Origin of the sequence: Streptococcus lactarius (assembly GCF_016642265.1) — a bacterium.
GTDB classification, from domain to species: domain Bacteria; phylum Bacillota; class Bacilli; order Lactobacillales; family Streptococcaceae; genus Streptococcus; species Streptococcus lactarius.
The window spans coordinates 147889-205559 of record NZ_MRXX01000007.1; the positions used below are offsets into that span (position 1 = coordinate 147889).

Genomic DNA, 57671 nt, shown 5'->3' on the forward strand with positions numbered 1-57671 from the left:
CTTGCTCGACAATCCAAAGAAAATTGAGAGGCTAGGACTTTTGTCCCAACCTCTTCTATCTGTTTTACGAACAACTAAGCCTGCACCATCAGCATATAGAGAAACAAGGATAGCAGAAAGACAATACTAACCGCAAGGGTCGCAAGCTTAAGTCCGCGGTGAGACCGCCAATAGCTGGGTTTCCCGAGGTTGCTGGTTGCATCCGTTGAGAGCGATTGTTGTTGGCGAGGCTGCAGGGTGATAAGGACCACCAAAGCAAGTGACAAGAGGGCGATCCCGATCGCAAATACTATTTCCATATCAGGATCCTCCCAAAACTCTAAAGAGTGTAAAAATAACTCCTAGTAAGATCACCAAGCCGATGACCACATTAAAGGTAACATTGATCTTTTCAGAACGGGTTGTTTTTTCTTTCTCGACAGGACGGCGTTTGAGCGACTCCATCCGTCCTTCAACTTCTTTGTAAAATAAATCTTTCTTTTGATCACTCAACTTGTCCACCGATCCCTTCTAGCAAGTAGGCCTTGAACTCAGCTGGGTCGATGCTACTAGATTGGCTAATTTGTTGGGCCACTGCTTCTTTATAGCGATCGACTGATTGGTAAATTTCTTTGATACGAGCGACTAGATCTGCTTCTTTTCCTTGCTCAAAGATATTGGCCTGTGCCAGGTAAGTGCGGTCATGCACGGTATGGCTAAAGGCAAGGATAACTTGCTGGTGCTCGAAAGCCTTACGGACAATACCTTGAACCTCTGCATAGTGATTGATATCCAGATAAATACTGGAGATCTTGAGCAACTCTTGGATCCGCTCTTGGCTGATATTTTGGTAAAGAACGACATTTGGGTAACGGACCATAGACAAGAGGCTGGCAGACATTTCTGTCAAGGCCGCCACACGGAAGGTCACATCTGGCAAGGATTCTACTAGATAGGTCAAGGCTTCGATCTGATCCGAATTGGTCAAGACAAAGGCATCTTTGCGGATATCATCCTTGACCTTGAAATCATACAAGTAGCCAAGAGGACCAAAGGAGGCGTGCTGGTCTTGCGAGGTCAACTGGAGAGCACGATGGTAGGTCGCATTTTGCGGAATCAAGATCTTCTTGGTCCTGATTTCTGGGCTCTTTAGAATCAACTGCATATTGCCTGGAAGGCTGTCATGAAGTGGTTCTTGCCACACCAAGACGTCGCGACCTTTGATGCCTTTATTGCCCAACTGAAGGCTAAGGCTAAAGGAGGTAGCAAGGGTATTGTAGACCAAGCCATCCAGATTAAAACCACGATACTCTAGATAAAAAACGAAGTAATCTATGCGATTCTTGAAAATCCGCATGGGTTGATTAGCCAAGGTCAAGATCAGATCCCCTGTTTGATGATTTTCTGTCAAGCGCTCGGTATCCCCTTCAAAGTATGTCGTCACTAAGGGGTGTCCTTGTGCATCACAGGTTGTGACGGCGATCTTGCGACCGTATTGGTCATAGCGCTCGATCATCACCACTTGCCCTTTGTCATCCAACCATTCCACGCTTTCAACAATGCGCTTATAAGAAGCTGCATGGTAAGCAATCCGAGCCTTTTCTTGGCCGTAATAATTCACTTTACCACTACTATTATCACCAGAAATTTCCCAAAAATCAGGAACTGGAACTTCATTAAAGTAGCGACCGCGCTTCTCCCCTTTTGGCTGGCCTAAAAAATAGAGAAAGGGCGATTCGACCCCATCGGGCAAGAAACCATTTGGCTCCAGGACAACCGTCGGATGGGTAAAACCAGACTCCTGCATGGAGTGGAGCAAATCCTGGCTTTCACGAGAATAAGTATCAAATACGTTCAGCATGTGTCACCTCTTCTATCAATTGCGTCCAAGCTTCTTCCACTCGGCTAGTCAAAAAGTCTTCTGCACGCGCATAAGATGCTTGACGCATGCTGGCTAGATCATCTTTCTTGTAGAGCTGGATGATTTTTTCAGCAAAGGCAGTAGCAATATGATCCACCACTTGGTCAGCTGAAGGTGGGATGAGATAGCCATTTTTACCTTCTGTGACAAAGGTTTGGTTACCATAAGGAACGTCAAAACCGATAATCGGAAGACCAGAACCAATCGCCTCCATCAAGGTTAAACCAAAGCCCTCGCTGGTCGATGCGGACAGATATACTTCATAGTTCTTATAAATTTCCTCTAGATTGGCATGCCCTTTGAGGTGGATATAGTCTGCCGCCCCCAATTCATCAATCAGAGAGCGCAACTTACCTTCTTCTCCACCTTTTCCATAGATGTCAAAGAACAATTCTGGCAATTCTTTTTTGGCCCGAACCACTGCTCGTACCAACCAGTCAATATGCTTTTCTGTTGCCAAACGAGAGGCTGTAATCATAGAAAATGGGGTGCGATTTTCGTTTTGTGGCAAGCTGGCAAGACTTCCTACCGGGATGGTATAGATGGCCGGCCGATGCTTGGTGTATTTAGCAAACTGTTCTGTTAAGATTTCTTTTTGACGATCAGTCGCAACAATAAAGAAGTCCACCTTATCGGCATTGGTGAATTGGTAGTCATAATAGTTATTCCACAAGATATACTGATCATCAACACTATTGGCACTAAAGTGTTCGGCATGGACCACCACACCCAGACGGGCTTTTTGCGCCTCTTCAAAGATGGGCTGACCGATATTGGTTTCGCGATCCAAAATCACCAAGTCCTGTTTGGTCAGTTGCAGAGTCTGCATGAAATAGCGGATCAATTCTTGGCGCCCAACAATGTAGCGATCTTTAAAACGATAGATTTCGCGCCCATCCGCTATCTGCATGCTGTAGGCAACCGTCCCATCTTCATTGTAAAAGCGGCGCTCAATCAAGTTGGCTTGGTTGTTCTTAGGAATGAAGTACTCCGTACAATAGCGGGTATAGGAGAAATAATCCTTTCTTACCAAGATCCCTCTAGACACATACTCACAACGCTCTACAAAAGGACTGTTTTCTGCGCGCAGGTAGCAGGTCAAAAAGTTGTCCTGGTCCTCATAAAAGAAGCGCTTGATCTTACCATCGACTTCTTCACGAGTCGGTTTTCCGGCAAATCCCGCTAAGACCTGATCAAGGGTATAGGTCGTTGGCGCAATTTTTATATCTGTAAAATAGCTATAGAGCCAGATGATTTCATCATTTTTAAAACCGATATTTTCTGTTAAATGCTGGATATTATCGGCTAAGATCATATCCATAAAAACAAACTTGGCTGGTTGATGGATATTGCGTAACAACTGGGCACGGTAGGCCTGGGCGTATTCGACACCACTGCTGGCCCAACCGATTCCAAGGTTGATATTGTATACTGTCATAATGTCCTCTTTTATGGGAAATGCAAGACGATTTCCCCTTTAGTATTGATTTCGACGCGGCTTAGTAGAAGATTGCGGACCATTTGTCTTTTGGCTGCCTCTTTCATCCGTTCAAAGGATTGGTAGGCTTCTTGGAAAAATTCTACCAAAGGATTTTTCTGACTGGTGTATTGACCAGACAGAGCCATCCGCAACTGTTGCAAATAGTCGACCTGCTCGACCCAGTTTTCATCGATGGCTTTTAGGATGGCCATCCGTTGGAATTGCGCGATCACCTCATCGGTCCCTAAGACCTCATACTTGGCTTCCAGTTCGCTTTTAGCAAGTTCCCACAAGAAATTTGCCTTCATATTTTTACTTCTAAAGGTTTGGCGCGCTTTTTGAGCATCGACTTGGTAACTAACATTGTCCAAAATATAGCGGTAAAATGCTACAGGATCTTTGTAATCTTTCTCATTGGCTACACTAGTAAATACGGAACGAAGGGCTTTTTCAACAATCGTATCCAAACGTCCTTCTTGCTTAATCAAGCGGTCACGTTCTTCGTAGACGATGGCACGCTGAATGTTCATACTTTCCGCAAATTCCAGCGTCATCCGACGACTGGCCTGACCAGAGCTTTCACTAGCATTTTGAGCTCGTTCCACCAAATTTTTATACTTGCGTTTGGTCAGGGCCTTAGTAGCCCCAATGCGCTCTTCCACATCATAATCTTGATAGGTATCCTGGATCCAGTCTGGCCCCCAGTTTTTCATCAAATCGTCTTCTAAAGAGACAAAGAACTTGGTCAAACCGGGATCTCCTTGGCGGCCTGAGCGCCCACGAATTTGAAGGTCAATCCGCTGGTTCATCATCCGCTCGGTTCCGACAACCACTAGGCCTCCTAACTCAGCTACTCCAGGTCCCAACTTGATATCGGTTCCTCGACCGGCCATTGAGGTCGCAACCGTCACGGCTCCTTTTCGACCAGATTCCTTAATGATTTGGGCCTCACGAGGAGCATTGTTGGCATTAAGCAGATTGTGAGGGATCCCTTCGCGCAAGAGAAGATTCGAATAAAGAATTGACATCTCAACCGATCCGGCAAAGACCAGGATCGGATTGCCCTTTTCGTGGACTTTCTTCACATAGTCCAAGGAAGCCACGATTTTTTCCGGCAAGGTTTGGTAGATTTCATCCGGCAAATCCTTACGGATTTTCCTGCGATTGGTTGGAATCTTGATCACTGACATGGCATAGGTATCAAGAAACTCTGCTTCAGCGACCTTCCCAGTCCCTGTCATGCCTCCTAACTTTCGAAACATCTTAAAGAGGTTTTGATAGGTAATCGAAGCCATGGCCCGTGTTTCCTGGGTTAGCTTGAGACCTTCTTTGGCCTCAATCGCCTGGTGGAGCCCTCCTTGCAAGCGAGTCATTTCCATCAGACGCCCCGTTGCCTGGTCTAGCAAGACAATCTCAGGTTGTCCTTCGACATTGGGGTGGATGACATAGTCCTTGTCCTTAATAAAGTTTTTATTGGCCTGCAAGGCTAGGCTGATATGGCGGACCAAGTCACGGTATTGGGGGTCATAGAGGTTGGGAATAGCAAGAAAGGCTTCTGCTGCATGAGCTCCTTTTCGAGTCAACCAAACCCGTTTCTTTTCTTCGTCAAACTTGAAATCTTCCCCCTCCTTGAAAGTCTGGATCAGGGTATCGATAATTCCATACAGGTTGGATTGAACACGAGGAGAACCAGAAATAATCAAGGGTGTCTGAGCACTATCTAGAAGCACCGAATCAATCTCATCGACAATGGCGTAATTGAAGTCTGCCAAAAATTGGCCATCGACAGAAGCCGTCAGGTTCTCTGTTAGATAGTCAAAACCTAGGCTAGTATTAGTCGTATAAATGACGTCTGATTGGTAAATCTCGCGTTTGACTTCTGGATCTAATTCTTCGTCTTCTGACTGTTTCAAAGGAACACCGACGGTCAAACCTAAGAAACGATAGACCTGTCCCATCTCTTCTGCATCCCGAGTTGCCAGATAGGTATTGGTCGTAATAACCATGACCCCTTTGCCCTCTAGGGCATTGAGATAAACTGGCATAGTCGCCGTCAAGGTCTTTCCTTCACCGGTATTCATTTCAGCGACATTGCCCTGGTGTAGGACGATTCCTCCCATGACTTGGACGTCATAGGGAAACATGCCCAAGACCCGCTTATCGGCCTCCCGTGCAACCGCAAATGCTTCCGGCAAAAGATCATCCAAGGTCTCGCCCTCCGCTAGACGTTCCCGAAATTCCACAGTCTTCTCCTGCAATTGCTGATCCGTCAAGTGGGCGATCGCATCCTTCCAGCTATTGACTTCTTTTAAGATTTTTTTGATGTTTCTTAATTTAACGTAATCCAATGTGATCCTCTTTTTTTGCAGTTTTGTTCGTCTATTCGAGAACTTCTGCTCCCTCAGACGATATTGGTTGAATAGTGAAATAGTGGAAGGTAAACTCTTGCAAGCCTGCACTAAGCAAGCGTACTTCGTAGGCGTAGGCTTGGTCTGGATAGGTGAAGGACAAGCAGCCTTCTGCGGTTACGCGACGGCCAACGATCTCTCCAAAGCGATCTTTGAAGATGATTTCTACCATCACGGTATGAGCGGGATTTGCTTCGATCTCGATTGCCAGTTCATAGCCCTGCTCTCTTTTGAGCAGGGGCAGACTAGGAATTTGACGCGTCGCACCAAAATTTGTCTGCGAATGCCAGGTTTTCAGCACTTGACCAGATGGCATGAGGGGATTCTGAAATTGAACGCTACCTTGGGCAGTCGCCTGAATGGTCGACCCCCAAAGATAATCTGCTAAAACTGTATCGCCCCAGTAGATCCGTCTACTTTCATTTTCTTTCATTTTTATCATTGGTTTCTTCCAAAGTCTCTTTCCATGATTTCATTGTACTGAGTCATAAACCACTCAATGATCGGAGCACTCGCATCATTGTGCCGACCGGCACGACTGGTACTAATAATCCGAACCGGCAATTCATATAAGGTCTCTAAAATATCTGGATAGGCTTGCTTGTCGTAGTCATCATCTCGCATATAAGCAAGGGCTAAAATCGTATCCTTAAAGTCCGCCTGTTTAAATCGGTCCCAGAAGCGTTGATTGAGCTGATCAATCCCTTCTTGTGACACTTGACCGATGATCAACTGCATCATATCTAGAGACGTTCCAAACTCATCTGGACGTCTAAATTTCAGGTTGGCAGCGACATCTCCAAGGTTGACAATGGGTTTACCGACTAGGATAGCATGTGGACAATACAGAGCCCCATAGTAAAGGGCACCAAAGGTCCCCATGGACAAGCCAGAGAAATTCATTTCTTCCGGTCCAAAACCAAGAGAATGCAAATGATGATCAATAAAGGCAGTGATTTGATTTTCCAACTCTTCTGAGCCCATATAGAAGGATCCACCTTCCAATCTTGGATCCGAAAAGAGAATAAAGGGACTACCCATGGCACGCATCATCCCAAATCCTTCAAATCCTTCGGCTGGACGATACCCAGAAAAGTAAATGTTTAAAGGTGGCTTCATATCACCAGGATGGAAATAAGCAAAGACCTCTTGGCGTTTGTGGTCCCGAAGAGTCTGTGCTCCTACTGTCATGCCTCCTAGAGGGCCATGGGACAGGCGCTTGTGTAGAGCTCCTATCGTAAGCATCCCTTCTCCTTTGGCTTCCAGCGAAAAGGCTAGATAATAAGGCTCTGCTCCGTCTAATTCCAGCGGAGTTTGCATCTCTTCTTCTGAAAAGACTGCATCTTTGACCCACTCTCCCAGAGCACCAAAGCGGTAAAATTGGATCCGCAATTGCAGTTGACAGCTAGGGTCTTTTTCGTATTCCAACCAAAAATTGATGGGACGGCTAGCATCATACACATAGTTGTAGACCCACTGGACAATCGGCGTAAACTCCTCGCCATATCGGCCATCTAGCTTAAGAAAATGTTTCCCCAGCACCGTTTGCTGACCAGCAAAATCAGGTCTCACTCGCAGATCACTAACCGTAAAGGCATCTCCATATTGATTATCGTATAAAAAGCGATCTAAGACATAGAGAAATTGATGCTTATTTGAGAAATCCCAGGGTCTTGCTTGCTTGAGACTTAAAAGGTGGGCCAATTCTTCAGAAGGGGCCTCTAGCTGATGGCTTTCATCATAAAACACAGTATAAGGCTGGAAGTAGGTCAGGTCTTCTCCTAGAGCCAACAAATCTTCTGGATTCTCTAAGATCAAGGCTTTAAATTTAGAGATTTCCTCTTCTTCCATATAGTCTTTGAGTGATGGAAGAGCAGTGACTTGAAAAAAGTGCCATCCAAGTCCAGCAGGAAGCTCCACCTGATCCTGCCAGCTACTTGAGCCGATTTGGAGAATATGGGTTAATTGTTGTTTGTTATCCATGACGTTCTCTCATCCATCCTTCCCATTTCTCGATCAAACGTTGACCCGCGTATTCTTGAATTTTTTCGATCGAGTAGACCAAGGCTTCATTCCAAGGCTTCAATTCCAATAAGAAGTGCGTAACCGCCTTTTCTAATTCCTTGTCTCCCTTAGATAGGACATAACCATTTTTCAGATGATCGACATACTCTGTCTGGACGCGGTTGACTTGAGGAATCCCCGCAGAAATCCCTGCAATCTGCGTATAGAGGTTGGGCTCCTCGCTTAAATCTACAATCAAACGTGTTTTTTCCAACTCTTGAATAATGTCATTTTCATTTGAAAAATTCTTAACCACAAAACGGTAATCCGGCTCGCCTTGTACAGATTCTTCATCGATGATCTGGTTTTCCCCAAGACCTTGTATTTGAGCAGGTGATTGAAGCAGATGCAAGTCCTGCTCACTAGCAATCAATTCCTCAAGTTGCCCTTCTAATTCTTTCACCCTCTCTGGTGAACCATTATAAAATGCAAAAACGACTTCAAATAAAGGGTATTGCGACAAAATTTCTAGAATATTTTTAAGCTGTTTCTTGCTTGGAAGCTCGCTTTCATTGACATAATAGTAAATCTTTGATTCCTTGCGCTCCTGACTAGAACCCAAACGGAGACGGGAGTCAAAAGAGGTAATCCGGTGCGTCTTTTGAGCCAGGCTAGGAGAAAAAACCGCAATCGCTTCTTTGGTTTTTTCACTATCTGTAATCAAGAGCTGGGCATCTATCATATCAAAATAGAGGGCAAAGTTTTCAGCAGATAAGGGCTGACGATCTCCATAGAAGGACAAGACTTTCTTAACTCTACTCGCTGTATCTTGTAAAAAAGTCAAATTTGCTGGATGTGCTGCCACCACCAACTGATCTCGTCCTGGAACCAGAGTCAACAGCTGTTCCTTCATTTTTTCAGCGACAACTTCTCCCATATTGGAATAACTTTCTTTTTTGAAGGCAGGAAAGAAAGCTTCATTGACCATAACAGATTGGTTCTCTTCGATCAACATTTCTCTCAAAATCCATTGTCCATCAAAACTCAAATACTCTTGAAAATAAGGTTTCTCATCTTTATAGTAAACTCTACTAGAGATAAAACCACGGTCATCTAAATATTCGACATAAAGGGTTTCACCCTCTTTATAACGGGTTAGGGTAAGGATATTCCCATCTACTCCCATATCAATTTTTGCTAGGCGTTTACCTTTTCGAAATGCTATTGCCAAAAAGGGAGTATAAGAAAAAGTTGTCTCACTCGGCCATTCGATATCTTGAAGCTGGACTGGGCGCATAGCCAAATCAGACGGAACCTTTTGGATCCGATCAAAAATCGAGAGCACATCTGTCTCAAGTAAATCTTGACGGTGTAAAAAATAGCGCAACTGAGGACTATAGTGAGGCAACAATAAGATCCGATCCATTCCTGCTTCTTGAAAAATACGAACTTGATTAATGGTATCGTCAAATTCAATGGATTCTCGCATCCAGTACCAAGGGGTAGCTGTTTGCTGCCAGATGCGGTCCGTTCCATACCAGGCTGGTACAAAATAATACATAGTTACTCCTAGAATATTCTTGTATAACGTTGATTGACGCGAAGGGCACGAATTTCTTCTCGGATATTGTAAATCATTCCGACAAACATAAGGAAGGTCCCTGGGATCATGGTCAAACGTAAAAGATCCTTATCCCATAGCAAGATTGAAAAAGGAAGAGCGGTAAAGAGAATCAAATACAGAGTTCCAAAAACAGTCAAGCGTAGCACAATTTTATTGATATAGCGACGTGTGTCTGCTCCAGGATAAATATAATCGATATATTCTGAGGCCTTCATCATTTTCTCTGCAATTTCTTCTCCATTCACATTGACAAAAGCAAAGGCAAAAGAAAGAATTGCAATGACAAAAATATAAAGAAGAATCCAAATTGGGTCTCCCATTACCAAGTGCTTGGCTAGCTGGGCAGCCCATTTAGCATTGGAGTCCATAGACAAGATCAAAAGCATAGCGTACTGAGGAATAGACACCAGGGTCATGGCATACATAAAAGGCATACCTCCCGCAGGATTGATCTTGATATCCAAAAAGGTATAACTTTTAAGGTTGTTATGAATTCCTAATTTATTAACAGGGATTTGATACTTGGAATATTCCACTAAAACTGCCACATAGACAAAAATCAAAAGGAAGATCATACCCAGAATATAAGCGATCTCTGGGATATTATTGACACTTGAAAGGGTCTGCACCACGTCTTCTGGAAGGTACATCACCATCCCAGCCATCATGATCACCACAGAACTTCCGAGCCCCAAAGCAGCATTTAGATCAGATAACCAAACTAAAAAGAAGGCTCCAGCCACCATAATCATAGTATTGACCGCAATGACAAGTCCCGAATCCAGATCGGTTTTTAGAGGTAAATACATGGCCACCGCTAAGGACTGGACAATAGCGAGCACCAAGGTCACATACATCTTTCGACGCTCCACAATCTCTGAGCTGGTTTTTTCGAGGTTAAAACGTTTTGAAACGGTAAACATCCGCCACAAAATCATGGAAGACATCCAAGGGGATAGACCGATCGAAAAGATCGACATTCCGCGGAGATTTCCCCCCATCACAGCGCTCGAGAGTTGTAAACCAGTTGTTGTTCCCTCATTGAGCCTCAAAGCCTTTGATAAGTCCACAAAAGGCAGGGAAATTTTACTTCCCAAAACATAAATAAAGACGAAAAATATCGTCCAACAAAATCTCTTCCCTACTTCAGATCGTTTTAACATTTCTTTTAAACTTTCTCTTACTCATTTTGACCATTTCACTGGAAAAACAGCCCTTAAATATGTGTTTATAAAGTACATTATCTCAACTTATTTTACCATAATTCGCTTATTTTCTAAACTTATTTGTCACTAATCCTTAATATTCTAAAAAAATTATGGTCTTGGTACCGTATTCAATAAAAAATTCTTCAGATTTATGTCTGAAGAATCCTTTTTTATTCTATTTATTTCCCTAGAGCCACAATACTATCAATAAATAATTTCTTTGTAAAATAGCCATTGCGGATCAAATAAGAAGTATATTGAGCCTTTTGAACCATTTGGGCATACTCTTCTTCTGTGCAGTCTTGAACCAAACGATTAGCTTCTTCAAGACTGGATGCTACAAAGCCGATCCCTTTTTCTCGAATATAGTCTGCATTTGACAAATAGTCTGGCACGACTACCGGAAGACCTGCGGACAGATAAGTCGATAATTTGTAGGAAATATTTTCTTTGTAGTAATCCCGCTCATCCTCAGGATTCTCTGAATTTCCCCAGACAAGCCCAAAACCACCCTTAGAAAGTTCCAAAAGCAACTCTTGCTTGGTCCGCCAGCCTTCAATATGGACCTTAGAATAATCAACTCCTTCAACTGGTTCGGTATAGACATGAAGGGGAGTATCATATTTCCAATCGATGATATGAGGGAAACGCGAAGGATTACCTGAGAAGATCAACTTTTTCTCAAATTGTGGAGTGTAGAGTTCCAAACTGTGGGTCAAATCCCACAACTTTTGGACCACATATTTTTTAACTGTAAGCCCTTCTGATACTAGACGATGGTACATCTGTTCTGATGGGACAACAACAAGGTCGCTCTTATTATACATCTCAATATAAGCAGGCATGAGATAATAATTGCTTTCAAACATGAGAGGTGGGACATCATGGATGAACATGACGAGTTTCGTTTGAAGGAGTTTTAACTTATCCACCAAACGATTATCCCACTCAATTCCGTTCCAAGAAGGTGATTGAACGAAGACAATATCCCCAAAAGCTACACCTGCTAAAATACCGTCCATCCGTGAACTCAACTCACCATCCGGTTCATTCGTTTGATCATAAAAATAGATTCCAAGTTCATTGACCCCAAGTTCACGAACCACATTCATAATATCATTTTGCGCCATTAGAGCAACACTTTGCGAAGGTTGCCCGAATAAATTTGTAAAATGGATTTTCATTTCTTCCCTCTAACTCTTCTTTTTGATCTATATTCGTAATTTCACATAGTACGGATAGAGTTTCCTTGTCTATATTACTTTACTGAAAACTTCCTTGTCCATTATAACATATTTTAAAACTTCTTAAACTTTTTGAATTCATAAAAGACCGGTAATATCCCGGTCTTTATTCATGATATTTCATACCTTATTTGCTATCTTTTTTCCGGATTCCTAAAAGGGCTAATCCAGAAAGAAGAATGGAAACTCCTGTGGCAAAAATACCAGACGAAGCCCTTCCTCCTGTCTCTGGTAGAGAAGGAGCAACCTTGTCTTGGCTAGAAGCCAGACGTGCTGGTTCAGTCTCGGTCTCAGAAACTGAGTGAGACAAGCTAGAGGAAGCCATTACCGGTTCCGTAGCAGACCTTCTGCTTGAGAAGTTTCTCGCATAAGACACCTTGACAGATCTTGAAACAGGCTGTGATTCGGATTGGTTAGCAGACATTAAAGCTTGAACTTGTGACTCAGATTGGCTTGCGGAAGCTAAGGCTTGAACCTGTGACTCAGATTGACTTACCGAAATCGAAGCTTGGACTTGTGACTCTGACTGGCTTACCGAAACTGATTCTCGAACCTGTGATTCAGATTGACTCGCTAAAATCGAGGCTTGAACCAACGATTCTGACTGACTCGCTAAAATCGAGGCTTGGACCAACGATTCTGATCGACTAGCTGAGATTGAAGCTTGAACCTGTAACTCAGATTGGCTGGCTGAAATCGATTCTCGGACTTGCGACTCTGACTGACTCGCGGAAATCGAGGCTTGAACCAACGATTCAGATTGACTTGCGGAGGTCGAAGCTTGGACCAACGATTCGGACTGGCTTACTGATGTTGAAGCTTGGACTTGCGACTCTGACTGACTCGCCAAAATTGATTCTTGAACCAACGATTCGGATTGACTCGCTGAAATCGAAGCTTGGACTTGAGATTCGAATTCGTTTGCTAAAATCGAAGCTTGAACTTGTGAGTCAGATTGACTCGCTGAAGTCAAGGCTTGAACTTGCGATTCAGACTGGCTGGTAGAGATTGAAGCTTGGACTTGGGAGTCAGATTCGCTTGCGAAAATTGAAGCTTGAACTTGTGAATCAGATTGACTTGCTGAAATTGAAGCTTGTCCCAACGACTCAGATTGACTTGCTGAAGTTGATGCTTGAACCAAGGATTCAGATTGGCTCACTAAGGCTGATTCAGAAATTTTCTCGCTCATCGAAGTAAATTGAGACAAAGAAACAAGTTGAGAAACTACTTCCTTCGATCCAACAGCGGATGTTGACTGCGATTGGGACAAGGAAGTCGATTTGGACGCCACATCAGATAATGATTCTGACTGACTTGCCGAAACCGATTCTTTAATTGATGATTCGGACTGGCTGGCAGAGATTGAAGCTTTAATTAACGATTCTGATTGGCTGGCTGAAAGCGAAGCTTGGACCAGCGACTCTGACTGACTCGCGGAAAGCGAAGCTTGAACCAACGACTCTGATTGACTCGCTGAAGTCGAGGCTTGAACTTGCGATTCAGACTGGCTTGCAGAAATTGAAGCTTGGACTTGTGACTCTGATTGACTTGCGGAAATCGATTCGCGGACTTGCGACTCTGACTGACTCGCGGAAATCGAAGCTTGAACCAACGACTCAGATTGGCTTGCTGAAATTGAAGTTTGAACTTGCGATTCTGATTGGCTTACTAAAATCGAAGATTGAACTTGTGAGTCAGATTGACTTACCGAAAGTGATTCTTGGGCTTGTAACTCAGACTGACTTGCGGAAAGTGATTCTTGAGCCAACGACTCTGATTGGCTTGCTGAAATCGATGCTCGAACCTGCAACTCAGACTGGCTCACTGAACGTGATTCTCGGACTTGTGATTCAGATTGACTTACTGAAATCGATTCTTTAACCAAGGATTCCGACTGACTTGCGGAAATTGAAGCTTGGACTTGGGATTCAGATTTGCTTGCGAAAATTGAAGCTTGAACTTGTGAATCAGATTGACTTGCTGAAATTGAAGCTTGTACCAACGACTCAGATTGACTTACGGAAGCCGAAGCTTGAACTTGTGACTCTGATTGGCTCGCAGAAACCGAAGCTTGTACTTGCGACTCTGATTGGCTCGCAGAAACCGAAGCTTGGACTTGCGACTCGGATTGACTCGCTGAAATCGAGGCTTGAACTTGTGACTCTGATTGGCTTGCTGAACGTGATTCTCGGACTTGTGATTCGGATTGACTCGCTGAAATCGAGGCTTGTACTTGTGACTCTGATTGGCTTGCCGAAATCGATTCTCGTACTTGCGATTCGGATTGACTCGCTGAAGTCGAAACTTGAACTTGCGACTCTGACTGACTCGCGGAAATTGATTCTTTAACCAACGACTCTGACTGACTTGCTGAAATCGAGGCTTGTACTTGTGACTCTGATTGGCTCGCAGAAACCGAAGCTTGGACCATCGATTCTGATCGACTAGCTGAGATTGAAGCTTGAACCAACGAATCAGATTGACTTGCTGAAGTCGAAGCTTGAACCAACGATTCTGACTGGCTTACTGATGTTGAAGCTTGAACCAACGACTCAGATTGACTTACCGAAACCGAAGCTTGGACCATCGATTCTGATCGACTAGCTGAGATTGAAGCTTGAACCAACGACTCTGATTGACTTGACGAAATCGATTCTCGTACTTGCGACTCTGACTGACTCGCTGAAGTCGAGGCTTGAACCTGTGACTCTGATTGGCTTGCTGAAAGCGATGCTCGGACCAACGACTCTGACTGGCTTGCCGAAACTGATTCTTTAACTTGTGACTCTGACTGACTTGCTGAAGTCGAGGCTCGGACTTGCGACTCTGATTGACTCGCTGAAGTCGAGGCTTGAACCAAGAATTCTGACTGACTTGCGGAAATCGAAGCTTGAACCAACGACTCTGATTGACTCGCTGAAGTCAAGGCTTGAACTTGCGATTCGGACTTGCTGGCAGAAACCGATGCTTGTACTTGTGACTCTGACTGACTCGCTGAAGTCGAGGCTTGAACTTGTGATTCGGACTGGCTGGCGGAAACCAAAGCTTGTACTTGCGATTCGGATTGACTCGCTGAAACCGAAGCTTGAACTTGTGACTCTGATTGGCTTGCCGAAATCGATTCTCGTACTTGCGATTCGGATTGACTCGCTGAAGTCGAAACTTGAACTTGCGACTCTGACTGACTCGCGGAAATTGATTCTTTAACCAACGACTCTGACTGACTTGCTGAAGTCGAGGCTTGTACTTGTGACTCTGATTGGCTCGCAGAAACCGAAGCTTGGACCATCGATTCTGATCGACTAGCTGAGATTGAAGCTTGAACCAACGACTCAGATTGACTCGCTGAAGTCGAGGCTTGAACTTGCGATTCAGATTGACTTACTGAAATCGATTCTCGTACTTGCGATTCGGACTGACTTGCCGAAACCGAGGCTTGAACCTGTGACTCAGATTGACTTACGGAAGCTGAAGCTTGAACCTGTGATTCTGATTGACTTGCGGAAATCGATTCGCGGACTTGCGACTCTGACTGACTCGCGGAAATCGAAGCTTGAACCAACGACTCAGATTTGCTTGCCGAAACTGAAGCTTTAACCAACGATTCGGACTGACTTGCTGATATTGAAGCTTGCACCAACGACTCAGATTGACTTACAGAAACCGAAGCTTGAACCAAGGACTCTGATTGGCTCATAGAAATAGATCGTGATACGAGCACTGTAGATTCGCTTGTAGAGACAGATAGCGATAAGGATTCAGAAGATTCACTCACTGCCAGCGACTGATTTTTTGAATTAGCTTCTGACTGTGATCGAGAGGCAGACTCAGAGGTTGGTGACTCACTCTCTGAGATAGACGCTGAAGTCGAGAAGCTTTGCGATTGTGAGGCAGATTCTGACGGTGTCATTCTCCGATAATAATAAGTGGTACTGATTAATGGGTATGGGACTACATATTTTTTGATTGTTTGTTTGAAGTTAGAGAAGCCGTCTGCTCCGTGAGGCGTCGCATCCTCTCCTACAATCATGGTTGAATTATTACTAACAGACGGTGAGCTTGGAAGTTCCGTGAATGGTTTTGGAACTGTATATTCGACCCCTGTTTTCTCATCTGTATAAGTAATCGTCTCCTTAGTAGAGAACCATCCCGTAATATCCAACTCTAAATGTTGTTCATCTATCCGTCGTGGTGTCACATTCAGGAAGTAATCCTTGTTTTGACTTTCAACCCTACGGGTTCCACCTAAATCAGTAAGATTATCCGTACGATCCTGATTAAAGTCTTTTTCATAAACAAGTGTATAAACATTAGTCACTTGAGTATTGCCTAAATCACCACTACTAACATCATGAATTTTAGAAGGATCTAAAACATAGTAGCGAAGTGAATAATCACCATTCTGATTCAACTGGACAACTTCACTTTTAATGAAATGCTCACGCGCAGCACCTAGTAATTCAATTGTTGACTTTCCATTCTTACTATTATCAAATACCCCACTTTTCCAATTTGGAGATATATTTCTTGCTGCAACTTGTACGTAACCTGGGAATTCGCGCGGATTTGAAGCCGTATAGTGTTGACCTTCCAACCCATAGATTTTATACTCCATTAACGCTCTTTCTCTTCCCGTTGGTTGGTACTCTGTAGTGTAGGGATAAGCATAGGGATCAACTTCTCTATAAAATGTTGATTGTTGCCCTACCATAGAGGGAATTTTGATACGAGGATACGTTAGAATTAATTTTCCTTGATTCGAAGGCTCCATGACATCATAAATACTCCGGAACAAGACAGCTTGATCCGGAATAAATTGCGTCACAATTCCAAAGGTCGCGTTATCTTCAGAAGGTATCGAATTGTAAACCCAGTTTCCAAGTGGAGCTTCACCAATCAATACTTCTTTTGGTAGTTGGATCTCTTCTCCCGTTCTACTTGGAGATACTGTTTGTGAAAAAATCTCTGCCCCATCTGATTTCCGAACAATACGGAAATAAACATCCATTCCTTTATGTTTGTCTGGGGCTATTTCACTGGTATCAATCGACATAGTCGCATAGTAACCGAGCGAGTTCCCTTGTTTATTTACAAATTCCCAAATTCCAAATGTATAGCGATGCAAATAGGGGTTATCTGCATACATTTTAAGTTCTTCAGGTGTAAGCTTTAAAGCATCTTTATCAAGATGAGGATCTTTAAGATAACCTGGTGTATCAAGAGTGGGGTCTTCTACACTGGCACCGTTTGGATCATCTGGATTGGGTTTTATATCTAAAACATCAGGTGCAGTATAGACTTCCTCATAAATTGGAGACAATTGAGCTGAGATAGCTGGCTTCCCATTTACATTGGAATTTCCTACAAAGCCTGCAGCTGTTAAGGTGGTCATCATCTCATCAACCGCTTTGCCCAAGCGATCGCGTTGCTCGGCATAAGCTTGCGCACTGGCATTAGTATGGACCAAACGATAGCTAGTCGCTACTTCCGATTGTAGCTTATTAATGACTGCTTCCAAAGCTACCTTACGCTCAGGCACTGGTAGCTGAGCAGCGTATTTTCCTGCGATTTGTTGGAGTAAATCTGCTTCAGAAGCGTTTTGTTCCAGTAGGGGAGCTTCATCTGTAGTCGCTGGTTCATCTACCGCAGATTCTGAAGCTAGAACTTGTGTGGATTCACTAGAAACACTTGCCAAACTGGTAGATTCTTGCCCACTGATGGAAATAGAAGTCGATTCACTCATAGAGAGCGAACGGCTAGCCGTTTCAGAAAGACTGGTAGAGGTTGATAGGGAAGCAGAGGCAGAATCTAGCGAGGATGTCTTTGAAAGAATGACGCTATCTGCTTCTGCCAATGTCTCTTGTTTGGTTTCAGACACAGTTGGGGCGAGAGATGCCACTTCTTCTGCTTGAGCCATCGTAGCCACAACAGCTCCTCCAAATACAGTCCCAACAGCAACCAAACCTTTTAATAACTGTTGGCCCTCCTTATGAAGACAACCGCCATCTTCTGGAACTTCGGCAACGATCATCTCCTCTACTTGCCCCCGAACCACACGAAAGAGTCCTAGAGCAGCAGTTGATGCCCGAAGCCAATTTTTACCTGATTTGATTAATTTAAAGCGAACGATACGATCCGTTTCACGAAAGTCTCCCTTTGCACGCTTAAATTGCATGATATACCCCTTACATTGTAGTCATTATTCATTATACAGGAATACTACGTATATTCAAGTAATTTGCTACGAAAAACTTATATATTATTGCTTTATTTTCAAATTTTTTGTAACAAATTTAAAATATTTTATTCTATTAGTAAAAAAGTGAATCTCCTATGAGATTCACTTGAAAAAATGGTATTTCCTACTAGATCAGTTACCCTTCTTTTTACGTCGGATAAGTCCAGTAATTCCAGCTAGCCCTGTAACAACCCCAAGGAGAGCTGATGTTACAGACCCTGTTTCGCCAGTATTCGGAAGCACCACAGATTGGCTGTGTTTTTGTGATCCACTTGCTGACTCGGAGGTCGACATTGATTCTGAACCAGAAGCTGATTGTGAACCGCTACCAGATGTTGATACTGATTGTGATTGACTCACTGAAACTGACTCGAATGCTGAGACTGACTGGCTTTCTGATACTGAGCTGCTCAACGATGCTGACAATGATTCAGAGGTCGATGCTGACTCTGACGTTGATACTGATTCTGAGGTAGAAATCGATTCGGACGTAGACACTGATTCAGAGGCTGAGACTGACTCGAACGTTGAAACTGATTCTGATACAGAAACTGACTCTGACGTTGATACAGATTCTGATGCTGATACTGATTCGGACGCTGAAACCGATTCGGATATTGACACCGATTCAGAACTTGAAACTGACTCTGATGTTGACACCGATTCAGACGTTGATACAGACTCAGACGCTGAAATCGACTCAGATGTAGATACTGACTCGGAGGTTGAAACTGATTCTGAAGTAGATACTGATTTAGAGGCTGAAACCGACTCGGATGTTGACAGCGATTCAGATGTAGAAACTGATTCAGAAGTAGACACTGACTCTGAGGCTGATACTGAGCTGCTCAACGATGCTGACAATGATTCAGAGGCTGACAATGACTCGGATGTTGACGCCGACTCGGATGTTGACGCCGACTCAGACGTTGAGACAGACTCGGATGCTGAAATCGATTCGGACGTAGATACTGATTCGGATGTTGAAACTGATTCAGATGTTGAAACTGACTCAGACGCTGATACTGATTCGGACGTCGATGCTGATTCAGACGTTGAGACTGATTCAGACGTTGATACTGATTCAGAGGTTGACACCGATTCAGACGTTGATACAGACTCGGATATTGACACTGATTCAGACGTTGAAACTGACTCGGATGCTGAAATCGATTCGAACGTAGACACTGACTCTGAGGTCGATACCGACTCAGAAGTAGACACTGACTCAGACGTTGAGATTGATTCAGAGACCGATAATGACTCAGACGCTGATACCGATTCAGAGGTCGAGACTGACTGGCTTTCTGATACTGAGCTACTCAACGATGCTGACAATGATTCAGACGTTGAGACTGACTCAGACGTTGAAACTGACTCTGAGGTCGAGACTGATTCGGACGTTGAAACTGACTCGGATGCTGAAATCGATTCGGACGTAGACACTGACTCGGATGTTGACACTGATTCAGACGTTGAGACTGACTCAGACGCTGATACTGATTCAGAGGTCGATGCTGACTCGGACGTTGATACTGATTCTGAGGTAGAAATCGATTCAGACGTAGACACTGATTCGGATGTTGAAACTGATTCAGATGTTGAAACTGACTCAGACGCTGATACTGATTCGGACGTCGATGCTGATTCAGACGTTGAGACAGATTCAGACGTTGAGACAGACTCAGACGTTGAGACTGATTCAGAGGTTGACACCGATTCAGACGTTGATACAGACTCGGATATTGACACTGATTCAGACGTTGAAACTGACTCGGATGCTGAAATCGATTCGAACGTAGACACTGACTCTGAGGTCGATACCGACTCAGAAGTAGACACTGACTCAGACGTTGAGATTGATTCAGAGACCGATAATGACTCAGACGCTGATACCGATTCAGAGGTCGAGACTGACTGGCTTTCTGATACTGAGCTACTCAACGATGCTGACAATGATTCAGACGTTGAGACTGACTCAGACGTTGAAACTGACTCTGAGGTCGAGACTGATTCGGACGTTGAAACTGACTCGGATGCTGAAATCGATTCGGACGTAGACACTGACTCGGATGTTGACACTGATTCAGACGTTGAGACTGACTCAGACGCTGATACTGATTCAGAGGTCGATGCTGACTCAGACGCTGATACTGATTCAGAGGTCGATGCTGACTCGGACGTTGATACTGATTCTGAGGTAGAAATCGATTCAGACGTAGACACTGATTCAGAGGCTGAGACTGATTCTGAAGTAGATACTGATTCAGAGGCTGAAACCGACTCAGATGTAGATACTGACTCTGAGGTTGAAACGGATTCTGATACAGAAACAGATTCGGATGTTGAGATTGACTCTGACGTTGATACTGATTCTGAGGTAGAAATCGATTCAGACGTAGACACTGATTCTGAGGCTGATACTGAGCTGCTCAACGATACTGACAATGATTCAGAGGCTGACAATGACTCGGACGTTGAAACGGATTCAGAGGTCGATGCTGATTCAGACGTTGAGACTGACTCGGATGTTGATACTGACTCAGACGCTGATACTGATTCTGAGGTTGACGCTGACTCGGACGTTGATACTGATTCTGAGGTAGAAATCGATTCAGACGTAGACACTGATTCAGAGGCTGAAACCGACTCAGATGTAGATACTGACTCTGAGGTTGAAACGGATTCTGATACAGAAACAGATTCGGATGTTGATACTGACTCGGACGCTGAAACTGATTTGGAAATTGAGACCGATTCAGACGTAGAAATAGCTTCAGAGATTGATACCGACTCAGAGGTTGAAACTGATTCGGACATTGATACAGACTCAGAAGTTGAAACAGATGCTGACTCTGATACTGATTCTGAGGTCGATGCTGACTGGCTTTCTGATACTGAGCTGCTCAACGATGCTGACAATGATTCAGAGGCTGACAATGACTCGGATGTTGACGCCGACTCGGATGTTGACGCCGACTCAGACGTTGAGACTGACTCGGATGTTGAGACTGACTCAGACGCTGATACTGATTCTGAGGTTGACGCTGACTCGGACGTTGATACTGATTCTGAGGTAGAAATCGATTCAGACGTAGACACTGATTCAGAGGCTGAAACCGACTCAGATGTAGATACTGACTCTGAGGTTGAAACGGATTCTGATGCTGAAACTGAGTTTGACACCGATGCACTTGTTGAAGCAGATTCCGATGTCGAAACCGAATTCGATACAGACTGACTCACAACTTTAGACGTGCTCGCTGAAACTGATGCACTCAATGAGCTCGATACGGACTGGCTTACCACTTTGGACGCACTCGCCGATACCGAAGCAGACTGCAAGGCACTGATACTTGCAGAAACAGATTGCGAAACCTTCACAGATTCAGATTTTCTTGCCGATACAGATTGACTCGTTGAAGCGGATTGAGATTGAGAAATCTCCTTGCTCAATGATTGACTACGAGAGAGACTCGCTTGAGCAGATGCACTCGCCGACGCTGATTTGCTCAATGAAGCCGCCAAACTTTGCGAGCGAACCGAGCTCAGTGATTGGCTTAATGATACACTCTGCTGAGCCGATACGCTCTGAGATTGCTTCGCACTTAAAGACTGACTGACAGATTGCGAAACTTTAGCAGATGCACTCTGACTGTTTGAGACAGACTGACTGTGATCGCTATCTGACAATTTCACAGCTACGACATTGGTCGTACTATCTTTATAAGTAATGGTGACTGTACCATCACTATTAACCGTATAGGCCTTAATCCGGTTAGCCACCTCTGGATTAACAGCCGACACAGCTGCAATCACCTTGCTCTTATCTGCCTCTGTCAATGCAGTTAGGCTCGTCACCTGAATAGTGCTTGTTGGAGCAACACCTGGCGTACGATCAGCCAGACGTCCTTGGGTAATCCGAATTTCACCCAAACCATTTGGACGGTTCATATTAGACGCATTGTCAATAGCCGCGACATTGCGTTGCCAAGTATTCCGGTAAGAATGATAGAGATCATCCTTCAAATGAATGGTCGTTATAATGGTTGCAGGGTTGGCACTGGTAGCCGTGATCTCTCCCGTGATAGGAGCAATATCACCTGTTCCATACTGGCTGCCACCAAAGAAATTCCCGTTCAAGGCATTGTCGTTCAAATCTGCCCGTGCAACAACTTTCATTTCTTTGAGCTTGCCACTGTCATCCGTAGCTGTAAAAGTCACAACTGCATCATCACCCGCATAAATAACGTAGTTCTTCCCACCACCTTCAAGCGGGGTTGATTTCGGTTCTACACCATTGACAGTCAACTTAGCCGTCACTTCAGGGCGTGTAGCATCTGTCACTGCCACAGAATTACTAGCATCAGAATAAACCGCGTGATCACCATACATGATCCGTGCTTTAGCTGTCACACCGCCAATTTGTAAAGGAACAGTTGGCGTCACACTGACTTGTCCAGATGCATCCGCCACTGCTGTTCCGATTTCATCATCATTGTTATATAAGACAACGGTTGATCCTGGCTCAGCCCCTGTCACTGTCACAGGTGTTTGAGTATAGGCCTTCTCTAGTAAGCGAGTCTCAACCGTCGGTGCTGCTAGGCGCTTAACAGGAGCGGTTACATCATTAGTAGTGTTATCTTTATAAGTAATGGTTACTACACCCGTTGCTGAGACGGAATAAGACTTAAAGTCCTTTGAAGTTGCAATATTCGGATTAGAAGCCTTAAAAGCCTCCCAAACCTTCTCTTTTTCAGCCTGGGCCAAGTTAGTGGTATCATTGACAAAAGTTGCCGTGGTCACTGCTGTAATCGGGTTGCGAATGCCATCATTTTGCGGTAAAACCTGAATACGAAGCGTACGTGTCACTGACTGCTTAGCCGTATTCGTCACTACAAAAGAAAGATTATAAATTTTCCCAGGCGTTACGACCTCTGTCTGGCCAACAGTTCCAAAAATATTAAAGGCTACTGCACTATTTTTTAGCGCCGACGTCTGAGGTAAGTTGATGCCATTCACACGATCGCTACCAGAAGCGTAGCCAATGCTTTTAATACTATTTCGTGTAGGATTCGTTTCAACAACATTATAAGCCTGGTTCACACTGTCCGAATTATACACCGAAATCAAGGCATTATTGGCTAGCCCGAGATTGTATTGAGGCGCACGGAGGCTCGTATCTGTGTCAATACGGTTCCCATTTCGAGGGTCGCGCTGACCAGATGTAGCGCGCAGCACCGCGTTGGCCAAGCGATTGCGAGCAATCTTTGCTTGGCTTTCCACGGCATCCATTTGAATTGCCGGATTAGACAAGCCAGTTCGAATAGCCTCTAAGGCCAGATCTCCCTTCTCAATTGCAGATTCGGTCCCCGGGATTTCCATAGCTTGTGCTCGATAAGTGTATAAATCCAAGGCCAAGACCTGCAGACGTTTCACCTGGTCTTCTGAACGCTGAGTTGGAGCCTCTGCTACCCTCTCGCTCGTTTCAGGAGTAGCCCTGTGAATTGAATCGTCCTCAGAGACACTGCTACTAGCAGTTCCTGAAGTGGACTGACTCGCTGAAGCACTAACAACATGTGATTCGCTCAAAGAAACCGACTGAGACAAAGAAAGGCTGTCACTAGCCGACTCTGATAGCGAGACAGATTCACTCATAGATTGACTGGCTGATGCAGAATCTGAGTTAGAGGTCGTCCCCAAGACAAAACTATCCGAACCCACTACACCGGTCGATGGGCTGATTTCAGACCCAACAGTCGTATCCATCCCATTTTCCTCGGCAAATACTGGATTAGCGACCGTTGTCGCTCCAGCAAGAGCCCCGAGTACAACCATCCCTTTGACCAGATCTGCAGGCATCGAGTGTGATGACGCTTCATATTGAACTACGATCTTTTCATCCACACCACCTCGCATGACACGAAATAGGCCTAACCGAGAGATAGATGCTCGTACCCAATTCTTTCCTGATTTGATTAATTTAAAACGTGTGATTCGCTCCGTTTCGCGAAAATCACCCTTCGAACGTTTAAAAAACATGTCCGCTCCTTAAATTTTAGATATCAAGTTATTATACCTTATTTTTTCCCTAATGTAACTAATTAAGACCATTTTCTGACACGAAAACAACATACAAAAAGAGAACCCGGAGGTTCTCTTTTTGGATCCTTTTTTCATTGACCACCTACCTGAAATGATCGAATCAAATTAGGATAGAAGATTATTTTTCATCTTCTTTTTTACGACGACCAAGTACAGCCACTCCAGCAAGTCCTGCAACTGCTCCAAGAAGAGCTGATGTTACAGATGTTGTTTCACCAGTATTTGGAAGTGCTACAGATTCGCTGTGTTTTTGTGATCCACTTGCTGATTCTGATGTAGACAATGACTCTGAACCAGAAGCTGATTGACTCATTGAGTTAGAGTATGAACCACTAGCAGAAGTAGATCCTGATTGGCTCATTGAGTTAGAGTATGAACCACTAGCAGATGTTGATCCTGATTGACTCATTGAGTTAGAGTATGAACCACTGCCAGATGTTGATCCTGATTGGCTCATTGAGTTAGAGTATGAACCGCTACCAGATGTTGATCCTGATTGTGATTGACTCACTGAAACTGAAGTACTTACTGAGGTCGAAGTTGATTCAGATGCTGACACTGATTGACTTACTGAGGTCGAAGTTGATTCAGATGCTGATACTGATTGACTTACTGAGGTCGAAGTTGATTCAGACGCTGATACTGATTGACTTACTGAGGTTGAAGTTGATTCAGATGCTGATACTGATTGACTTACTGAGGTTGAAGTTGATTCAGACGCTGATACTGATTGACTTACTGAGGTTGAAGCTGATTCAGACGCTGATACTGATTGACTTACTGAGGTTGAAGCTGATTCAGATGCTGATACTGATTGACTTGCTGATACTGAAGCTGATACTGAAACTGATTCAGACACTGATACTGAAGCTGATTCAGACGCTGACGCTGATTGGCTTGCTGATGCTGAAGCCGATTCAGATACTGACGCACTTGTTGATTCAGATACTGAGGCACTCGTTGATTCAGATAATGATGCACTTGCTGATTCAGATGTCGATGCACTCTCTGAGGCAGATGTTGACGCACTTGCTGACTCAGATACTGACGTACTTGCTGACTCAGATGTTGACGCACTTGCTGACTCAGATACTGACGTACTTGCTGACTCAGATGTTGACGCACTTGCTGATTCTGATGTTGACGCACTTGCTGACTCAGATGTTGATGCTGACTCAGACGCTGATGCTGATACAGATTCTGATGTGCTTGCTGACTCAGATGCTGATAATGATGCTGACTCTGATGCAGATAATGATGTTGAAGCTGACTCAGATGCTGATAATGATGCTGATTCTGATGTTGATGCACTTGCTGACTCAGATGTTGATGCTGACTCAGACGCTGATGCTGATACAGATTCTGATGTGCTTGCTGACTCAGATACACTTGCTGATTCAACTTCTGATTGGCTCAATGAAGCAGATGCTGATTCTGATGCAGATTTAGAAGCTGATGTTGTATCAGATTGAGATTGTGACACTGATTGTGACTTAGAAACAACCTCTGATTGTGATACAGATTGTGACTTAGACACTACTTCTGACTGCGATACTGATTGTGACTTAGACACTGCTTCTGACTGTGATACTGATTGTGATTTAGATACAGCTTCTGACTGTGACACAGATTGTGACTTAGACACTACTTCTGACTGCGATACTGATTGTGACTTAGATGCTACTTCTGACTGCGATACTGATTGTGACTTAGATGCTACTTCTGACTGCGATACTGATTGTGATTTAGACACTACTTCTGAAAGTGATTGTGATTTTGAAGCAGAGTTTGAGAATGATTGTGATTGAGATGCAGACTCAGAATCACCCAATTTCTCGAAGTAATAGTTCACATCAGTTGATGGTTTAATCGCAGTTGGAATTGAGTAGTTGTTAGAGAATGATGAATAACCCTTCAAATTAGAGTATACTTTACCATTTGGTGCTGTTGGGTCATTCGCAACAGATCCTTCTGCTTGGATTTCTGGAACTTTACCAGCAATGACGTTATAACTGTTATTACCAGCTCCGGCAGGTGTCAATGATGTGCTTGGAGCACCTTTGAATGGACGTGGATAAGTATGTAGAGTTCCGTCCATTTGTTTATAAGTATCTGTCTCAGTAGCAGACTGCCAACCAGTGATAATGAGTGATTTACTTCCAGCTGTTTCGTTGACTTCAATATAGTAGTCACCATTTTTGCTGTTTACTTTTGTAACTTTAGTCTCATCAGCCTTCCACTCTTCACCAGCCTTATTCACTTTACTTGTGTAGATGAGTGTGTACTTAGATACATCTTCAGTACCAATATCAGATGTAGCAAAATTGTTCACTTGAGATGGATCAAGAGCGTAGAATTTCGTTACAGTCGAACCATTTGTATCCACGATTTCAGAAATACGTTTCACGTAGTAATGGTTAGCTCCACCTTGAAGTTCAACCAATTTTTGACCAACAACACCTTTACCAAGGACACCAGATGTTTTTTGAGTAGAATCTGTTGTAGCAGCTACATGCTTGTAACCAGGGATATCACGGTTGTTTGAAGCTGTAAATTGTTGTCCTGCAAGACCTGTTTGTGTGTAGCTTGCTAGATCTGTTTCAGTTCCAGTAGGTTTGTAAAGTTGACCTGGAGTAGAACTTCCTTGAATAAGCTTATAGTGAGTTGTTTGATCAACTGTTGCATAAGGAACAGAAGTTTGAACGTTTTGTTTGTCTTCGTTTTCATTACCTGGGTAGTTGGTATCACGAATTTGAAGTGTTTCATACTCAAGTTTCGCATTTACCAATGAGAAGGTCACGTTACCTGGATCAGTTCCGTTAGCACCTGTGTATGTTAAGGTATTGGTTACATCAGAGTTGTTATTAGTGATGTAGCTTGGAAGTGAGATGTTGCTTTCACCAGCATGGATGGTACGTGTGAAGACTTCTGAACCATCAGATTTCTTCACAATACGCAAGTGAACATCTGGATTAGCTGAAAGGCTACCAGTGATGGCAGAACGATCTACTGCAAGAGTAGCATAGTAGTCAAAGTTTGTTTTCGCCCCAGTTGAATGATCTGTTTTAAGGAATTGCCATACACCGAAAGTGAAACGATTAGCGTTTGGATCTAAAGCATAACCAGATTTGCTGAAGGCAGTATCTTCAATTGTTGCGCCGTTTGCATCTGTAATAACTGGAGTTGTCGTTCCATTAGTTCTTGTTGAAATTGGTGCCAACTGTGCAGTAACTGCTGGAGCACCATCTACAGTAGCATTTCCGGTAAAGCCTGCTGCAGTCAAGGTTGCCATCATGTCATCTACTGACTTGCTCAAACGTTCGCGTTGATCCGCATATGATTGAGCAGAAGCATTGGCATTGATCAAGCTGTTGCTTGCTGTCAATTCTGTTTGAACTTTAGCAATTGCGGCATCAAGAGCTGCTTTCTTTTCAGGGACTGAAACTGTCGCTGAGTAGTCGCTTGCGATCTTGTTCAACAAGACTGCTTCTGAAGCATTTTGTTCCAAAACAACTTTGTCTTCAGCCTTTACAGGTGCAGTAGTTTCTGAAGCAGATTCAGATCCAGCTACTACAGCTGATTCACTAGAAGCTGTTGAAACTTCTGTTGAAGCATGTTCCTTCAATGAAGCTGAGTGAGAAGCGGATACACTAACAGAAGTTGAAGCGCTCGCTGAAGCAGAAGCACTTGCTGATTCTGTTGTAGATTCAGTAGTTGATTCTGTAGTTGATTCAGATTGAGATTCAGTTGTTGAAGTTGTACCAAGGACTGTACTTCCTTGCTCTACAAGTGCTTGGCTAGAAAGCTCAGAAGCAGTCGCTACGTCTGATCCAGTTTCATCAGCCTTTGCAGTGTTGGCAACTGTAGCTGCACCAAAAATAGCACCTGCTGCTACAATTCCTTTCAACAAGCCACGACTAGTCATTTCTGTAGCAGAAACTTCGTCTTCACGAACTTCAGCCACGACAGTCTTTTCAACTTGACCACGGATCACTTTCAAAAGGCCAAAGTTAGAAGTAGCCGCGCGCAACCAGTTTTTACCTGATTTAATCAATTTAAAACGAGTTACACGATCGGTTTCACGGAATTCACCGTTTGAACGTTTAAAAAACATGTTGTCTCCTTATTTACATTTTTTATTGCCCTACTATTATAGACTACCATGGAGGTTTTTGGAAGCAATTATCATTAGTTATTGCTATTTTTTTATAATCTTACCTTTAATTAGTAATGAAATCGCTTTCATAGTAGTATTTTTGTCAAACCGGGGCAAATTTTTGAAAAAAATGAGCTTTTTAACGAACGAAAAAAAGGACTGGAAAACTAATTTCCAATCCCTTATAAACTACATACAAATCCCGGTATAGAGAGGCTTAAGCAATCTTCTTCAACATCCGTTCAATGTGCTCAATTGATTTTTCACGGCCAAGTAAGAAAATGGTTTCTGGCAATTCTGGACCATGCATTTCTCCAGAAACTGCAATCCGAATTGGCATAAAGAGGTTCTTCCCTTTGATGCCTGTTTCTTTTTGAACCGCTTTGATTTGTGGGAAGATATTTTCAACCACAAACTCATCATCTGACATAGCTTCGAGTCTCGCTTTGAAAGATTCCAATACTGTTGGGACTGTTTCAGCTGCCATGACTTCTTTTTCTGCATCTGTCAACTCTGGAAAGTCTGCAAAGAAGAGGTCAGTTAATGGAACGATTTCATCGACCGATTTCATTTGTGGCTTGTAGAGTTCTACAAACTTCTCAGCCTTGTCTGTTAAACGACCTGCTTTTTCTAAGAATGGTTTAGCCATTGCGACGATTGTTTCAAGATCTGCATTCTTGATGTAGTCATTGCTCATCCAATCCAATTTCTTTTGGTCAAAGGCTGCAGGAGATTTGCTGAGACGATGTTCATCAAAGAGTTTGATGAGTTCTTCACGAGAGAAGATTTCATCTTCCCCACCAGGGTTCCAACCAAGAAGAGCGATAAAGTTAAAGACCGCTTCTGGAAGATACCCTTTTTTACGGTAGTCTTCGATAAATTGAAGGGTATTCGTATCCCGTTTGGATAACTTCTTACCTGTTTCAGAGTTAATGATCAAAGTCATGTGACCAAACTCAGGAGCTTCCCATCCAAGTGCTTCATAAACCATCAATTGTTTTGGTGTATTAGCGATGTGATCATCTCCACGAATAACATGAGAAATCTTCATTTCATGGTCATCGATGACGACGGCAAAGTTGTAAGTTGGATAGCCATCTTTCTTTTGGATAACCCAATCACCACCGACATTAGCCCCTTCAAACTCAATATCGCCCTTAACAATGTCATGCCACTTGTAGATACCAGCTTCATTGACCACCAAACGAACAGTCGGAACAATCCCCGCTGCTTCGCGTTCTGCTACATAGGCTGCCTTTTCCTCTTCGCTCATTCCGAGGTATTCATTGACATAGCGAGGTGTTTCTCCAGCTGCTTCTTGGCGTTCACGTTCTGCTGCCAATTCTTCTTCTGTTACATAAGATTTATAGGCTTTCCCTTCCGCCAAGAGTTGATCAATGTATTTTTGGTAAAGTGGCAACCGTTCTGATTGGCGATAGTTTTCGTGTGTTTCAGGACTTTCATCCCAATCCATCCCCAACCAACGAAGGTTTTCAAGCTGTGAACGTTCCCCGTCTTCGACGTGGCGCTTGCGGTCCGTATCTTCAATCCGAATAATAAAGGTACCGCCATAATGACGTGCATAAAGGTAGTTAAACAATGCAGTACGCGCATTTCCGATGTGTAATAATCCCGTTGGACTTGGTGCATAACGCACACGAATATCTTTTGCCATGTTTCTCTCCTATAATCTTGTTCGCTATCACTAGCGCATTTATTCAATCGTTCTTATTATACCACAAAGACAGCCAGACTAAAATGAATAAGTGACCTTTTAGAAAGTCCTTGCTGATTCAGAACCCTATAGAGTAACATACAAGCCCCTCTACCTTCTCAGTATGGAACACCTCATCACGGAGGACCTTATCACGCGCCCCGCAAAAAAGGGACCGAGAGCTATTTTGAAAATAGATCTTAGTCCCCCATTCGCCTGGATCCTCTTCAAGCGAACTAGCTATTCTTTATTGATTAATGGAATTGCATACCACCATCTACGATAATGGTTTGACCTGTAATGTAGTTTGAATCTGGTCCAGCAAGGAAGCTAACTGCAGCAGCCACATCTTCAGGTTCAGACAGACGTTTCAAAGTGATGTCTTTTGCGAATGTTTGCATACCCCATTCGTCGTCTTTACCTGCATTTTTACCAACTTCATGAGCAATGTCAAACATCATTGGAGTCTTAACGATACCTGGTGCGTACGCATTGACAGTGATCCCTGAGTCAGCCAAATCACGCGCCAAAGTTTGTGTAATCCCACGAACTGCAAATTTAGTACCACCATAGACAGTCAAGTTCGGGTTCCCAACGACACCAGCTTGAGAAGTGGCGTTGATGATTTTACCACCGTGACCAAGGGCTTTAAATTGCGCTTGCGCAGCTTGAGCACCCCAGATCACACCACCGACATTGATATTAAATGTACGATGGAATTGTTCTTCTGTGATAGTAGCAAGTGGAGTAGTTGGTGCTACACCGGCATTGTTGACAACAACATTCAAATCACCAAAGTGATCAACAACTTTTTGGAAGGCCGCAGCAACTTCTGCTTGTTTAGATACATCTGCTACAACAGCAAAAGCATTTTCAGCTGACAATTCTGCAACAGCTTTTTCAGCTGTTTCTGCATTGTAATCCAAGATTCCGACTTTAAAGCCGTCTTGAACTAAACGTTTTGCAATTGCAAAACCAATCCCTTGACCTGCACCTGTAACAATAGCAACTTTAGACATATTTGTACCTCCAATTGCACTATAAAAGTTAGTAACTTCAATGGCCTAACTCACCATACAACAAAAAATCATTTTCACGATTTCGCTATCATTCTAAAACTTTGTGAAGAAAAAGTCAAGCAAAATCCTTGACTTTTATAGGTAAATAGATTAGGAAAAATTAATTCCCTTTGTTGCACCAAAAAAGCAGGATAGAAACCTGCTTGCATTCAAGCGCTTCTATCCTGCTCCCTTTTTTGACTGTATCCGCTGCGCCCTTTGTATCTTATTAAACGAACACGCCCTAAATGCTGTGTGAAAAAGATAAATTCTCTTGTGAGCATCGCTCTCTGCGACAATTTCCTTTTTTCACTTTGCATTTTACGGGCTTTGTATCTTAGTTTAACCGTTCTTCTAGTTCAAAGTCGATTGGTAGGGTTTGTAAGAAGTGCTCCAACTCCCGTTCCCAGTAGAACCATTCGTGCTTGCCTGGGCTGTGGCTATAAGTGACATCCAAGCCCAATTTTCCCAATTCCTTAGCCTCAAATTGATTGGCTTCATAGAGAAAGTCCTGCTCTCCACACCAGATCCAAAGCTTGGTCTTTTTATCGGAGAACTTCTTAGTAACCGACTCCAGTGAGTAGGGACTCGTCGTCCAATCGTTTACCTCTCCAAAGATTCCCTTCCAAAAGGCCGGCTTTTCTAGATCATTCTTTTCAAAGGTCATCCCATGGAAACTCAGAGCTCCAGAAAAACTCGCCGCATGAGAGAAGCGATTGGTCTTGAGGGCCAAGAGCATCGAACCGTAGCCTCCCATCGACAAGCCTGCGATAAAAGTTTTCTCCCGTTTCTTGGTCATATTGGGAAAGAAGCGGGCTAATGTCTCTGGCAATTCCTTCGCAATGGCCGTGTAATAGTTGTATCCATACTGCGTATCTGTGTAAAAACCATTATTGGTATTGGGTAGGACCACGATCAGATTGGTATTTCGCAAAATGCGCTCCACATGGGTTCGCTTCAGCCAAGAATGATGATTGCCGTTCATTCCGTGTAAGAGATAAAGAACTGGAATATCCGTATCTGCTGGATTTTCCACGCGCGACGCATCAGGATAAAGAACGGACACGCCCCACTCCATCTTCAAGGCCTCTGAATAATACTCAATCTGCATAACTGCCATAGGGTTTCCTCTTTCTATGTTTAAAAACACTCGGCAAGCCTCTGGCCGCCAAGCGTTTTGATTTCTTTTATTATTTCACTTCCATCACGACTGGTAAAATCGCTGGACGACATTTGGTCTGTTCAAATAAGAATTTAGACAAATGATCACGTACCAATCCTTTTAATTCACCCCAGTCAAAGCTGTCCTGTGCTAGGTAGTCTTCAACGCTTTGGTTGACCAATTCGCAACTTTCACGGAGAATATCCCGGCTCTTCTTGACATAGACAAATCCACGAGTGTGCACATGCGCTTTGGCAATAATCTTCTTTTCTTTGCGGTTTACCGTAATGGCTACAATAAAGATTCCATCTTCTGACAAAACTTTGCGGTCACGAAGGACGATATTGCCCACATCCCCAATGGCATTCCCATCGATCATGACATCTCCAGCTGAGATGCTCCCTGCAGGGACGAAATCTCCCTTTTCATACTCCATGACTGTACCACGCTTTGGAATGAAGATATTTTCAGGCAAAATCCCAACTTCCATGGCAATCCGCGCATGGGCATCTAACTCCCGGTACTCTCCTTGAATTGGGAAGAGATACTTCGGACGAAGCAGATTGATCATCAACTGCAAATCCCGCGCATTTCCATGACCAGACACGCGCAAGCTAGACGTAATCAATTTAACAATCCCACCTGCTTGGTAAACCATATTTTCCACACGAGCCACCACGGCTTCTTTGGCAATAGAAGGTGTTGTAACGATGTAGACCAAGTCCCCATCTTTGATTTCCACATACCGGTGACGACCAATTGACATCTTGCGCAACCCATTAATGGGCTCACCCATCCGGCCTGTTTCCAAAATGATCAATTCATGATCCTCAAACCGGCTCATTTCTTTCGGCTTGATCAAGAGTTTTTCATTGGCAAGAGATAGTTTGTTGAGGCGAATAGCTGTCCGGACGATGTTTTCCACATCAAACCCTGTCAAGACGACACGGCGCCCAGTCTCAGCTGCGGCATCAAAGACCTGCTGGATCCGAGAAAGGTTGCTGGCAACGGCTGCTACGATGACACGCCCATCCCAGTTGGCAATCGTATCTAAGATTTCATCGCCGACTTCTTGCTCACTAGCGACCTGTACCTTGCTATCCGCATTGGCCGAATCACTCAAAAGCGCAAGAACCCCTTCACGCCCGATTTCAGCTAGACGAGCAAAGTCTGTTGCGTAAGACTCACTCGCTGTTTGGTCAAATTTAAAGTCGCCTGTATAGACGATATTTCCCTCAGAAGTTCCAATGACAACACCGATACTTTCAGGAATGGAGTGGGTCGTTTGAAAGAAGGACACAACCGCATCTCCAAATTCAATCTCAGAATTTTGATCAATCACATGGAAGTCATTGTATTTCTTAACACTATCATTTCCTTTGACAAAGAGCTTGGCCAACTCAATCGTCAGCTCCGTTCCAAACACAGGAACTTTTGCCTCAGCCAAAAGGTAAGGCAAGGCACCGATGGCGTCCGCATGCCCATGGGTTAAGAAAACGCCTGCAATACGGTCTTTGTTTTCAAAAAGATAATCCATATTGGGGATGACAACGTCCACCCCAAGTTGTTCATTTTCTGGATACTTCAGTCCTGCATCCAAGACAAAAATTGAATCGTTTACTTCAGCGATGTAGAGATTTTTCCCATTTTCTCGAACACCACCGAGAGTGACTAATTTAATACTCACTGTTTTCTCCTTTAATTGATAGATTTTTTAATACTTACGGTCCTTGGCTGCCCAAGTCGAATTACAGCTTTGCAAATTCTTGCATATCTATTCTATTATACAATTTTTTTCTGTTTTTTTCAAAAACACGCCCTAGCAAAAAGCCTCCTCATCTGAACCAGATGAGAAGGCTTCTAGGCGCCTATCTTTAGGGGGAAAAGACCCTCTAAAGATGATAATCCCCCCGCTTATTTTCAATGATTCGCATCGCAGCCTTGATCACATGAAACTTACTGAGCAATTCCTCAAGACGCTTAAAATTGCGCTCACTCAATTGACCCGTCTTCACCGCTTGAGAGAGATGATAAAAGTCATCTAAATCATCCTCAATATTTTCAAACAGTTCCTTGGCTTCCTTGAGTCGGTAGCGATTGAGCAAATGGGTGAGATCCTTTTTAAAGTCAGAGACATTGCTTTCATGAATGTCTGTATAAGCCTCGTCTTCCTCACTGTTTTCCTGGTAGTTCACTGCCTTAAAGCAAGTGATAAATTCTCGGCTTTTGATGTTACAGACAAAGATGACACCATCACTCGATACATAAGTTTTTGTATCAGCAGGTTGGAGCACATCACTCTCATAAGGCGAGAGAGAGGGCAGGTGTTGATTGATCCAACGTTTCAGGTGTTGATCATCCACTCCAAAGCGCTCCAACGCTCTCTTTCTAAAATGATCTCTGCAACTGTAGTCTTGTGCATACGACAACCCCATCCTCTCACCTCCTTTTTGAGTTTGCGAATAGGAAGGGCCTCCAGTCTTACGGGACTAGAGGCCAGGTCTGTTTTTCCGACATGGTGCCATTAACCTTTCGGCTAATACAACAATGTTTTTTGACGTTTATTTCATGTAATAGTATTTTTGTAAAATACCAGAGGTTTTCTTTGCAATCCTACATTTCAATAAATGTTCGATTGGACACATTGAAGTTTGAAAACCTTCACAAAAGCTTCTACCAACTATTTCCACGTTTTCTCATATGATCCGACAAACTTAGCAGGCTTGCCCGACTGTCCAATCGATTCGATACACAGCCCAACGGCTCTTTTAGAAAAGAGCATCAACAAATGTCAGAAAAACAGACCTAAAACGAAGTAACCACTAATAATCTTGATCAGTCATGGTGACCAGTCCCTTCTTTATCCTTCTATTTATATTATACGTCTCCTTCTTCTCTTTAGCAAGCGATTCCACCTGAAACTAGTTTCTATTTTTATACGGTTTTTTAAAGCACTATTTATAAGAGTTCTCCCTTTTATAAAGCACCCCGTTCAATCCATATAGTATATTTATAAGCTATCATTTGTTTTTTAGAAAATAAAAAGGAAGTAGAACGACGAAGCATTCATAAATCATATTGCTTCTGTCCTACTCCCTATTTTGACTGTATCCGCTACGCCCTTTGTATCTTAGCAGAATGCGACAGGACGAAGGTGGATCGATACCATCCACCTGAGGAGTTAGTGAGTCGTGTAGGCAAGGTACCATAGTACTTGCCGTTACACGAATTGAACACGCCCTAAATGCTGTGTGAAAAAGATAAATTCTCTTGCGAGCATGGCTCACTACAAGAATTTCCTATTTTCACCTTGCATTTTACGGGCTTTGTATCTTATTCTTTCTCAAACAATTGATAGTAGTCTGCGATGCTCATTTGAGCTTTTTCTTCTTGGTTGAGGTCTTGGATGATGTGCCCGTCTTTCATGACAATCAAGCGATTTCCATATTTCAACGCATCTTCCATATGGTGGGTGATCATAAGGGCTGTGAGGGCGTCTTGTTTCACAAATTCATCTGTCAAAGTCATCAGAGCCTGACTCGTTTTTGGATCCAAGGCGGCTGTGTGTTCGTCTAGTAATAAGAGTTCTGGACGTTTCAGTGTCGCCATCAACAGACTCAACGCCTGGCGTTGTCCCCCTGAAAGAAATTCAACCGCTGTATCGATATGCTTTTCTAAGCCATTGCCGATCTTAGCAAGAACTGTTTGAAACTCTTCTTTATAGCTCGCCAAATGACGCGGAATCAAGCCCCGTTTTTCTCCACGGAACTTTGCTACCAAGAGGTTTTCAGCTACTGTCATCCGAGGTGCTGTTCCCATTTTTGGATCTTGAAAGACCCGTGATAGATACTTGGCTCTCTTTTCAGGAGAGTAATTGGTCACATCTTCCCCCAGAATATAGATCTTTCCACTGCTCACTGGAAGGGTCCCTGCAATCGTATTAAAAAGGGTTGATTTCCCAGCTCCATTGCCCCCCAAAATCGTGATGAAATCATGCTCTCGAATTTCCAAGGAGACATCATCCAGAATGACTTTTTCTTCATTCATCCCATTGCTCACAGCTTTGGTTACATTTTTTAATTCTACAACTGCTGTCATTTACTGAATTTCGCTCCTTTCATGATTTTTCCTTTAAAGGTTGGAATCATCAGGCAGATAGCCAAGATCAAGGCACTGAAGATTCGAATGTAACTGGTATTGATGCCAAGGGCGATCACAGCCCAGATCAAAAATTGGTAGGCGATGGAACCAATTGCAATACTGAGTAGACGCTCCGTCAAGGTGACATTTGAAAAGAGGACCTCTCCAATAATAAGGCTAGCAAGTCCAATAACGATGACCCCGATCCCACGTGATGCATCTGCATAGCCTTCTTGCTGGGCCATCAGCGCACCAGAAAGGGCAATAATTCCATTTGAAATCACCAAACCCATCAGTTCCATTCGGTCCGTATTGATCCCAAAACTTTTCGCCATATCAGGATTATCTCCTGTCGCGATATAAGCTTGGCCTAAGCGTGTATCCAAGAAGAAAATCAAACCGAGAATCACGAGACCCACAAAGATCAAACCAACCAGGATTTCATTGAGGCCACTAGCAAGGGGAAGAAAGTCTTGGATTTTTTTATAACCCAAAAGCCCCAGATTGGCCCGTTGCATGACAAAGAGAATAACCGAGTTACACGATGTCATCACGAGGATCCCCGATAAAAGTGTTGGGATTTTCCCCTTGGTGTAGAGAAGACCGGTCACAAGTCCCGCCAAGCACCCTGCTCCAATGGCAGCTAAGGTTGCCACCAAGGGATTGACCCCCTTGGTGATCAATGTCACCGCCATCGCTCCTCCCAATGGGAAGGAACCTTCTGTCGTCATATCTGGAAAATCTAGAATTCGGAAGGTCATAAAGATCCCCAAACCAAGAATGGCCCAGATCAAGCCTTGTGAAACAATTGAATTAATCATAGTGTCTCCCTTCGATAATAATAGTTTTATTGTAACACAAATATGGAAGAGAGCCTATAAAAAATTCACAATATTTCTTGAATCATCTGCTTTTTCGAAATCAAGAGAATCATACTGAGAAACCGAAGAAAAAAGAATTCTGTGAACATTTATAATTATGCAAAAAATAAAGGCCTGCGTTTGTATCACAGACCTTGCTTGAATAGGGTAACTGACGACAATAAGGGTGTGAAGTTCTTCCACTCCAAACCCTACTCTTTTCCAATTCAAAGCGGATTCATTCCCCTTGTTGCCGGCAGTTTGAAACTTCAAATTGCTTTTCTAGTATACTGTTTTATCGCCTGCTAGTCAATGAAAATTTTCTGAAACTAGTTACAGAATTTCTAAAAAATTTTACTATTTACCTGTATATTTTGTTATTTTTTCAATAACAAAGAGGCCCTGCTCTTTCGAGCAAAGCCTCTTCGTCTTGGATCTAAAATTGTCGCCTCATCTACAAAATTGTTGATGTCTCCTCAATTTTAGTCTTCACGTTTCTTGCGTTTTGCAAGTCCAGCAAGTCCAACCATACCAAGTGCAGCACCTAACAATGCAGCTGATACTGATTGTTCTTCACCAGTGTTAGGAAGTCCTGGAGCCGGTGGAGTTGTTGGTGTTGGTGGTGTTGGAGGAGTCGTTGGTGGTGTTGTTGGTGGCGTTGGAGGAGTTGGCGGTGTTGTTGGTGGCGTTGGAGGAGTTGGCGGTGTTGTTGGCGGTGTTGTTGGCGGTGTTGTTGGTGGTGTTGGTGGTGTATTAGGCGGTGTTGTTGGCGGAATAACAGTGTTGTTAAACTCTGTATCTTCTGGCAACTTAGTAGTAGCCACTAATACCTTACCTTCTTTATTCACCACGATACCAACGGTCGCAACCATCTTATCGTAAACAACGCTAGAATCTGTACCACGAATTTCTTCTACATGGTAGAGGTGAGTTCCTTCTTCACCACGTTTGAACTCAAGATTTGAGAAGGTAATCTTACCAGCTGCGTCATTCTTCACAGTTTCGATCACATTGCCTTTTTCGTCTTTTAGAACGAAGCTGAATTCACCAGCTTTCAATGTGCGTCCTTCCAATTTCTTAGTGAATTGGAATTGTACCTTAACCGGAAGATTTACAACACGTTTTTCAGTTGGTTTGTTTGGCTTGTTCACTGTCTTATGAGTTGGGTCATATTGGTGAACTGTTTGAGATGCAGTATTTTCAATGTCCACACCATCTTGTGCACTTTGTTTAATTTCTGCAGGAATTTCAAACTTGTAGTAACGTCCAAAGGCCAACTTAGTTGTGTCGATGACTTGGGTATTTTCTGCATCACCAAGAGACTTAGTAAGATCTGCTTTAGATGTTGCAGTGATGAGACCATTTTCAAGCTTGATGTCAAACTTAGCTGTTACATCTTCTCCTGTTATAGAGTCGTATGCTTTAATATCTGCTACGTTGATATTCAAGTTTTCGCTATCATATTTATCTGTCACACCAACAGATTGAATATTGTGTGCTTCAGTGAATTTAGTTGTATCCAACCATACTTGGTAGTATACTTTATCACCTTTCTTGAGTGTCTTCGTATTGATATTTTGAGCTTCGTTGTTGGCAGTTCCGTCCGCATATGGGTTGGCATTTGTGTCTGCCACCTTATTCTTCAACTCACTATCATCGTCGAGAAGTTTCACACCTGTAAGATCGAATTTGGATTCGTTCAAGATGTATTTCTCTGGATTGAAATCAGGAGTTTCTGGAGGACGAACAGTATTGTTGAATTCTTTATCCGCGATTTCGCCAACTTTCGCTACGAGAAGTTTAGCAGTTCCGTCATGTGAAACGGTTACTGTTACATTCGCTTTCATCGTATCGTAAGTGACAGTTGCGTCTGTTCCCTTCACTTCTTCTACAGTGTAGTTGTGAACGCCTTCTTGACCCTTCTTGAATTCAAGTTTAGAGAATTTAACGTTACCAGCCGCATCGTTGCTTACTGTTTCAACAACTTTACCTTCTGAATCTTTAAGCACGAAGCTGAATTCGTTAGCTTTCAGTTCACGACCTTCCAAACGTTTAGTGAAGTTGAATTCGATGTCAACTGGAACACTATTTACACGTTTTTCAGTTGGTTTGTTTGGTTTTTCAACCTTCTTAGTTGTTGGGTTGTAGTAGTTCACAACTTGAGCTGCTGTATTTTCAATATCTGCACCACCAGGAACGTCTGCATTCACTGTTGCTGGAATATCAAATTTATAGTAACGTCCAAACTCGAACTTAGTAGTATCAATGATTTGAGTATTTTCAGCGTCGCCAAGTGACTTAGTGAAGCCATCTTTCAGGTTAGCTGTAATCACACCGTTAGCGATTGAGATATCGAACTTAGATGTAACATCTGCGCCTGATACTGAATCGTAAGCCTTGATGTCTGAAGCATTCACAGTCAACTTAGTTTCATCGTAGTCATCTGTGATACCAACTGTTTGGATGTTATCCTTGTTGTTCGCGTCAAATTGAGTAGTATCCAACCATACTTGGTAGTAAAGTTTTTGACCACGTTTCACTGACTTAGTATTCAAGTTTTCCAATTCGTTGTTTGATGCATCATCAGCGTAAGGGTTGGTATTTGTATCCGCAACCTTGTTTGCCAATTCTTTATCATCGTCAACGAGTTTTGTACCTGTTACGTCAAATTTCGCTTCAGAAACAACATATTTTTCAGGGTTGAACTTAGGTTCTTCTGGAGGACGAACAGTATTGTTGAATTCTTTATCCGCAATATTGCCAACTTTCGCTACGAGAAGTTTAGCAGTTCCGTCATGTGAAACGGTTACTGTTACATTCGCTTTCATCGTATCGTAAGTGACAGTTGCGTCTGTTCCCTTCACTTCTTCTACAGTGTACTTGTGTACGCCTTCTTGACCCTTCTTGAATTCAAGTTTAGAGAATTTAACGTTACCAGCCGCATCGTTGCTTACTGTTTCAACAACTTTACCTTCTGAATCTTTAAGCACGAAGCTGAATTCGTTGGCTTTCAGCTCACGACCTTCCAAACGTTTAGTGAAGTTGAATTCGATGTCAACTGGAACACTATTTACACGTTTTTCAGTTGGTTTGTTTGGTTTTTCAACCTTCTTAGTTGTTGGGTTATAGTAGTTCACAACTTGAGCCGCAGTATTTTCGATATCTACTCCGCCTTTAACGTCCAATTTAACAGTTGCTGGAATATCAAACTTGTAGTAGCGTCCAAACTCGAACTTAGTCGTGTCAATGATTTGAGTATTTTCAGCGTCGCCAAGTGACTTAGTGAAGCCATCTTTCAGGTTAGCTGTGATCACACCGTTAGCGATTGAGATATCGAACTTAGATGTAACATCTGCGCCTGATACTGAATCGTAAGCCTTGATGTCTGAAGCATTCACAGTCAACTTAGTTTCATCGAAGTCATCTGTGATACCAACTGTTTGGATGTTATCCTTGTTGTTCGCGTCAAATTGAGTAGTATCCAACCATACTTGGTAGTAAAGTTTTTGACCACGTTTCACTGACTTAGTATTCAAGTTTTCCAATTCGTTGTTTGATGCATCATCAGCGTAAGGGTTAGCGTTTGTATCCGCAACCTTGTTTGCCAATTCTTTATCATCGTCAACGAGTTTTGTACCTGTTACGTCAAATTTCGCTTCAGAAACAACATATTTTTCAGGGTTGAACTTAGGTTCTTCTGGAGGACGAACAGTATTGTTGAATTCTTTATCCGCAATTTCGCCAACTTTCGCTACGAGAAGTTTAGCAGTTCCGTCATGTGAAACGGTTACTGTTACATTCGCTTTCATCGTATCATAAGTGACAGTTGCGTCTGTTCCCTTCACTTCTTCTACAGTGTAGTTGTGAACGCCTTCTTGGCCTTTCTTGAATTCAAGTTTAGAGAATTTAACGTTACCAGCCGCATCGTTGCTTACTGTTTCAAGAACTTTACCTGCTGAATCTTTAAGAACGAAGCTGAATTCGTTAGCCTTAAGCTCACGACCTTCCAAACGTTTAGTGAAGTTGAATTCCACGTCAACTGGTACGTTGTTCACACGTTTTTCAGTTGGTTTATTTGGTTTTTCAACCTTCTTCGTTGTTGGGTTGTAGTAGTTCACTACTTGAGCCGCTGTATTTTCGATATCCACACCGCCAGGAACATCAGCTTTAACTGTTGTTGGGATGTCGAACTTGTAGTAACGTCCGAAGGCGAATTTAGTTGTATCAATGATTTGAGTGTTTTCTGCATCGCCAAGTGACTTCGTGAAGCCATCTTTAAGAGTCGCAGTAAGCACACCATTGTTCACAGCGATATCGAATTTAGAAGTGACATCATCACCTGTTACCGAGTCGTAAGCTTTGATCTTAGTAGAATCAAGTTCCAACTTAGCTTCATCGTAGTCATCTGAGATTCCTACTGATTGGATGTTGTCCTTGTTAGCTGCGTCAAATTTAGTTGTATCCAACCATACTTGGTAAACCAACTTGTCGCCACGGTTAACAGTCTTCGTATTGATGTTTTCAGCTTCGTTGTTGGCAGTACCATCCACATATGGGTTGGCATTTGTATCTGCGTACTTATCAGCCAATTCAGAATCGTCATCAAGAAGCTTGTTATCAGTGATTGAGAATTTCTCTGCATTCAATACATACTTCTCTGGTTGGAACTTAGGTTCTTCTGGAGGAGTTACACGGTTGTTAAACTCTTTATCAGCAATTGCACCTACAGTTGCTACAAGGGCTTTAGCTGTACCGTCGTGTGATACTGTGATTGCTACAGTTGCTTTCATTGTATCGTATGTAACGGTTGCATCTGTTCCCTTCACTTCTTCTACAGTGTAGTTGTAAGTCTTACCAAGATCATCTTTACCAAACTTAAGTTGAGTGAAGTTAACCTTACCAGTCGCATCATTCTTGACTGTTTCGACAACATTGCCATCTTTCTTAAGAACGAATGTGAATTCTTGATCTTTCAATTGACGACCTTCAAGAGATTTCGTGAATTTAAGATCAAGTGGAACTGGAACACTGTTAACACGTTTTTCAGTTGGTTTGCTTGGTTTTTCAACCTTCTTAGTTGTTGGGTTGTAGTAGTTCACAACTTGAGCTGCTTTGTTTTCAATATCAGCACCAGCTGCGACATCATCTTTCACTGTTGCTGGGATATCAAATTTATAGTAGCGTCCAAATTCGAACTTAGTTGTATCGATTACTTGAGTATTTTCAGCGTCGCCAAGTGACTTAGTGAAGCCTGCTTTCAGGTTAGCTGTCAGAACACCATTGTTATCAGAGATATCGAATTTAGTTGTTACATCTGCACCAGTAACTGAATCGTAAACCTTGATGTCTGATGCAGTTACAGTCAATTTATCCTTGTCGTAGTTATCTGTGATACCTACTGTTTGGATGTTATCTTTGTTGTTTGCATCAAACTTAGTTGTATCCAACCATACTTGGTAGTAAAGTTTAGATCCACGTTCAACTGTCTTGGTATTCAAGTTTTCAGCTTCGTTGTTGTTTGTATTATCGACATATGGATTGGTGTTTGTTTCACCATATTTATCTGTCAATTCAGAATCGTCATCAACGAGCTTCGTACCTGTGATATCGAATTTTGCTTTAGAAACAACGTATTTCTCTGGTTGGAACTTAGGTTCTGTTGGTGGAGTGACACGGTTGTTGAATTCTTTATCGGCAGGATCTGTCACGTTTGTGATCAAGGCTTTCGCAGTACCATCGTGACTGACTTTAACCGTTACCACTGCAGCCATTGGGTCGTAAGTGACAGTTGAGTCTGTACCTTTCACCTCTGTTACAGTGTAAGTGTAAGTACCTTCTTGACCCTTCTTATATTTAAGGGCTGTGACAGTTTCACCAGCTTTGTTTGTGTAATCAACTGGTACGAACTTGAAGTTACCGTCTGCGTCGTTGGTTGCCGTTGCGATGACAACATTGTCGCTATCTTTCAACTCGAATGTGAATTCACCAGCTTTCAACGCACGACCTTCCAATTTCTTAGTGAAGTTGAATTCTACTGAGATTGGAACACTGTTGACACGTTTTTCAGTTGGTTTGTTTGGTTTTTCAACCTTCTTAGTTGTTGGGTTGTAGTAGTTCACAACTTGAGCTGCTTTGTTTTCAATATCGGCACCAGCTGCGACATCGTCTTTCACTGTTGCTGGGATATCAAATTTATAGTAGCGTCCAAATTCGAACTTAGTTGTATCGATTACTTGAGTATTTTCAGCGTCGCCAAGTGACTTAGTGAAGCCTGCTTTCAGGTTAGCTGTCAGAACACCATTGTTATCAGAGATATCGAATTTAGTTGTTACATCTGCACCAGTAACTGAATCGTAAACCTTGATGTCTGATGCAGTTACAGTCAATTTATCCTTGTCGTAGTTATCTGTGATACCTACTGTTTGGATGTTATCTTTGTTGTTTGCGTCAAACTTAGTTGTATCCAACCATACTTGGTAGTAGAGTTTAGATCCACGTTCAACTGTCTTAGTATTCAAGTTTTCAGCTTCGTTGTTGTTTGTATTGTCGACATATGGATTGGTGTTTGTTTCACCATATTTATCTGTCAATTCAGAATCGTCATCAACGAGCTTCGTACCTGTGATATCGAATTTTGCTTTAGAAACAACGTATTTCTCTGGTTGGAACTTAGGTTCTGTTGGTGGAGTGACACGGTTGTTGAATTCTTTATCGGCAGGATCTGTCACGTTTGTGATCAAGGCTTTCGCAGTACCATCGTGACTGACTTTAACTGTTACTACTGCAGCCATTGGGTCGTAAGTGACAGTTGAGTCTGTACCTTTCACCTCTGTTACAGTGTAAGTGTAAGTACCTTCTTGACCCTTCTTATATTTAAGGGCTGTGACAGTTTCACCAGCTTTGTTTGTGTAATCAACTGGTACGAACTTGAAGTTACCGTCTGCGTCGTTGGTTGTCGTTGCGATGACAACATTGTCGCTATCTTTCAACTCGAATGTGAATTCACCAGCTTTCAACGCACGGCCTTCCAATTTCTTAGTGAAGTTGAATTCTACTGAGATTGGAACACTGTTGACACGTTTTTCAGTTGGTTTTTCTTTTGGTGTTACAGATTTATGAGTTGGGTCATAATAGTTCACAACTTGCGCTGCTTTGTTTTCAATATCAGCACCAGCTACGACATCGTCTTTCACTGTTGCTGGAATATCAAATTTATAGTAGCGGCCAAATTCGAACTTAGTTGTATCGATTACTTGAGTATTTTCAGCGTCGCCAAGTGACTTCGTGAAGCCTGCTTTCAGGTTAGCTGTCACAATACCGTTATTAATAGCAATATCGAACTTGTTAGTAACATCTGCACCAGTGACTGAATCGTAAGCCTTGATTTCAGATGCAGTAACATTCAACTTAGTTTCGTCAAAGTCATCTGAGATACCAACTGTTTGGATGTTATCTTTGTTGTTTGCGTCAAACTTAGTTGTATCCAACCATACTTGGTAGTAAAGTTTAGATCCACGTTCAACTGTCTTAGTATTCAAGTTTTCAGCTTCGTTGTTGTTTGTATTATCGACATATGGGTTTGTGTTTGTTTCACCATATTTATCTGTCAATTCAGAATCGTCATCAACGAGCTTCGTACCTGTGATATCGAATTTCGCTTTAGATACAACGTATTTCTCTGGTTGGAACTTAGGTTCTGTTGGAGGTGTTACGGTATTGTTAAATTCTTTATCAGCAGCATCTGTAACAGTTGCTACGATTGCTTTAGCTGTACCGTCGTGAGAAACCACAACTTTCACAGTCGCAACCATTGGGTCGTAAGTAACGGTACTATCAGCACCACGAACTTCTTCTACAGTGTAGTTGTAAGTCTTACCAAGATCATCGCGACCAAACTCAAGTGTCTTGAAGTTTACTTTACCACTTGCATCATTGTGAACACGTTCAACTTCTGTACCATTTTTCTTCAAGATAAATTCGAATTCGTTAGCTTGAAGCGTACGTCCAGCAAGAGTCTTCGTGAATTTAAGATCAAGTGGAATTGGAACACTGTTGACACGTTTTTGTGTTGGTTTGTTTGGTTTTTCAACTGTCTTGCTTACTGGGTTGTAAACGTGAACTGTTTGGTTGGCTGTATTTTCAATATCAGCACCAGCCGCAACAGATGTTTTAACAGTTGCTGGGATATCAAATTTATAGTAACGACCAAATTCGAACTTAGTAGTGTCGATAACTGGGTTGTTTACTTTATCTTTGATAAATTCTTCTTTAGAAGTTGCAGTGATGGTACCATTTTCAACTTTGATGTCGAACTTGTTCGTCACATCTGCACCAGTAACTGAATCGTAAGCCTTGATGTCTGAAGCGTTCACTGTCAATTTATCAGCATCGTATGTATCAGATACACCAACGTATTGAACGTTGTTTGCTTCAGTAAATTGATTTGTATCAAGCCATACTTGGTAAACCAATTTAGAACCACGTTTAACAGTCTTGGTATTCAAGTTTTCTGGTTCGTTGTTGGCAACACCATCAGCATATGGATTCGCGTTAGTTTCAGCGTATTCATCTGTCAACTCATCGTCATCATCCATCAATTTTCTACCAGTAACATCGTATTTTTCTTTGCTTACAACGAATTTTTCTGGTTGGAATTTAGGTGTTTCTGGCGGTGTTACTTTGTTGTTGAATTCTTTATCGGCAGTACCGTCAGTAGCATTACCGTTGGCGTCTTTACCACCTGTTGAAGATACATTGGTAACAGTTGTCAATGAATGACCATTCTTAGCTACTGTCACTGTAACAGTTGCTTTCATGGCATCGTAAGTCATACCAAATTCTTTATTAGCTGGAATGACTTCTTCTACAGTGTAGACGTGTGCTCCAACTTTTGTATTGTCAAATGACAAGTTAGAGAAGGATACGTTACCAGCAGCATCATTTTGTACAGTTTCAACAACTGCACCTGTAGCAGCATCTTTCAATACGAAGCTGAATTCACCTGCTTTAAGGGCGCGACCCGCCAACTTCTTAGTGAAGTCGAACTTGGTCACAACTGGAGCAACAACATAGTTGTTGAATTCAGTATCAGCTGGCATTGTAACAGCTGCGTTCAAAAGACCTGTTTGAGCATCTTTTGTGACGTTAACAGTCACAACAGCGTTCATTGGATCATAATCGATGTTGGTATCTGTTCCAGCTTTTTCACGTACAGTGTAAGTATGTGTACCTGCAGCAGCGTATGAGATTGCATCGAATTGGATTGAACCGTCCGCTGCGTTTTGTTTCGTTTGGATCACATTGCCATTTTCAAGCAATTCGAATGTGAAGGCATTGGCTTCAAGAGTCTTACCTTCCAAACGTTTTGTGAAGCGGAATTGTGCTTGGGTTGCAGCAGGAGTGAAAGTATTGTTGAATTCAGTATCTGCTGGAAGCGTATTAACCGCTTTAAGAACATGACCGTCTTTAGTAACAGTAATGGTTACTGCAGCTTTCATTGGGTCATATTGCATACCAGTTTCTGAACCACGAACTTCTTCAACAGTGTACTTGTGAGTACCAACTTGAGCATTTGTGAATGTCAAATCGTCAAAGGCGATCACACCACTAGCATTGTTAGTCTTAGTTTGAAGTACAGTTCCGTTGGCATCCTTCAATTGGAAAGTGAACTCACCATCTTTAAGGGCACGACCTGCAAGTGCTTTAGAGAAGTTGAACTTGGTCTTAACTGGTGCAACAGCAAAGTTGTTGAATTCAGTATCTGCTGGCATTGTAACAGCTGCGTTCAAAAGACCTGTTTGAGCATCTTTTGTGACGTTAACAGTCACAACAGCGTTCATTGGATCATAATCGATGTTGGTATCTGTTCCAGCTTTTTCACGTACAGTATAAGTATGTGTACCTGTAGCAGCGTATGAGATTGCATCGAATTGGATTGATCCATCAGCCGCATTTTGTTTAGTTTGGATCACATTGCCATTTTCAACCAATTCGAATGTGAAGGCATTGGCTTCAAGAGTCTTACCTTCCAAACGTTTTGTGAAGCGGAATTGTGCTTGGGTTGCGGTAGGAGTGAAGGTATTGTTGAATTCAGTGTCTGCTGGAAGCGTATTAACTGCTTTAAGAACATGACCATCTTTAGTAACAGTGATGGTTACTGCAGCTTTCATTGGGTCATAAGTCATGCCAGCTTCTTTGTGTGCCGGAACAACTTCTTCTACAGTGTAATGATGGACACCAACTTCAGCTTTTGTGAATGTCAAATCGTCAAAGGCGATCACACCACTAGCATTGTTAGTCTTCGTTTGAAGAACAGTTCCGTTCTCATCTTTCAATTGGAAACTGAACTCACCATTTTTAAGTGCACGACCTGCAAGAGCTTTGGTGAAGTCGAATTTTGTCTTAACAGGGGCGACAACGTAGTTGTTAAAGATTTTGTCATCCGCGCTTATTTTATATCCGCCTTCAGCACTGTATTTCACAGCCGCTTGCAAATCACCCGCAGCATTTTGAGTAACCGTGACAGTCATGGTCACTTCCATGTCATCGTAGTCAACATTTGCGTCTTTGCCACGTAACTCAGTGATGGTGTATGTATAAGTACCTACTTTATCAAATGTCAATTTAGAGAAGGTTGCTTTACCATTTTGGTTTGTAACAGTTTCTTCCACACCAGGTGCAGAAGATTTTTCCTTAATCTTAAAGCTAAATTCACCATTTACAAGGGTACGTCCTTCCAATTGTTTTTCAACTTCTGGAGTGACTGTTACAGGCTCTGGTTTTACATAGTAGTAAACAGGTTGTTTGTAAGGAACTAAGGTGTTGAGCAAGTCAACGTTGGTACCAATACCTTTTACTCCACGCTCTAATTGGGCATTTGGAGAAAGGTGACCAATATTATCTCCCAAGAATGGAACAAATACCGTCTTTTTAGGGACATAACCGGCAGCGTCTTGGAAGTCAAATGGAACTTCAATACCATTTGGATGGTTGACGCCATCATTACCTCTGAAAGCAATCGTACGAAGCGGTGTCTTTTTAACCACCAATTCCTTTGTATTGGCTTGCCCTGGTTTAATTGGTTCAGTTTCTGCTAAAAGCATATAACCGTCAGTATTCAATGTACCATCTGAACGTTTGTTTTGTTGTCTTGGATCTAAAAGATAAACACGGATAACTACAGTACCATCTTCACCTACGATTTCCTTGATACGTTTGATTCCTGCACGCTCAGCGTCCATAAATCTGGTACCTACAGTGTAAGGCTTGCTGACATAACCAGTCTTTTCATTCGCATCAGCTGTCTGATAAAGTTTATAATTCACAAACTGACGTTCACCAGAAGCAGTGAAGTTTTGACCTTCCATAGCTGTTATTGAATAACTTGCAAGTTCTACTTCATTCCCGTTAGGTTTATAAGTCTGTGCAGTTTTATCCGTTTTATTAGGATCATAAGTTGGGTTGTTTTTATCAACTACTTTATAAAGCGTTTTTTGATTGACAGTGACAGGGATTTTGTCATTTGAATCTGTGATAGTACGACCGTTATAAGCTGGTTCAACAACGTTGATAATATCCGTTGTCGTACGAGCATTATAAACCGCATCGTAACGAGTTTTCTCTGCTGGAGTTAAGGTATGACCAGCAGCAACTAAGGCTTTGATAGCTGCTCCAACTTCATACCCATTTTGAATAAATGGTTTATCTGTTTTATCAGCAGCAGCTCCCCTACCTTCATTGTAATCTACTTGGAAAGTCAATTCTCCGTTCGATGCAGCAGTTGTAGTTGTGAATTTTTGGACACCACTTGAAGCAGTAATTTTCCTAGTTTCAACAACAGCGCCCGTATTTTTATTAATCAATTCAACTGTTGTATCCGTTGAATTATCAAAACTCTTATAGGCACGTGCATAATAGTTCGTATGATAACGTTCGTTAAACTTCGTTAAATCCCAGATACCGTATGTATAGAAGTCACCTTCTTTTCTTTCATAACCAGCTGGTACAGATTGAGATGAAACACCTGACCCATTTGGATCATCCATAGTAGGAGTTGCTTCTTCATCAGTTTTCAAAGTCGTTTCAACATCAATAGGTTGGTTGTTGTGGTCTGTCAAAGCACGACGGTTACGACGGCTACGACCTGATGCCAAAGCTCCGCCGTTCGTCATATCAGTTGCGGCACGATCAAGTACTGCACTGCGATCTTCAGCTGCTGCTTGATCTGCTTTAGGAGCTTCAGTACCACGAAGTGAGGCTGGTTGCGCTGTAGGTTTGAGGGCTACTCGAGCAGCTTCACTTGCAGTTGCTGCTTCCGAGCTTTGACTAGCTGCAGCACGAGTTGAAGTTGCTGGTGCTGGTGTAGAGGCTGTAGTCGCCGCTGGTGTAGAGGCTGGTTTAGAGCTTAACTCTGCCTTATTTGTAACTGGTAGAGCGGTTTCTGGCAATGAACCAACGTTTAGCGGTTTTACAGCTTCTTCAGCTTTCGGAGCTGATTTTGCTGCTTCCTCAGCTTTAGCTGCTGCTTTTTTAGCCTCAGATTGCTCTTTGACTTCCTGCGCAGCACCTGTATTTGCTTGATCGACTTTCGTTTCTGTAGCTTTATAAGAAGCTTCAGTAGAAGAGGCAGCTGTTTCAGCTGCTACTGTGCTATCAGATGCAGACTCCGTCGAAGCCGACGTCGATGCACCTGAAGGGGTAGTTGCTTCATCCGCAGAAGCCGTATTGGCACCTGCAGCGAAAAGAGCTGTCCCTAAGAGAACAGAACAAACGCCAATGCTATACTTCCGCAAGGAAAAACGCTGGCGTCTATTAAATACATCCTTCATTTGATAGGATCTCCTTTTTCATATTTCATGATTCCATGATACAAACCAAATTGTAATATTATAGACATATTTTGTCAATTTGTTGTAATTAAATTGTTTTATTTTTAATATTTCCCCGAATTCTATACCCCCACCCCCTCTGTTTTTGAATTTTTTTCCCAATCGGTACACTTAATTTAAACAACAAAAAAAGCCATAGTAGATCCATAAATAGGGATCTATCACAGCTTTTCTTCTTTATTTTACTTCTGAAATCAAGCCAGTATTGACATCGTATACGGCTCCGGAAATCTTCACATCCTCTGGAATCAAAGGGGAAGCTTTCAAGATCTCCATATCCTCTCGGACACTCTCTTCCACGTCCTGGAAGGGAAGGAAATCCCGGTCCCCCACGTCTACTCCGAGTTCCTTCTTGAGATACTGACGGAAGGGCTCATTTTCAAAGGTTTGTGCCCCGCAATCCGTATGGTGCAGGACCACGATTTCGCGAGTTCCCATCTGTTGCTGAGAGATCACGAGCGAGCGAATCATATCTTCGGTCACGCGCCCTCCAGCATTCCGCAAAATGTGGGCGTCTCCCAAGGCAAGACCAAGAGCTGGTGCCACGTGAAGACGAGAATCCATACAGGTCACAATGGCCACTTTTGTTTTAGGCTTGATCGGTAGATGGAGATCTCCGTGCAAGCCAACATAGGCTTGGTTGGCTTTTAAAAAATTATCAAAATAGGTCATAGCCACTCCTTCATTTCCTTTGAGATTCAAATTATCTATTATTGTACCACAATCTACCTGTCCTGTCAGAAACGAGCCTTTAAGATTTGTCACACCGGAAAAAAGGCCCTCAGCGTTTGCATCTTGGCCTTTTCTACTATTAAAATACTTTCTTTAAGACTTCACTCAGAGTCGTCACACCAACCACTTGAATTTCGGATGGTGTCGTGATCCCTGTCAGTGAATTTTTCGGTACATAGATTTTTGTGAAACCGAGCTTAGCCGCTTCATTGATCCGCTGCTCAATCCGATTGACCCGACGGACCTCTCCTGTCAAGCCCAACTCTCCAACAAAACACTCCTGCGGGTTGGTTGGCTTGTCCTTATAGCTCGAGGCAATGGCAACGGCAACCGCTAAGTCAATCGCAGGTTCATCTAATTTGACACCACCTGCAGACTTAAGGTAGGCATCCTGATTTTGGAGCAAGAGACCTGCCCGTTTCTCCAAAACAGCCATAATCAAACTAGCTCGATTAAAATCAAGCCCCGTTGTCGTCCGCTTGGCATTCCCAAACATGGTCGGTGTCACCAAGGCCTGCACTTCTGCAAGAATCGGACGGGTTCCCTCCATGGTCACCACGATGGACGAACCAGTCGCACCGTCTAAACGCTCTTCTAGGAAAACTTGACTCGGATTGAGGACTTCGACCAGTCCACCTGACTGCATCTCAAAGATCCCAATCTCATTGGTCGAGCCAAAACGGTTCTTGACCGCTCTCAGGATCCGGAAGGTATGGTGACGTTCCCCTTCAAAGTAAAGCACCGTATCCACCATGTGTTCCAGCATCCGAGGACCTGCCAAGGTTCCTTCCTTTGTTACGTGTCCAACGATAAAGATGGCAATGTTATTGGTTTTGGCCAGCTGCATGAGTTCAGCTGTCACTTCCCGCACCTGAGAAACCGACCCTTGTACCCCTGAAATCTCAGGAGACATAATGGTCTGGATAGAGTCGATGATGAGAAAGTCAGGCTGGATTTTCTCTACCTCTGCTCGCACGCTCTGCATATTGGTCTCAGCATAGAGGTAAAACTCACTGTCAATATCCCCCAAACGCTCTGCCCGAAGTTTGATCTGCTGGGCTGACTCCTCGCCACTAACATAGAGGACCGTTCCCACTTGAGACAGTTGGGTCGATACTTGCAGGAGCAGGGTTGATTTTCCAATCCCAGGGTCTCCCCCGATGAGGACGAGACTTCCTGGGACGACACCGCCTCCAAGCACACGGTTAAATTCCTCCATCTCGGTCTTAGTTCGATGGACATTGATGGAGGTCACCTCAGCCAGTTTCATGGGTTTGGTCTTTTCACCTGTCAAGGACACCCGTGCATTCTTGACCTCTGCAACCTCTACCTCCTCGACAAAGGAAGACCAAGAACCACAGTTGGGACAGCGCCCTAGGTATTTGGGTGAATTGTAGGCACAATTTTGACAAATAAATGTCGTTTTTTTCTTAGCGATCGTATTTCTCCTTTATTTCCCCGTACTTCCAAATCCACCAGTACGAACACCATCTGCTTCATCTCCATCTGCGATTAAAAATGGTGCAAAGACAGCCTGAACCACACGTTCCCCAACTTCAAGAACAACTTCTTGATCGGTAATATTTTTCATCTGAGCAAAGATATGGCCTTCATTTCCTGGATTACCATAGTAGTCGCCATCAATAACCCCCACAGAGTTGATCAAGACCAGACCCTTTTTGCGAGGATTAGAAGAACGATCATAAAGATAGAGCACCTCACCCGCTTGCATATAGGCCTTGACCCCAGTTGGAACGAGGACGATCTCGCCTGGTGCAATGACCGTGCGCTCGGCTACCTTCAAATCATAGCCAGCCGCATGGGCCGTCTCCCGTTTTGGCAGCAAGTCCTGATTGGTATAGCTTGATACAAGTTCAAATCCACGAATTTTTGTCATCATCATTCCTCTTTCATTCTAAATAGTTTCTATCTCTTCTATTATACCATCACTTTTTTGAAAAGCGTTCCTTCAATTCTATTATTCGTAATTTTTTTAAAATTCCTTTTCAGTCAGTAAGTTGCATGTAATTTTCATGTTTTTTCTGAAAATAAAAAACCTTTATGAGTCATTTGACATACAATGTGTGCTAAAAAATTCTATTTTTAGGTTGAATCTACTCTTTAATTTTGCTATAATTCCTCTTATAGGGAATAATTTTAAAACTAAAATATTTTTCTTACTAAAACAAATATATGGGGGCCTTTCTCAAGATTCAATTTGGAAACTGGAGATCTTACAGAACGGATACAGATCTCAACCAGTTTGACCATATGGTTTCGTGGGAATAGGATTTTTATGAAAAAAGGGGAAGATAAAATGGATAATAGAAAAAACATCAAAATTTTTGCATTTATCCTTGCTTTATTAACGGTTCTTTTCACTCTCAGCTTGACCAAAACGTCCGCTGAGACACCTGGAGTAACTATTACTGGTAAATTTGTAGATACCATTTTAAATGTTCAAGTGTCTAACAATGAAGGTGGGAATCTTGATTGGGAATTAGGAGAATGGGCAACATTCCGAATCAATGCCGACTTTAACTTAGCCGGTAAGGATGTTAAAGCAGGGGATACAACCGATATCACTGTATCAGATGCTTTGATTATTACATCACAAAGCTTTGATATTAAAGATGAAAAGACCAATGAAGTCATCGCTCATGCAAAAGTGGATAAGGATAATAAAAAGATTTCATTAACTTATACGGATTATGCGGAGAAACATTCAGATACACATGGTAATTTTTATTTCTACGCTCGTATCGACTTCAAGAAGCACCCTCAACAAGGAGAAATCCCGGTTGAAGTGACGGTTAACAACAAAACAACTATTGCAGGTAAAGTTACCTTTAAAGGTGTTGGTGATGGTAATCCAAACCTTTTAAAGAAAACAAGTTGGGTTCACTCAGATGATCCTAAGACTATTTCCTATGGCATTTCTGTGAACCAACTAAAGCAAAATATTAAAAAGGTAACAGTAGAAGACAAATTGCAATTTACCAATGCTTCTTATGTTAAAGATAGTTTTCGTGTGACAAAAGGTGAGATGTCTTATGTAAATGGTGAATGGCAATTTAATAATACTAAGGATGTAACCAATGAACATCCAGTTACTGTTGGTGAAAATGGTCAATCATTTGTTGTGAATCTTGGAGATATCAGTGAAACGGATCAATACCGTATTACGTATGATGTCCACTTAAATTACTCACCAGCCGATGGCGAAATTTTAAGTAACCAAGCTACCTTAAAAGGGAAAGATATAGAAACTAAAGTAGCCCTCAACAAAGCTGCTGTTCAGATTGCAGGTGGTTCTGGTGTCGGTTATGTCTTTACCATTCATATCCATAAAGTGGGCGACGCGAATCAACCACTTGCTGGAGCTAAATTCAAAGTGGTACGTCAAGCCAACAACCAAGTAATCGGGGAATATGTGACCGATAAAGATGGGAATATCACAGTCAATGGTCTTTTAAAAGATAAATACATCTTAACTGAGTTACAAGCACCTGAAGGTTATACCATTACTACTGCTGATACCCCAGTTAATGCTGAAGACTTTAGCGGAACGGACCATGCGGTAACGAAGACAATTGTCAACCCAAAAGAAAAACCAAAAACAACCACAACTACTAGCACAACTACAACTACTACGACTACAGTAGCGCCTACTACTAGTACTACAACTACAGTAGCACCTACGACTAGTACTACGACTACTGAAGCACCTTCTACTAGCACTACGACTACTGAAGCACCTTCTACTAGCACTACAACTACAGTAGCGCCTACTACTAGTACCACAACTACAAAAGAGACTACTACTAGTACTACAACTACAAAAGAGACTACTACTAGTACTACAACTACAAAAGAGACTACTACTAGTACTACAACCACACCAGGAGGACCTGTGACTACGGCTAAGTCTACTACAACTACACCAGGAGGGCCATCAAACAACCATTCTGGAACGACCAAGTCAACGAATGGTCGTCGCAAAGGTTTCCTTCCAAATACAGGGGAAATTGCTGCAACAGGGGCTATCCTAACAGGAGTTATCGTTCTATCTGGCGCAATCGTCTTGAAACGTAAAATTTCAAATAACTAATAAGAGTGGATCTCACTCATACTAAAAAGAATAGCATCCCGCGGGGGTGCTATTCTTTTTTATACCAGAGTCTTTTTATCTAAAAGCAAATTCGATCTTGCAATATCCCCTTTCAATTAGGAATAGCAGAACCCCCCTATTTCTCTGTTTGGTCAAATTGCCCATTTTTATCATCAAAGTTCTCTTTTACTCTATAGCTATTCTTATCTCTTCTATAATGTGGCTATCTTTTGTGAAGCATCTTTTCAATTCTATTATTCGTAATTTTTTGCATAGATATTTTTAGGTTGTTTTTTTAAAAACTATGATCGAATGCTTGATACTTAGATTCATTTTTGCTATAATGCCTCCTGTAGGGAATAATTTTAAAACTAAAATATTTTCCTTGCTAAAACAAATATATGGAGGTCTTTCTCAAGTTTCAATTTGGAGAACTGTAAATCTTACGGAGCCTATATAGATCTCAACCAGTTTTACCATATTGTTTCGTGGGAATAGGATTTTTATGAAAAAAGGGGAAGATAAAATGGATAATAGAAAAAATATCAAAATTTTCACATTTATCCTTGCTTTATTAACGGTTCTTTTCGCTCTTAGCCTAACCAAAACATCAGCTGAGACGCCTAATATTACCGTTAGTGGAAAGTTTGTGGATACTATTAAGAATATCAATGTTACCAGTGAGAACGGAGGTAATATTGAAGACGGCGTTGGAAAATGGCAGAATTTTAGAATTAATGCAAACTATGATTTAGCTGGGAAAAATGTGAAGGCAGGAGATACGACAGATATTTCTATTTCCGACCCTCTAATCATTTCTTCACAAAGTTTTGAGATTCGTGACACTCAAACTAATCAAATTATTGCACATGCAACAGTTGATAAGGATAATAAAAAGATTTCATTAACATATACTGATTATGTTGAAAATCATTCTGATACAAATGGTTCTTTTTACTTCTACGCTCAAGTAGATTATAAAAAACATCCTGAAGCTGGAGAAGTTCCGGTTCAAGTAACGGTTAACAACAAAACAACTATTGTTGGAAAAGTGAATTTCAAAGGGGTTGGAATTTCAGAACCTAAATTGTTCGTTAAAATAAGTGATGTTCAGAAAGACCCAACATTAATTAAATATGCAATTTCTGTCAATCAAAATAAACAAAATATTAAAGAAGTTACGGTAGAAGATCATTTACAATTTACGAATGCAGAATACGTAAAAGGTAGTATTCGCGTGTATAAGGGAACCTTCTCTAATACTGACGGTTCATGGCAGTTAAATGATACAGTAGATGTGACAGACCAACATACGGTAACGGTTAGTGATGACGGTCAGTCTTTCACTGTTAACCTTGGAGATGTTACTGAAGCAGATCAATACCAAATTTTATATGACGTTCGCTTAAAATATACACCTGCCGATGGAGAAGTTTTAAAAAATGAGGCGACACTAAAAGGTAAAGGTGTTGTTATTAAACAAGCTTTAAATGCTTCTGCCATTCAAATTGCAGGTGGATCTGGTGTCGGTTATGTCTTTACCATTCATATCCATAAAGTGGGCGACGCGAATCAACCACTTGCTGGAGCTAAATTCAAAGTGGTACGTCAAGCCAACAACCAAGTAATCGGTGAATATGTGACCGATAAAGATGGGAATATCACAGTCAATGGTCTTTTAAAAGATAAATACATCTTAACTGAGTTACAAGCACCTGAAGGTTATACCATTACTACTGCTGATACTCCAGTTAATGCTGAAGACTTTAGCGGAACGGACCATGCGGTAACGAAGACAATTGTCAACCCAAAAGAAAAACCAAAAACAACCACAACTACTAGCACTACAACTACAACTACTACGACTAGTACTACGACTAGTACTACGACTAGTACTACGACTAGTACTACAACTACAGTAGCACCTTCTACTAGCACTACAACTACTGAAGCGCCTTCTACTAGCACTACGACTACTGAAGCGCCTTCTACTAGCACTACAACTACTGAAGCACCTTCTACTAGCACTACGACTACAGTAGCGCCTACTACTAGTACTACAACTACAAAAGAGACTACTACTACTAGTACTACAACTACTGAAGCACCTACGGCTAGTACTACAACTACACCAGGAACACCTACTGCTAGCACAACAACTACACCAGGAACACCTACTGCTAGCACAACAACTACACCAGGAGGGCCATCAAACAACCATTCTGGAACGACCAAGTCAACGAATGGTCGTCGTAAAGGATTCCTTCCAAATACAGGGGAAATTGCTGCAACAGGAGCTATCCTAATAGGAGTTGTCATTCTATCTGGCGCAATCGTCTTGAAACGTAAAATTTCAAATAACTAATAAGAGTGAATCTCACTCATACCAAAAAGAATAGCATCCCACGAGGGTGCTATTCTTTTTTGATACTAGAATCTTTTTAATATGAGCTGATTTCATCCTTTTCTCGTCTTAACTGAATGATGAGATAGGTTATCGAAATCATCGATAAGAGAGCCCCTAAAATAACTCCTTTTTGTCTAAAAACAAATTCGATCTTATGATTTCCCTTTGTAATTGGGAAAGACAGGAAAGCGTCCCAGGCTTTTTCTGTTTGGACAAATTTTCCATCTACTTTC

General features: G+C 42.5%; 27 protein-coding genes (1 of these 27 running past the window's edge). 2 read left to right on the plus strand and 25 right to left on the minus strand.

What is annotated here, in order from left to right; all coding sequences use genetic code 11:
* Window positions 1-74: 74 nt before the first annotated feature.
* The 24 genes from asp5 to BTU61_RS06260 form a co-directional block, all read right to left on the minus strand.
* Complete coding sequence (gene asp5 / locus BTU61_RS06145; RefSeq protein WP_200772792.1) at window positions 75-299, minus strand: accessory Sec system protein Asp5; 225 nt, start codon at window positions 297-299, stop codon at window positions 75-77.
* Between the two features lies 1 nt (window position 300).
* Window positions 301-501: an accessory Sec system protein Asp4 gene (gene asp4 / locus BTU61_RS06150; RefSeq protein ID WP_420853796.1), complete on the minus strand. Its 201-nt coding sequence runs from the start codon at window positions 499-501 to the stop codon at window positions 301-303.
* Window positions 485-1840, minus strand: a complete 1356-nt coding sequence (gene gtfB, locus BTU61_RS06155) for an accessory Sec system glycosylation chaperone GtfB (protein WP_200772793.1) — start codon at window positions 1838-1840, stop codon at window positions 485-487. Before gtfB ends, asp4 begins: the two co-directional genes overlap by 17 nt.
* Window positions 1824-3338, minus strand: coding sequence for an accessory Sec system glycosyltransferase GtfA (gene gtfA / locus BTU61_RS06160; RefSeq protein ID WP_200772794.1), 1515 nt, complete (start codon window positions 3336-3338; stop codon window positions 1824-1826). The genes gtfB and gtfA overlap by 17 nt, the downstream gene beginning before the upstream one ends.
* An 11-nt stretch (window positions 3339-3349) precedes the next feature.
* Window positions 3350-5734: an accessory Sec system translocase SecA2 gene (gene secA2, locus BTU61_RS06165; protein ID WP_200772840.1), complete on the minus strand. Its 2385-nt coding sequence runs from the start codon at window positions 5732-5734 to the stop codon at window positions 3350-3352.
* 25 nt (window positions 5735-5759) lie between these two features.
* Window positions 5760-6230 carry an accessory Sec system protein Asp3 gene (gene asp3 / locus BTU61_RS06170; RefSeq protein ID WP_200772795.1) on the minus strand — a complete coding sequence of 157 codons (471 nt, stop codon included), beginning with the start codon at window positions 6228-6230 and terminating at the stop codon, window positions 5760-5762.
* Window positions 6227-7771 carry an accessory Sec system protein Asp2 gene (asp2, locus tag BTU61_RS06175; RefSeq protein ID WP_200772796.1) on the minus strand — a complete coding sequence of 515 codons (1545 nt, stop codon included), beginning with the start codon at window positions 7769-7771 and terminating at the stop codon, window positions 6227-6229. Before asp2 ends, asp3 begins: the two co-directional genes overlap by 4 nt.
* Window positions 7764-9353 carry an accessory Sec system protein Asp1 gene (gene asp1 / locus BTU61_RS06180; RefSeq protein ID WP_200772797.1) on the minus strand — a complete coding sequence of 530 codons (1590 nt, stop codon included), beginning with the start codon at window positions 9351-9353 and terminating at the stop codon, window positions 7764-7766. The genes asp2 and asp1 overlap by 8 nt, the downstream gene beginning before the upstream one ends.
* 8 nt (window positions 9354-9361) lie before the next feature.
* A complete protein-coding gene (gene secY2, locus BTU61_RS06185) occupies window positions 9362-10579 on the minus strand; it encodes an accessory Sec system protein translocase subunit SecY2 (protein WP_200772798.1) in 1218 nt (405 codons plus the stop codon).
* A gap of 224 nt (window positions 10580-10803) precedes the next feature.
* A complete protein-coding gene (locus tag BTU61_RS06190; RefSeq protein ID WP_200772799.1) occupies window positions 10804-11808 on the minus strand; it encodes a sugar transferase in 1005 nt (334 codons plus the stop codon).
* A 187-nt stretch (window positions 11809-11995) separates the two neighbouring features.
* Complete coding sequence (locus BTU61_RS10325; RefSeq protein ID WP_200772800.1) at window positions 11996-18043, minus strand: accessory Sec-dependent serine-rich glycoprotein adhesin; 6048 nt, start codon at window positions 18041-18043, stop codon at window positions 11996-11998.
* A gap of 195 nt (window positions 18044-18238) precedes the next feature.
* Complete coding sequence (locus BTU61_RS06200; RefSeq protein ID WP_200772801.1) at window positions 18239-24148, minus strand: accessory Sec-dependent serine-rich glycoprotein adhesin; 5910 nt, start codon at window positions 24146-24148, stop codon at window positions 18239-18241.
* 181 nt (window positions 24149-24329) lie between these two features.
* Window positions 24330-28325 carry an accessory Sec-dependent serine-rich glycoprotein adhesin gene (locus BTU61_RS06205; protein ID WP_200772802.1) on the minus strand — a complete coding sequence of 1332 codons (3996 nt, stop codon included), beginning with the start codon at window positions 28323-28325 and terminating at the stop codon, window positions 24330-24332.
* 259 nt (window positions 28326-28584) lie between these two features.
* The gene (gltX, locus tag BTU61_RS06210) at window positions 28585-30042 is read right to left on the minus strand and encodes a glutamate--tRNA ligase (protein WP_200772803.1); all 1458 of its coding nucleotides are present in this window, start codon (window positions 30040-30042) and stop codon (window positions 28585-28587) included.
* A 293-nt stretch (window positions 30043-30335) separates the two neighbouring features.
* The gene (locus tag BTU61_RS06215) at window positions 30336-31100 is read right to left on the minus strand and encodes a (S)-acetoin forming diacetyl reductase (protein WP_187538595.1); all 765 of its coding nucleotides are present in this window, start codon (window positions 31098-31100) and stop codon (window positions 30336-30338) included.
* A 376-nt stretch (window positions 31101-31476) separates the two neighbouring features.
* Window positions 31477-32259: an alpha/beta hydrolase gene (locus BTU61_RS06220; RefSeq protein WP_200772804.1), complete on the minus strand. Its 783-nt coding sequence runs from the start codon at window positions 32257-32259 to the stop codon at window positions 31477-31479.
* A 70-nt stretch (window positions 32260-32329) separates the two neighbouring features.
* Window positions 32330-33988, minus strand: coding sequence for a ribonuclease J (locus tag BTU61_RS06225; protein ID WP_200772805.1), 1659 nt, complete (start codon window positions 33986-33988; stop codon window positions 32330-32332).
* Between the two features lie 205 nt (window positions 33989-34193).
* Window positions 34194-34736: a hypothetical protein gene (locus tag BTU61_RS06230; RefSeq protein WP_187538589.1), complete on the minus strand. Its 543-nt coding sequence runs from the start codon at window positions 34734-34736 to the stop codon at window positions 34194-34196.
* Window positions 34737-35634: 898 nt separating this feature from the next.
* Window positions 35635-36399 carry an ABC transporter ATP-binding protein gene (locus BTU61_RS06235; RefSeq protein WP_200772806.1) on the minus strand — a complete coding sequence of 255 codons (765 nt, stop codon included), beginning with the start codon at window positions 36397-36399 and terminating at the stop codon, window positions 35635-35637.
* The gene (locus BTU61_RS06240; RefSeq protein WP_200772807.1) at window positions 36396-37262 is read right to left on the minus strand and encodes an ABC transporter permease; all 867 of its coding nucleotides are present in this window, start codon (window positions 37260-37262) and stop codon (window positions 36396-36398) included. Before BTU61_RS06240 ends, BTU61_RS06235 begins: the two co-directional genes overlap by 4 nt.
* Before the next feature lie 521 nt (window positions 37263-37783).
* Window positions 37784-50128 (minus strand): SspB-related isopeptide-forming adhesin, encoded by a 12345-nt coding sequence (locus tag BTU61_RS06245; RefSeq protein ID WP_200772808.1) that lies wholly within the window; start codon window positions 50126-50128, stop codon window positions 37784-37786.
* A 237-nt stretch (window positions 50129-50365) separates the two neighbouring features.
* Window positions 50366-50860 carry a beta-class carbonic anhydrase gene (locus BTU61_RS06250; RefSeq protein ID WP_187539425.1) on the minus strand — a complete coding sequence of 165 codons (495 nt, stop codon included), beginning with the start codon at window positions 50858-50860 and terminating at the stop codon, window positions 50366-50368.
* 139 nt (window positions 50861-50999) lie between these two features.
* On the minus strand, window positions 51000-52358 hold the full coding sequence (gene radA / locus BTU61_RS06255) for a DNA repair protein RadA (RefSeq protein ID WP_200772841.1): 1359 nt from the start codon (window positions 52356-52358) through the stop codon (window positions 51000-51002).
* A gap of 12 nt (window positions 52359-52370) precedes the next feature.
* Window positions 52371-52817 carry a dUTP diphosphatase gene (locus BTU61_RS06260; RefSeq protein WP_023919767.1) on the minus strand — a complete coding sequence of 149 codons (447 nt, stop codon included), beginning with the start codon at window positions 52815-52817 and terminating at the stop codon, window positions 52371-52373.
* Window positions 52818-53237: 420 nt separating this feature from the next.
* On the opposite strand from BTU61_RS06260, the gene BTU61_RS06265 reads away from it, so the two are divergent.
* Complete coding sequence (locus BTU61_RS06265; protein WP_200772809.1) at window positions 53238-55031, plus strand: Ig-like domain-containing protein; 1794 nt, start codon at window positions 53238-53240, stop codon at window positions 55029-55031.
* Between the two features lie 526 nt (window positions 55032-55557).
* Window positions 55558-57396: an LPXTG cell wall anchor domain-containing protein gene (locus BTU61_RS06270; protein WP_200772810.1), complete on the plus strand. Its 1839-nt coding sequence runs from the start codon at window positions 55558-55560 to the stop codon at window positions 57394-57396.
* A gap of 76 nt (window positions 57397-57472) precedes the next feature.
* On the opposite strand, the gene pgfM1 is transcribed toward BTU61_RS06270, so the two are convergent.
* Window positions 57473-57671, minus strand: partial view of a glycosyltransferase PgfM1 gene (gene pgfM1, locus BTU61_RS06275; RefSeq protein WP_200772811.1) — the final stretch only. 2732 nt of this gene lie beyond the right edge of the window; the window shows 199 of its 2931 coding nt (coding positions 2733-2931); its start codon lies off the right edge, out of view — the gene reads right to left on this strand; its stop codon occupies window positions 57473-57475.

Bases quoted from the DNA above. Each gene is read 5' to 3' on its own strand.
- asp5 (WP_200772792.1), bottom strand. From the start codon at position 299: ATGGAAATAGTATTTGCGATCGGGATCGCCCTCTTGTCACTTGCTTTG.
- gtfB (WP_200772793.1), bottom strand. From the start codon at position 1,840: ATGCTGAACGTATTTGATACTTATTCTCGTGAAAGCCAGGATTTGCTC.
- gtfA (WP_200772794.1), bottom strand. From the start codon at position 3,338: ATGACAGTATACAATATCAACCTTGGAATCGGTTGGGCCAGCAGTGGT.
- asp3 (WP_200772795.1), bottom strand. From the start codon at position 6,230: ATGATAAAAATGAAAGAAAATGAAAGTAGACGGATCTACTGGGGCGAT.
- asp2 (WP_200772796.1), bottom strand. From the start codon at position 7,771: ATGGATAACAAACAACAATTAACCCATATTCTCCAAATCGGCTCAAGT.
- asp1 (WP_200772797.1), bottom strand. From the start codon at position 9,353: ATGTATTATTTTGTACCAGCCTGGTATGGAACGGACCGCATCTGGCAG.
- secY2 (WP_200772798.1), bottom strand. From the start codon at position 10,579: ATGTTAAAACGATCTGAAGTAGGGAAGAGATTTTGTTGGACGATATTT.
- BTU61_RS06190 (WP_200772799.1), bottom strand. From the start codon at position 11,808: ATGAAAATCCATTTTACAAATTTATTCGGGCAACCTTCGCAAAGTGTT.
- BTU61_RS10325 (WP_200772800.1), bottom strand. From the start codon at position 18,043: ATGCAATTTAAGCGTGCAAAGGGAGACTTTCGTGAAACGGATCGTATC.
- BTU61_RS06200 (WP_200772801.1), bottom strand. From the start codon at position 24,148: ATGTTTTTTAAACGTTCGAAGGGTGATTTTCGCGAAACGGAGCGAATC.
- BTU61_RS06205 (WP_200772802.1), bottom strand. From the start codon at position 28,325: ATGTTTTTTAAACGTTCAAACGGTGAATTCCGTGAAACCGATCGTGTA.
- gltX (WP_200772803.1), bottom strand. From the start codon at position 30,042: ATGGCAAAAGATATTCGTGTGCGTTATGCACCAAGTCCAACGGGATTA.
- BTU61_RS06215 (WP_187538595.1), bottom strand. From the start codon at position 31,100: ATGTCTAAAGTTGCTATTGTTACAGGTGCAGGTCAAGGGATTGGTTTT.
- BTU61_RS06220 (WP_200772804.1), bottom strand. From the start codon at position 32,259: ATGGCAGTTATGCAGATTGAGTATTATTCAGAGGCCTTGAAGATGGAG.
- BTU61_RS06230 (WP_187538589.1), bottom strand. From the start codon at position 34,736: ATGGGGTTGTCGTATGCACAAGACTACAGTTGCAGAGATCATTTTAGA.
- BTU61_RS06235 (WP_200772806.1), bottom strand. From the start codon at position 36,399: ATGACAGCAGTTGTAGAATTAAAAAATGTAACCAAAGCTGTGAGCAAT.
- BTU61_RS06240 (WP_200772807.1), bottom strand. From the start codon at position 37,262: ATGATTAATTCAATTGTTTCACAAGGCTTGATCTGGGCCATTCTTGGT.
- BTU61_RS06245 (WP_200772808.1), bottom strand. From the start codon at position 50,128: ATGAAGGATGTATTTAATAGACGCCAGCGTTTTTCCTTGCGGAAGTAT.
- BTU61_RS06250 (WP_187539425.1), bottom strand. From the start codon at position 50,860: ATGACCTATTTTGATAATTTTTTAAAAGCCAACCAAGCCTATGTTGGC.
- BTU61_RS06260 (WP_023919767.1), bottom strand. From the start codon at position 52,817: ATGACAAAAATTCGTGGATTTGAACTTGTATCAAGCTATACCAATCAG.
- BTU61_RS06265 (WP_200772809.1), top strand. From the start codon at position 53,238: ATGGATAATAGAAAAAACATCAAAATTTTTGCATTTATCCTTGCTTTA.
- BTU61_RS06270 (WP_200772810.1), top strand. From the start codon at position 55,558: ATGGATAATAGAAAAAATATCAAAATTTTCACATTTATCCTTGCTTTA.